The 57,671-nt window shown below is 32.1% G+C and carries 51 protein-coding genes and 3 tRNA genes (1 of these 54 running past the window's edge); 30 read left to right on the top strand and 24 right to left on the bottom strand.

Translation table 11 applies throughout. The features are described from left to right. The 5 genes from MK851_RS12615 to MK851_RS12595 form a co-directional block, all read right to left on the bottom strand. Positions 1 to 3,866, bottom strand: the start of a protein-coding gene (locus tag MK851_RS12615) for a LysM peptidoglycan-binding domain-containing protein (RefSeq protein ID WP_320244257.1). 6,907 nt of this gene lie to the left of the window's left edge; the window shows 3,866 of its 10,773 coding nt (coding positions 1–3,866); the start codon lies at positions 3,864 to 3,866; its stop codon lies off the left edge, out of view. A gap of 19 nt (positions 3,867 to 3,885) precedes the next feature. Further along, positions 3,886 to 5,232, bottom strand: a complete 1,347-nt coding sequence (locus MK851_RS12610; RefSeq protein WP_320244256.1) for a hypothetical protein — start codon at positions 5,230 to 5,232, stop codon at positions 3,886 to 3,888. A gap of 3 nt (positions 5,233 to 5,235) precedes the next feature. Further along, positions 5,236 to 8,919, bottom strand: coding sequence for a hypothetical protein (locus MK851_RS12605; protein ID WP_320244255.1), 3,684 nt, complete (start codon positions 8,917 to 8,919; stop codon positions 5,236 to 5,238). Between the two features lie 109 nt (positions 8,920 to 9,028). Next, complete coding sequence (locus MK851_RS12600; protein WP_305733622.1) at positions 9,029 to 9,316, bottom strand: hypothetical protein; 288 nt, start codon at positions 9,314 to 9,316, stop codon at positions 9,029 to 9,031. A 106-nt stretch (positions 9,317 to 9,422) separates the two neighbouring features. Continuing rightward, positions 9,423 to 9,788 carry a hypothetical protein gene (locus tag MK851_RS12595; RefSeq protein WP_320244254.1) on the bottom strand — a complete coding sequence of 122 codons (366 nt, stop codon included), beginning with the start codon at positions 9,786 to 9,788 and terminating at the stop codon, positions 9,423 to 9,425. Between the two features lie 305 nt (positions 9,789 to 10,093). Between MK851_RS12595 and MK851_RS12590 the strand changes: the two genes are divergently transcribed. Beyond that, a complete protein-coding gene (locus MK851_RS12590; protein ID WP_159432127.1) occupies positions 10,094 to 10,261 on the top strand; it encodes a hypothetical protein in 168 nt (55 codons plus the stop codon). 81 nt (positions 10,262 to 10,342) lie between these two features. Here the strand turns inward: MK851_RS12590 and MK851_RS12585 are convergent, their stop codons facing one another. The 4 genes from MK851_RS12585 to MK851_RS12570 form a co-directional block, all read right to left on the bottom strand. After that, a complete protein-coding gene (locus MK851_RS12585) occupies positions 10,343 to 11,266 on the bottom strand; it encodes a type IX secretion system membrane protein PorP/SprF (RefSeq protein ID WP_320244253.1) in 924 nt (307 codons plus the stop codon). Between the two features lie 4 nt (positions 11,267 to 11,270). Continuing rightward, positions 11,271 to 12,500, bottom strand: a complete 1,230-nt coding sequence (locus MK851_RS12580) for a gliding motility-associated C-terminal domain-containing protein (RefSeq protein WP_320244252.1) — start codon at positions 12,498 to 12,500, stop codon at positions 11,271 to 11,273. A 13-nt stretch (positions 12,501 to 12,513) separates the two neighbouring features. Next, the gene (locus tag MK851_RS12575) at positions 12,514 to 13,848 is read right to left on the bottom strand and encodes a hypothetical protein (protein WP_303507148.1); all 1,335 of its coding nucleotides are present in this window, start codon (positions 13,846 to 13,848) and stop codon (positions 12,514 to 12,516) included. Between the two features lie 528 nt (positions 13,849 to 14,376). Next, complete coding sequence (locus MK851_RS12570; RefSeq protein WP_320244251.1) at positions 14,377 to 14,538, bottom strand: hypothetical protein; 162 nt, start codon at positions 14,536 to 14,538, stop codon at positions 14,377 to 14,379. A 238-nt stretch (positions 14,539 to 14,776) separates the two neighbouring features. Between MK851_RS12570 and MK851_RS12565 the strand changes: the two genes are divergently transcribed. From MK851_RS12565 to MK851_RS12515, 11 genes are all read left to right on the top strand, one after another. Then, positions 14,777 to 16,129, top strand: a complete 1,353-nt coding sequence (locus MK851_RS12565; RefSeq protein WP_320244250.1) for a hypothetical protein — start codon at positions 14,777 to 14,779, stop codon at positions 16,127 to 16,129. A 194-nt stretch (positions 16,130 to 16,323) separates the two neighbouring features. Next, positions 16,324 to 19,014, top strand: a complete 2,691-nt coding sequence (locus MK851_RS12560; RefSeq protein WP_320244249.1) for a hypothetical protein — start codon at positions 16,324 to 16,326, stop codon at positions 19,012 to 19,014. Between the two features lie 10 nt (positions 19,015 to 19,024). Then, positions 19,025 to 19,849 (top strand): hypothetical protein, encoded by an 825-nt coding sequence (locus tag MK851_RS12555; protein WP_320244248.1) that lies wholly within the window; start codon positions 19,025 to 19,027, stop codon positions 19,847 to 19,849. A 523-nt stretch (positions 19,850 to 20,372) separates the two neighbouring features. Beyond that, the gene (locus MK851_RS12550) at positions 20,373 to 21,107 is read left to right on the top strand and encodes a hypothetical protein (protein ID WP_320244247.1); all 735 of its coding nucleotides are present in this window, start codon (positions 20,373 to 20,375) and stop codon (positions 21,105 to 21,107) included. Between the two features lie 45 nt (positions 21,108 to 21,152). Beyond that, positions 21,153 to 22,028, top strand: coding sequence for a hypothetical protein (locus MK851_RS12545; RefSeq protein ID WP_320244246.1), 876 nt, complete (start codon positions 21,153 to 21,155; stop codon positions 22,026 to 22,028). Between the two features lie 397 nt (positions 22,029 to 22,425). Next, on the top strand, positions 22,426 to 23,037 hold the full coding sequence (locus MK851_RS12540) for a hypothetical protein (RefSeq protein ID WP_320244245.1): 612 nt from the start codon (positions 22,426 to 22,428) through the stop codon (positions 23,035 to 23,037). Between the two features lie 227 nt (positions 23,038 to 23,264). Next, a complete protein-coding gene (locus MK851_RS12535) occupies positions 23,265 to 23,966 on the top strand; it encodes a hypothetical protein (protein WP_320244244.1) in 702 nt (233 codons plus the stop codon). 37 nt (positions 23,967 to 24,003) lie between these two features. Then, positions 24,004 to 24,390 carry a hypothetical protein gene (locus tag MK851_RS12530; protein WP_320244243.1) on the top strand — a complete coding sequence of 129 codons (387 nt, stop codon included), beginning with the start codon at positions 24,004 to 24,006 and terminating at the stop codon, positions 24,388 to 24,390. Then, complete coding sequence (locus tag MK851_RS12525) at positions 24,383 to 24,871, top strand: hypothetical protein (protein WP_320244242.1); 489 nt, start codon at positions 24,383 to 24,385, stop codon at positions 24,869 to 24,871. Before MK851_RS12530 ends, MK851_RS12525 begins: the two co-directional genes overlap by 8 nt. Beyond that, a complete protein-coding gene (locus MK851_RS12520; RefSeq protein ID WP_320244241.1) occupies positions 24,858 to 25,280 on the top strand; it encodes a hypothetical protein in 423 nt (140 codons plus the stop codon). Before MK851_RS12525 ends, MK851_RS12520 begins: the two co-directional genes overlap by 14 nt. A 5-nt stretch (positions 25,281 to 25,285) precedes the next feature. Further along, positions 25,286 to 25,759 carry an SMI1/KNR4 family protein gene (locus MK851_RS12515; RefSeq protein ID WP_303507169.1) on the top strand — a complete coding sequence of 158 codons (474 nt, stop codon included), beginning with the start codon at positions 25,286 to 25,288 and terminating at the stop codon, positions 25,757 to 25,759. A 119-nt stretch (positions 25,760 to 25,878) separates the two neighbouring features. Here MK851_RS12515 and MK851_RS12510 read toward each other — a convergent pair whose 3' ends face one another. Genes MK851_RS12510 through MK851_RS12500 form a run of 3 tightly spaced genes read right to left on the bottom strand, consistent with a single transcriptional unit; the run spans position 25,879 to position 27,187 of the window. Continuing rightward, on the bottom strand, positions 25,879 to 26,175 hold the full coding sequence (locus MK851_RS12510; RefSeq protein ID WP_320244263.1) for an MBL fold metallo-hydrolase: 297 nt from the start codon (positions 26,173 to 26,175) through the stop codon (positions 25,879 to 25,881). Next, entirely contained in the window at positions 26,094 to 26,552 is a 459-nt protein-coding gene (locus MK851_RS12505) for an MBL fold metallo-hydrolase (RefSeq protein ID WP_320244240.1), read from the bottom strand. The genes MK851_RS12510 and MK851_RS12505 overlap by 82 nt, the downstream gene beginning before the upstream one ends. A 59-nt stretch (positions 26,553 to 26,611) precedes the next feature. Continuing rightward, complete coding sequence (locus MK851_RS12500) at positions 26,612 to 27,187, bottom strand: Crp/Fnr family transcriptional regulator (RefSeq protein ID WP_303507171.1); 576 nt, start codon at positions 27,185 to 27,187, stop codon at positions 26,612 to 26,614. A 167-nt stretch (positions 27,188 to 27,354) separates the two neighbouring features. Here MK851_RS12500 and MK851_RS12495 point away from each other — a divergent pair, with 167 nt between their 5' ends. The 5 genes from MK851_RS12495 to MK851_RS12475 are packed head-to-tail and all read left to right on the top strand — an operon-like array spanning position 27,355 to position 29,582. Next, the gene (locus MK851_RS12495) at positions 27,355 to 27,903 is read left to right on the top strand and encodes a hypothetical protein (RefSeq protein WP_303507172.1); all 549 of its coding nucleotides are present in this window, start codon (positions 27,355 to 27,357) and stop codon (positions 27,901 to 27,903) included. Then, the gene (locus MK851_RS12490) at positions 27,893 to 28,177 is read left to right on the top strand and encodes a hypothetical protein (protein ID WP_303507174.1); all 285 of its coding nucleotides are present in this window, start codon (positions 27,893 to 27,895) and stop codon (positions 28,175 to 28,177) included. Before MK851_RS12495 ends, MK851_RS12490 begins: the two co-directional genes overlap by 11 nt. Next, positions 28,178 to 28,573, top strand: a complete 396-nt coding sequence (locus MK851_RS12485) for a hypothetical protein (RefSeq protein WP_320244239.1) — start codon at positions 28,178 to 28,180, stop codon at positions 28,571 to 28,573. It abuts the gene before it with no gap. Between the two features lie 44 nt (positions 28,574 to 28,617). Next, positions 28,618 to 29,325 (top strand): hypothetical protein, encoded by a 708-nt coding sequence (locus MK851_RS12480; RefSeq protein WP_303507179.1) that lies wholly within the window; start codon positions 28,618 to 28,620, stop codon positions 29,323 to 29,325. Positions 29,326 to 29,357: 32 nt separating this feature from the next. Continuing rightward, complete coding sequence (locus tag MK851_RS12475) at positions 29,358 to 29,582, top strand: hypothetical protein (protein ID WP_320244238.1); 225 nt, start codon at positions 29,358 to 29,360, stop codon at positions 29,580 to 29,582. A gap of 159 nt (positions 29,583 to 29,741) precedes the next feature. Here the strand turns inward: MK851_RS12475 and MK851_RS12470 are convergent, their stop codons facing one another. The 3 genes from MK851_RS12470 to MK851_RS12460 all read right to left on the bottom strand — a co-directional run bounded on the left by MK851_RS12470 (position 29,742) and on the right by MK851_RS12460 (position 32,974). Then, a complete protein-coding gene (locus MK851_RS12470) occupies positions 29,742 to 30,851 on the bottom strand; it encodes a hypothetical protein (RefSeq protein ID WP_320244237.1) in 1,110 nt (369 codons plus the stop codon). Positions 30,852 to 30,908: 57 nt separating this feature from the next. Then, a complete protein-coding gene (locus MK851_RS12465) occupies positions 30,909 to 31,631 on the bottom strand; it encodes a hypothetical protein (protein ID WP_320244236.1) in 723 nt (240 codons plus the stop codon). Between the two features lie 101 nt (positions 31,632 to 31,732). Beyond that, positions 31,733 to 32,974: an IgaA/UmoB family intracellular growth attenuator gene (locus tag MK851_RS12460; protein ID WP_320244235.1), complete on the bottom strand. Its 1,242-nt coding sequence runs from the start codon at positions 32,972 to 32,974 to the stop codon at positions 31,733 to 31,735. A gap of 144 nt (positions 32,975 to 33,118) precedes the next feature. Here MK851_RS12460 and MK851_RS12455 point away from each other — a divergent pair, with 144 nt between their 5' ends. The 7 genes from MK851_RS12455 to MK851_RS12425 all read left to right on the top strand — a co-directional run bounded on the left by MK851_RS12455 (position 33,119) and on the right by MK851_RS12425 (position 39,055). Next, positions 33,119 to 33,628, top strand: coding sequence for a hypothetical protein (locus MK851_RS12455; RefSeq protein ID WP_303510320.1), 510 nt, complete (start codon positions 33,119 to 33,121; stop codon positions 33,626 to 33,628). A gap of 90 nt (positions 33,629 to 33,718) precedes the next feature. Further along, the gene (locus MK851_RS12450) at positions 33,719 to 34,129 is read left to right on the top strand and encodes a hypothetical protein (protein ID WP_320244234.1); all 411 of its coding nucleotides are present in this window, start codon (positions 33,719 to 33,721) and stop codon (positions 34,127 to 34,129) included. 11 nt (positions 34,130 to 34,140) lie between these two features. Further along, positions 34,141 to 34,884: a hypothetical protein gene (locus tag MK851_RS12445; RefSeq protein WP_320244233.1), complete on the top strand. Its 744-nt coding sequence runs from the start codon at positions 34,141 to 34,143 to the stop codon at positions 34,882 to 34,884. Positions 34,885 to 34,891: 7 nt separating this feature from the next. Then, positions 34,892 to 35,500 (top strand): hypothetical protein, encoded by a 609-nt coding sequence (locus MK851_RS12440; protein ID WP_320244232.1) that lies wholly within the window; start codon positions 34,892 to 34,894, stop codon positions 35,498 to 35,500. Further along, on the top strand, positions 35,501 to 36,283 hold the full coding sequence (locus MK851_RS12435; protein ID WP_320244231.1) for a hypothetical protein: 783 nt from the start codon (positions 35,501 to 35,503) through the stop codon (positions 36,281 to 36,283). Between the two features lie 50 nt (positions 36,284 to 36,333). Then, positions 36,334 to 38,421: an ATP-binding protein gene (locus tag MK851_RS12430; protein WP_320244230.1), complete on the top strand. Its 2,088-nt coding sequence runs from the start codon at positions 36,334 to 36,336 to the stop codon at positions 38,419 to 38,421. A gap of 1 nt (position 38,422) precedes the next feature. Next, entirely contained in the window at positions 38,423 to 39,055 is a 633-nt protein-coding gene (locus MK851_RS12425) for a response regulator transcription factor (RefSeq protein WP_320244229.1), read from the top strand. A gap of 287 nt (positions 39,056 to 39,342) precedes the next feature. Here the strand turns inward: MK851_RS12425 and MK851_RS12420 are convergent, their stop codons facing one another. From MK851_RS12420 to MK851_RS12390, 7 genes are all read right to left on the bottom strand, one after another. Further along, entirely contained in the window at positions 39,343 to 39,726 is a 384-nt protein-coding gene (locus tag MK851_RS12420) for a type IX secretion system membrane protein PorP/SprF (protein ID WP_320244228.1), read from the bottom strand. A 649-nt stretch (positions 39,727 to 40,375) separates the two neighbouring features. Continuing rightward, complete coding sequence (locus MK851_RS12415) at positions 40,376 to 41,245, bottom strand: DUF3037 domain-containing protein (protein ID WP_320244227.1); 870 nt, start codon at positions 41,243 to 41,245, stop codon at positions 40,376 to 40,378. Continuing rightward, positions 41,242 to 42,084 carry a HipA family kinase gene (locus MK851_RS12410; protein WP_320244226.1) on the bottom strand — a complete coding sequence of 281 codons (843 nt, stop codon included), beginning with the start codon at positions 42,082 to 42,084 and terminating at the stop codon, positions 41,242 to 41,244. The genes MK851_RS12415 and MK851_RS12410 overlap by 4 nt, the downstream gene beginning before the upstream one ends. Before the next feature lie 282 nt (positions 42,085 to 42,366). Further along, positions 42,367 to 42,440: transfer RNA gene (locus tag MK851_RS12405), tRNA-Arg, on the bottom strand. A 29-nt stretch (positions 42,441 to 42,469) separates the two neighbouring features. Next, positions 42,470 to 42,544, bottom strand: a tRNA-Pro gene (locus MK851_RS12400). A gap of 23 nt (positions 42,545 to 42,567) precedes the next feature. After that, positions 42,568 to 42,649, bottom strand: a tRNA-Ser gene (locus tag MK851_RS12395). A 92-nt stretch (positions 42,650 to 42,741) separates the two neighbouring features. Next, positions 42,742 to 44,784 (bottom strand): HDIG domain-containing metalloprotein, encoded by a 2,043-nt coding sequence (locus MK851_RS12390; RefSeq protein ID WP_320244225.1) that lies wholly within the window; start codon positions 44,782 to 44,784, stop codon positions 42,742 to 42,744. 207 nt (positions 44,785 to 44,991) lie between these two features. On the opposite strand from MK851_RS12390, the gene MK851_RS12385 reads away from it, so the two are divergent. Together MK851_RS12385 and MK851_RS12380 are read left to right on the top strand one after the other, a co-directional pair. Beyond that, positions 44,992 to 46,167 carry an acetyl-CoA C-acyltransferase gene (locus MK851_RS12385; RefSeq protein WP_320244224.1) on the top strand — a complete coding sequence of 392 codons (1,176 nt, stop codon included), beginning with the start codon at positions 44,992 to 44,994 and terminating at the stop codon, positions 46,165 to 46,167. Positions 46,168 to 46,190: 23 nt separating this feature from the next. After that, positions 46,191 to 46,964 (top strand): C40 family peptidase, encoded by a 774-nt coding sequence (locus tag MK851_RS12380; protein WP_303510296.1) that lies wholly within the window; start codon positions 46,191 to 46,193, stop codon positions 46,962 to 46,964. Positions 46,965 to 47,035: 71 nt separating this feature from the next. On the opposite strand, the gene MK851_RS12375 is transcribed toward MK851_RS12380, so the two are convergent. Both MK851_RS12375 and gyrA read right to left on the bottom strand, forming a co-directional pair. Then, positions 47,036 to 48,274 carry a tetratricopeptide repeat protein gene (locus MK851_RS12375; protein ID WP_320244223.1) on the bottom strand — a complete coding sequence of 413 codons (1,239 nt, stop codon included), beginning with the start codon at positions 48,272 to 48,274 and terminating at the stop codon, positions 47,036 to 47,038. A gap of 16 nt (positions 48,275 to 48,290) precedes the next feature. Beyond that, positions 48,291 to 50,792: a DNA gyrase subunit A gene (gene gyrA / locus MK851_RS12370; RefSeq protein ID WP_303510292.1), complete on the bottom strand. Its 2,502-nt coding sequence runs from the start codon at positions 50,790 to 50,792 to the stop codon at positions 48,291 to 48,293. Between the two features lie 308 nt (positions 50,793 to 51,100). On the opposite strand from gyrA, the gene MK851_RS12365 reads away from it, so the two are divergent. The 4 genes from MK851_RS12365 to MK851_RS12350 all read left to right on the top strand — a co-directional run bounded on the left by MK851_RS12365 (position 51,101) and on the right by MK851_RS12350 (position 57,259). Then, on the top strand, positions 51,101 to 53,662 hold the full coding sequence (locus tag MK851_RS12365) for an ATP-dependent Clp protease ATP-binding subunit (RefSeq protein ID WP_320244222.1): 2,562 nt from the start codon (positions 51,101 to 51,103) through the stop codon (positions 53,660 to 53,662). Between the two features lie 155 nt (positions 53,663 to 53,817). Beyond that, on the top strand, positions 53,818 to 54,378 hold the full coding sequence (locus MK851_RS12360; RefSeq protein WP_320244221.1) for an AraC family transcriptional regulator: 561 nt from the start codon (positions 53,818 to 53,820) through the stop codon (positions 54,376 to 54,378). 85 nt (positions 54,379 to 54,463) lie between these two features. Further along, on the top strand, positions 54,464 to 56,881 hold the full coding sequence (locus tag MK851_RS12355) for a heavy metal translocating P-type ATPase (RefSeq protein ID WP_320244220.1): 2,418 nt from the start codon (positions 54,464 to 54,466) through the stop codon (positions 56,879 to 56,881). 156 nt (positions 56,882 to 57,037) lie between these two features. Beyond that, positions 57,038 to 57,259: a heavy-metal-associated domain-containing protein gene (locus tag MK851_RS12350; RefSeq protein ID WP_099214139.1), complete on the top strand. Its 222-nt coding sequence runs from the start codon at positions 57,038 to 57,040 to the stop codon at positions 57,257 to 57,259. Positions 57,260 to 57,671: the final 412 nt, after the last annotated feature.

The raw sequence follows: 57,671 nt of genomic DNA, 5'->3' as shown, positions 1-57,671 counted from the left end.
GCATAGTTTTGTATTAACCATCTAAAAAAGTCTTGACTTAAATATTCAAACGATGAAGTAACTGTACTATCTGGGTTTTCTGCATCAGGAGCATCAATCCAAAGTGAAGTGACATACTGCGCTGTTTGATTCTTTAAATCCCCATTTTCCGATCCAGCAACAGTTAAGTGTGGAATAAAATAGATGTTCAATGTAGGTGACTTTTCTTCTGTACTTACCACTAATTTAGAGCTGTAATGCATGTCTTTGATCGGTAATTCCGACAATTGGCTTGATTTTGCTGCATATACCAAAGCTCTTCCATCAACAGAATCTGAAAGTTGTCTGTTCCATGGAGCCATACTTGTTTGATCTGTACCAATAGTAAGATCTGTTCGTATTTCTGCCTTGAAGCTAAAGTTAATTTTAATAGAGAATAATCCTAAATTTATTTTTGCTGAAACTTGTACATCTACTGAAGCTACAATAGCCAGAGGCATTTTGTTATAAGCTTCTAAAGTTGCTTGTGCATATACTTTTACTGTTATATTTACAGATGCCGAAATAATTCCAAAATCTAAAGAACCATATAATTTACCAATTAACCCAAGAGTTCCTTGTAACCAATAGTAATAAGAAGTTTCTACTTCTGTCTTATTATTCTCTTGAAGAGTTCCTTGATATGGATGATATGTAGCAATTACTCCTTCTAAAACACCAAAAATTGTAATACTAAATCCAGCTTTTAATACTCCGTAATTAATGCTATAACCAACACCTACTTGTAAACCAATTCCAAAAACAATTACTGGATTAAAATTACCATAATTAGTTTGTGGTACCTTTTTGGTAGTAGCGCTGCTTAATTTCCCGAAGTAAAAACCTCCTGATCCCATTGCTGGAATTCCTGGTGGTACAATAGCCTGTAAGGTAAAAGATCTTGAAAAGTCAAGTTTATACGGAAATCCTATATCTACCATAAAATCACCATTGGTATAAATAGCTAAAGCAATAGAAGGAAGTGTAATATTAACTGTTCCAAACTGCAAATATCTCAAGGCGTCTGGTAGTGTAAGTGCTATTTGGTATACTCCTACTCCATCTGAGATTTTTTTATACATAATCTCAAAATCTAATCCCGCAAAAATTTTAGCTTTATCACCTGCCATGGCAATTCGTAAACCGTATAAGTTAGGGTCATTGAATACGGCTTGCATTTCTAATGTCCATACTGGTTTTTCTTTGGTACCAACATTAAGGATTCCAAAATCGGTTCCTATCAACCAATTAGAGTTTTCATTAAATGAAAGTAACGAGTTTCCTGAACCAGGACCAATAGGTACTTTGCCTTTTTCTGGAGTATCAAATGCTTTTTCCATAGCATCTGTAACTTCTTTTATTGATTGGTATTGAGCTGCATTATTTAGCTCAACATGTTGCCCCATAGCTAATAAACGTAGCTCAAAATATTGCGTTCCTTGTCCAGGAACCTCTGGCATATTTTTTACATCTTGTCCTTTTTCTTTGTTAAAGACATTACTGTCGTTAACAGCTGGTACTACTGAACTACCATCAAATGCTATTTGAACACCTTGCGCATTTTTTGTTAGCTTAATACCATTGATTGTTATGAATATTAAATCAAGGCTTTTTGGTAATTTATAATCTACTACTACCTCCTTAGTATCTAAATCATAAGTAACCTTAAATCCATCTAAACTTATTTTATTGAGAATATCCCAAGGAGCATCTAATTCAAAGTTAGGATCGAACAGCATCTTCATAAATGAGGTAAGTAACGATCCTACACTCCAATTTTTAACCTCAAAAATGATCGTTCTACTTTCTCCCGCAACATTATATTTCGCTATAAATCCTTCCCATTCAATCATTAATAATTGGTCATCACCATCAAAATTATAACCAATTTTAACTTCAGCATTAAAGTATTCAAGTAAAACACTTCCCATTACACCGCCAGAATATTGCTTTCCTACTGCTTTAGTTGCATCAAATTTTAAGGCTAACGCTGCAGCAATATCAATTTTCTGATTAATAATAGGGAAAGTAAACTTCCACTCCACACTCGTTTTAACTTCATAAGAGCCTTTTTCTGATCCATTTGGAATATCTGCTGTTAAATCAAAACTAGTAATTGACAAATCTGCTGGTAAAAAACTAGTTGGCAACTCAAAGCCTACTTTTTTAAACAAACCGTCCATCAATTGCCCTAAGTTTAACTTGTCACCTGCAGGCATATTTATGCTTAAATCCCACCCTCCATCTTCTGTTGAAGAATTATAGTTTACTGCTGATTGTAATCTTAGATCTCCGATAGTAAAAAGACCACTAATAGCAGCTGTATATACATTTGAACCTGTTCCAGTTACTGGAGAAGTAGAGGTAAGCTGTAATGCTGCATCAGTTAATAATATATTGGTTATAAGGTTCATTTCAATATCTCCTGATGCAAAAAATGCATAGTATTTACTATTGATATCCATATTGATACCAAACCCTGTAAACACTACACTTACCAAACTCTCAGGTATTTTTATAAAACCACCTGTTATGGCTGCTAATAAATCATTGATTGAAACGGTTCCATCAAAAGCTGCTGATAAAGTAAGATCAGAAGTAATTTCTACATCAAAACCTCCTTTAAATATAGTTGGAAAAAAATCTGCTCGAGCTGAGAAAAAAATACTTTGATCATTAATTGTTCCTGGCCCTGTAACTAACCAGTTTACATCAAATTCTTGAATAGTAAAATTATCAAAAAGATTCCACGCTCCATTAGACCCTACTAATGTTGATACACTATTAATACTTAGACCATCTGTAAAATCGAGAGAAGTACTAAACCCTTTAAAAGCTATACTGTTTAAAAACTGCTGTAATGTTGGAGGCACAATTGTAAACCAATTGTTCCCCGCCATTAAAGAAAATAAATTTAAAGGGGTTACTGGTTTATTAGGGTTTGATGTTACATTAATATCAAAAGCTGAAGATTCTGTAATTATCCCTGCGCTGAAATCCATAGAAATATCATCTCCTAAGTGTAATGTAAGTTGAAAATATAAAACTGGAGTCTGTGTTTTTTCAGCTTCTTCTTCAGTAATACTTAAAATAGTATCCATACCTGAATCTTGACTTACAGACTCTTCTATTGTTTTAATTTGAAATCCTACTCCGGGATTACTCACCTCTAAAAACCCTAAAGAAATTACTGTAGCATCTATAGCTACATAAAGATTCATCTCTGGATAAATAATTTCTTCATTATTAACAGCAGAAGGATCTAAACTTCCTACTAATGCTAACCGTGTACTTGAAGACCAAGACGTAAAAAAGTCTACTACAGGTTTTAACCATTTGGTTAGTGTAATGAGAGAAGCAAAGTTTTGCCCCATTGCCAAAGGTACAGTTTGATTTTGCCATGAAAATTTAGCAATATCTTCTGTACTAAAAATAAAAGCTGGAGAACTATATGGAATATTATCAAACACGCCACCCGTCATGTATTTCCAACTGGTTTCAAACTTCCAGTCACTTAAATCAATCAATATTGTAAATTGAGCTTCATTACTTTCATTAACAGTAATGATTAAAGTAACTTTGGTATTTGTTTTATCTACATTAAGTATTGTAGCTTTAGCATTTTGTATTGTTAAGATATTACCTACTGGCTCTGGAATTGTGGTACTAGATGTATCAATTAATAAAAATTTTCCATCAGGTAATTGATACCCCTTAGTTAACAATTCATCCAGGCCTTCAGGAGGTGTTAATTGAGAATCTGTAAAAGTAACTGCATTAATAGTGATATTACCATTATTGGTAGTTGCTTGTTCTCTAAAAGTGGTTGTAAGGTTAGAAAGACTCATAATACAAAATTGTGTGCTGTTATATATCAATAATTAATGCCATATGATCACTGGTACTTCGTATTCTCCGGAAGTTATCCCATCCTTTAAACCTACTTAAAGCCCCTATATTTCCTGGAACATATCCTCCTACACCATTAGGTCCATTGGGAGGTAATGGCAACGCTACTGGAGATCCTGCATTAGCCATACCAATAGGTATTTGAGCCATTCCTGTCCTATAAGTGTAATGACCTGCTGGAACTCCCATAGGCGGATTAGGATCTAAGTTATAAGGGGCTCCTGTAACCCTATTAGCAATGGTTATATTAGCTGCAGGCCCTCCTGCGTTTACGCCATATCTAGTTAGTATATTATCTACACTAGAAAAAGAATCTTTAATTACATATTCGTACCCAGAGTACCCATTGGTATCCCATGGTCTCGCATTTTTGTGAGATTTTAACATAGTACATACATACCCTTTATCAGGCCATTGATTAGCTGTTGGGTTTATGGCACGAGTATATCCAGCAGCTCCCGTTAGATTATTATATGCTATAGGTTCAAAATGTGTATTGAACACATCTACATTAAAATCCCCTACAATAACACCTACCTCATTAGCAGCAAGATTTGCAGTCATTTCTTGAATATTAGATAATTGATTTGTACCATTAGCTGCCTGATTCTTTTTGGGTGAAGCATGAAAAGACATCAGTTTTATAGTTCGATTATTCGCATTATCCCAAAAAGTAGTGAGATAAGGAGTTCTATTAAAGTTATTAGGAAACCCTAATACTTGTCCTGGAGCCATTCCTACTCCTGGACCTCTAAACTGCCATTGTCCTGCGAGTTGTCTAAAAGGTCGATTAGCATTAATATTAGAATTTGCATTTACGTTGCCTAAAGGAAGAGTAGTATTCCAAGGATGTGCATAGTTTACAAGGTTCATAGCACCTATATTCGCAACAGAATCAGAAGCATTACCACCTCCTTGCCATCCCCAAGGACCAGTAAATTCAAGATTTGCACTGTTATAATATACAGATATCCCTTCGGTAACTCCATTCAAACCTAACCTAACAGGAGGTACTAACATCCAATTAGCTCCTAGCCAATTACGTATAAGCCCCAAAAGATAACGAGATCCTGTAGACCCTCCTGCACTTATCAAAGTTCCAGGAGCTCCACCTCCTGTACTCGTTTCTACCACAACAAAGATATCAGGAGTATTTTGGGTTAATGTTGTTCTAATTACATCTCGTCTGTATCCTGATTCTGGGGTTCGCAAACGATTACCATTATGGTCTCTTTTTCTGCCTATTTGATTAATTTTATTAATACCAAACTGCTGTATATTCCAATAGAGTACTCTTCTTGTCATAGCTTAAGGTTTTGTTTTGTTATATGCTGCATACCATCCTAAACTTTTAGCAGTAGCTCCTGGGGTTGGGTTTCCAAAAAGTAAAAAATTGGTACTTCCTCCTGGTGGTAGTTTGAGAATTCCTAAAAACTTCAATGCTATTTTACTCAATGTCATTAAATATGATTGTTGAGCTTCTACATATTCTAATTTTAAAGTATCAATAGATAATTTTAAGACTCCTTGTAAACTAAGAAGTTTAGCATTGCCACTCGTTCCTGGGAGTTTTATTCCCACAAATGCCTTATAGGAAGTATCAGTAGCTTTATTCCCTGGGCTCCATGCAATCAGTAAACTAGCATTAAAATCTAATGATGCCGCTAATTCACCGGGAGTTCCCATATTTAAAGTCAGTTCTAATCCATACCAATTTTCTGAAAGCCCAGTAGTATTGATTCCTGGTAAGCTTAAATTAAGATATCCTAAACTAGAAGGTTTGGTATCCTTATCTCCACTAACAAGGTTATTTATTTGTAGTGCAAAATTAGGATATAAACTTAGCTGCCTAGTTGTACTAAGATCTGAGTTAAATACTATTTTTGAAGCATCAAAAACGTAGTCTACCACTGTTGGTGTACTGATATCAAAAGCCATATCAATATATAAGTTGCTATAACTTAAACCGTCTATGATGTCTGTATCTTTACCATCACCATTACCAAAAGAAAAAGCATCCATAACAATTGTTTTTTCTTCAGTTTCATTTGTTACAGGTATGGTTGTTTGCATTACTGCATAGTTTAAATACCCCCACATGGCAAAACTAGACTCTATATAAGTTGCTTTTGGATCGGTTGTTAATGTATTAAACTGAATTTTGGTAATTTCTACATTTTTAAGAAGGTTGCTATCAAAATAAAATAAGTTATCATCCGTATTTTTAAACACATATACTGGTGTACCATCATGATCTTGATAAGTTCCATCAAGCACTACCGTATTTAGAGTTTTAGAACCGTATTTATTATTGGTACCTATAACGGTATCAGAAAATAAATTGTTCATCGTTAATTGCACCTTACTTTGGAAAAATTTTATCGCTGTATTTTCAAAAAGAACCTGTAATTGAAGCACTTTAAAATCGTAAGTAGCTCCCGCTAAAGGAGGAACAGGTTTGTTTATATTTAATCCTTGTAATACTTGTTGCTGATAAGCTGTGTCTAGATAATTAATGAGTCCAAAAAGAGAACTCTTTTTTTGCATTTGAATTTCACCATCAGCATTTACTTTATTGACTTCTATTCCAAAATGATGCGCATTAAATCTAGTCAAGTCAATACCAGAGATCAATCCTTTTAATTGTTGAGGAAACTCTTGTAAATCAATATCGGCTTTGAGTACCAATATTCCGTTCCAATCTTTATTGTTTATAATATTATGGAACTTTTCATACAGAATTGCCTGATTACTTTCTGGGTGTTCTAAACCATATTGATAAGCTTTTTCAGCATCTTCTATATAACTCTGTATCCATGATGAAATAGCTATTAACTGTTGATAAGCATTGGCTGGATCTTCAACTCCTTCTGTATTGAAAGTATTGGGTTGAGTCCAAGTTTTTGGATCTTTAACTCTATCTAATAAAGTTCCTTTGCAAAATTTAAAAATAACTACATTATTATAATCAGCATAAGTATTTGTTGTTCCTACATTAATATCAAACGGCCAATCTTCAATTGACATTTTGTTATTAAATATAGCCTCTGCTGTAGTCTGCCCCCCTTGTTCTCCACTTTTAGAAAATAATGCTCCCAAATGATTGTTTTGAGTTGCTACTAAAAACTGCTGATTGGTTAAAAAAGCACTCTGTAATGTAGTGGATAGATTTACAAAGCTCATCTGGTACTGGGCTGGGTCAGTTGGTGTCTGGTTTTCAGGATACAAATATTCAGGTGTAGCCCCCTGATGAATATCATTTTGTCCTAAGTTGAGTAAACTCCAAGCTCCATTATTATTTACATTTGCTATTAATCCTTGCGGAGTTGTAGAACTTGTATAACTACCATCTACGTTACTCAAAAGTCTTTTTCTTTTGCTTACACTTTTTGATGCCCTTTGTGTAGTTAATTGTGCTGCAATAAGTGTTTTTCGTTCTTTACTAAGTACTTCAGATTCAAAACTAGTTAAATTATCGTTTCCTGGTTTTTGAGAATCTGCTTCTACTGCCAAGTATGGAACAATAGGAACATAAAAATTTTGTTGAGGCATATCTACACTAGGTTCATAAAAACCTAATAAATTAGATTTACCTGTAATAATCTGACTTACTCCATGATCTTTAGCAAATAAAGAAGCGCCTTCAGGCTGAGAAACATATTGTATATTCTCAGCTACATCAGATATAATATTACACCATCCTGTTAAATATTTATTCTCTAAAGTTGGATTATTGGTTCCTGGATTTACCAGTGAAAGTTCTTGTGCAGGAAAATTTGGAGCGTAAGCTGGTTGTTTACTTTTAAAACGTAATACATCTCCAACAGGAGTTCCATCTTTAATGGAATAAGGTGTAAAGGAGATCGTTTCTGTTCCTGACAACCCTGGTAGAAAATCAAATTGTCCATTTTCATCTACTTGATCTGATTCTGGGTCTAGAAAAAAATCACCTTCAGGTTGTAAGTAAAACCGTTCTGTTTCATTAATATCTCTAGGAGAAATAAGTAATAAGGAACTATTAGGTAATGGAGTTAAATTGTTAGACGGATTCGTGTTTTCAATTAAATTGACTTTTGGCCATAAAGTAATAGAGTGCCCCGTATTTATTGAAAAAAAGCTAGGTAAATAGCAAGATGTCGATTTTCCTGAACTACTATTAAAAATACTTCCTGTAAACGCAAAATAGGTATTTAACCCTTTTTTATTTCCTATATCTAAAGGATCAATAGCCGCTTGAGTCATTGCATACTCTGCATCAGATTGAGGTTTAAAAATAGGATAACTATATTTTTCAATACTCTTGTCTGTTGGTTCTGTATGGTAATAACAAGTTTCTGAATAAAAGGCCTTAAAATCACTTTCTAAATTAAATCCTAGTGGAAAACTAAATGCACCACAATTATATTGAGTAAATGCTATAGCTATGTCTTTATTAAGCAACGTATCACTTCCAAATTCTTTACTGTTAAAAGATATATTGGGACTGTTTAAATCGTAACTTAATTTTATTTGTGTAGCTGCACCTTCTGGAATGAAAGATACTTCTGTATTATTTCTAATCGATAATGTTGCAAAACCATTTCCCATGGTGTAATTAAAAGTTTGGCTAACCTTAATTACATTCTGAGAATTCACATAATAATTAATTGCAACAACATTTTCATTAGTTGGTTTTGAATTTACATCTAACAACCAAGCAGTAGTAATATTATTTGAAAAGTTTTCTCTATACTTTTGTAAATACTCCTTAACTTCATCTATGTAACTGATAATATTATTATTATCAGGAGCATTTTCCGCAAAAAGAAAATAAACCGAAAGTGTTTTCGCTTTTGATAAAGTAAGTGTAGATTCTTTATAAGTTGAATCTTCTGGTAGCACTACAGCCGACCACTCATTTAACTCTGGAGTTATGTTAATATACAATAACGGATCTCCAGAATCCACATTACTAAATAAAGTACCCTCAGTATCTTGTAGAGTTGAACCCATAGCATTAGAATAATATGTGTGTAAAATAACTTGGTAGTGCAATAAAGTATGAGTATCAAAACTAAGGAATGGAAAACACCCCCAAAAAAGCATCGTGATACACTATAAACTAATCATCCTTAGGACATAAAATAGATACAATTACTATTACATCGTAAGGTGATAAATTGGATACAATCAGTTGACTCCCTTTAAAATCAGCGACAGCTATAAGCTGTTCTCTAATCTTTAAAATATGGATACCATTAAACGAAGTACTATCATTAAATTTTACATTATTAGTATCTCCTGTGTTAACAACAGTTGCTTGCTGAGCCTTACTTATATTATTAATATAACAAATACATTGAGACCCATTATTGGTATCTAATACAGCATATTCATTTTTTAAAAGCACAATTGTATCCAGTTTGGATTTTGTAATGCTTTGAGAAAATGCTGTGTTACTCGTAAATACAAAAAAAACAAGGATTGTATATAAAATATACAATCCTTTTTTTTTATTAACCTTGTGTAGTTTGCGCCTGAATTTCTGCAGTTGCATCATTCTGAGCGTTCGTATTGTTAGTAATAGTAACAATCTTTCCTCCAAAATTACCTTGTGCCTTAATAACATAAGAAGGCGTATTAGGTGGGATCTCATAAAAGTTATTCAGTGTTGACTTACTTTCACCATTTACTTGAACAATAATCCCATTATCAGGAGCTCCTGTAATCCCTAATGATAAGGTGTTAGCTCTGCTTGGATTAGAAACAGTTAAAGTAGAAGTAGAACCATTTGCTGTATTCCAGGTTGCATATTGACCTGAATCTATAGCTGCTGAACCTTGTTGGTTAATTACTGGGTTTTGTGTTGCAGTAGTTGCCATAATTTAAAAGTTTAATTAGTTAGTGGTAACGAAGTTAAACTCTTATTTCTCTTTTTCATTTAAAAAAACTATGAGCGTAATAATACAAAGTATTAATGACTATAATTTTGATACAAGTGTTTTTTACCTATCCATACAAAAAACATAACACACTGAAATAAAAAGAATTAAAACAAAAAAAATCTTATAATAATTTAAAAACTCATTTTATTATATAAAGTATGAGAATACCTTACTTATTTTATGGTTTTTTACATAGTTTCCTTCTATTAACTTTTTATTTTTAGATTCTAAAAACTGGAAATATGATTAAAAACATTTTGAACTTAGGTTCTATCTTAAACAAAAATGAACAACAATTTATCAATGGAGGCGGTGATGATCCTGTAAAAGATTTATGCATTCCCGCCCCTAAAGAAGCTACTACTTGTCTGATGCCTATTAATGATGAGTGCTGTGGTTTATGGGCTTAAAACTAAAAGCTATAAAAACTGTTCAAAAACAGTTTTTATAGCTTTCTAAAATTAAGCTTAAGATAAAAAGTCTTCTTAAATTTAAAAAAATCTTGGTTTTTTATAAGTATCTTCTCTTAATTTAAAATCGAATAATAGTAAAAACTCGTGCGACCCTGAACTAAATTCTCCTAAGTTAGATATAGTATGATCATACGCATAACCTATTTGTAGATTTTTCTTTATTTTAAAATTAACTATTCCACTCCATGAATCATCTAACCTATGAGATACTCCGAATTCCACTTTATTATTCCACAATAAATTTAATGATAAGTCTAATGATAAAGGTGCTGAGTCTACATACTTAACTAATGTTGATGGTTTTAACTGAAAATTATTCTTTAAATCTATCACATATCCTGCTGTTAAAAAACTGTGCATCTTTTCGGATGCTTTGGTTATTTTTCCATTAGATCTTTCAAAATGCAATGTTTCTAGTAAGTTAGGTATAGAAATTCCCAAATAAAATTTTTCTTGGTAATAAAATACTCCCATTCCAAAATTAGGATGTGTTTTATTACTGTTCTGATTAAACTTAGTATCGTTCGATTCTACTTGGTTTAATGTTAACAGTCCTATTTGTTGAAAAGTTGCTCCTGCTTTTAATCCAAAAGCTAGTTTAGCTTTTTCTGATGTATTAATTGTAAAGGAAAAATCTGCATAAGCATGTGTTTCACTTACAGGCCCTATCTTATCATGAATTAAAGATAAGCCCAAGCCTACTTTTCTACTTACAGAACTATGTATAAATCCGCTAAATGTTTTTGGAGCTCCACTAACACCTACCCATTGTGATCGTGCTAGTAATCCTAAACTTATTCCTTCTTTACTACCTGCATAGGCAGGATTAATAACTGCCATATTATAAACATATTGAGTGTATTGAGGATCTTGCTGTGCAAAATTTTCACTACTCATACATACCAAAAAAACTAGTAATAATTTATGTACCGTCTTTCTCATATAGCTACTTATTTAAATATAACCAACCTTGATATGGTTTTGTTTTTTCGTCATTAAAATCTACTACATACCAATAAGTTGCAGCTGGCATTACTTCTGTATCTCCAGTTAATGCTAGTTTACCTTGTGACTTTCCATTCCACCAAACTGGATTTAACTCATTATTATTACTGTAGCTATATACTACACTTCCATACCTATTATATATTTTCATTTTAAATTTAGGATACTTCTCTGCCAAATCTGGTATTACAAATTCATCATTAACACCATCATTATTAGGAGAAAAAGAATTAGAGGTAGAAAAGTCTATAACTGAATCAATAGTCCCTCTTTTTTTATCATTTGCTAATGTAAAAACACCATAACCTGAAACTTTAGCGGTTATACTTTTGTTAGAAGCATCTATCTTTATATTTTCTCTTTCTTTAATCCACTTTTCTCCATTCCACCGTACTATCATTAGTTTACTTGGGTCTGAGTAAACATCTTCAGGAGTTGTTACAATATTCCATGTTAAAGTTAAGTTTACCAACTCATCATTAGATTTGTTTTGAATATCCCAAAACTCATTCATATCTATTAAACCAATATCTTCTTCTTTTTTATCGAAATCAATATTTGCCTTTTCCCAATTAAATGCCACAAAAAAAATTGTACTTAAACTTAAAGGAGCAGAAATAGTTACCGTTCTTGGCACAAAAGTTTTTGATTGATAATCTCCTATAGGAAAAGTAAAACTTTCGTTTCCTATTTTTTGTGCTTTATTATTTACATAGCTCTTATTACTTACTCCTATGTTCGTTGCTCCATTTAAATAAGTAACTATACCTTTTTCACTTACTTCTATAATTCCATTTTCAAAAAATGTAGTTCCATTTATTTCTATTTCTTTATCTAAATTAAAAGCCAAATCAGTTGATGTGTTATCGAATTCTACAAACATAAAGCTAGAAGTTCCTTTACCTGAAATAGTTTGATTATCATTACCGACAAAACTTGTGTAACCTGTTACTTTATTATTAGAAAATTTGAATTTCCCTTTATTAGTAAAGTTTTTAAATAAATACAAATCTCCATCGTTTGTAATTGCCCCATAATCTTTTATAAGTACATCTTCATAAACACTTACCAATGTATTCTCTGAAACATAAAAGGATCCAATACTTGCCACTTGAGATTTAACAGCTATAACAAAGCACATAATTATTGATGATATTATTATTTTTTTCATAATTATCTGCTTATTATAAAGAAGTACTATCAATTTTATACCAATAGTAGTTTGTTCCATCAAAACCACATTGTATTGTTATAGAAGAATTAATTCCTAACAAGGATGTACCTAATGAACTCAATCCAGATCCTTTTATAGAGCCTCCGCCTATTATATTTAAATTTAAGGAGACTGAAAGTCCAATTAAAAGCCCATTACCCGCTCTATTAACAATCACTAATTTATTTCCTAGGTTACTACTGTTTGGTGTTGGTAATGTTATATCTTTTCCTAGTCCAAGATTTATTAGGCCTGTTTGTTCAATTATTACTGTACCATCTGAATTATTAATAGTTGTGCTACTTGTTGGATTCTTTACAATTCTTATACTATTTAATCTTGCTAAATAAGAATTAATAGTTGCAATATTTGTTTGGTTAATTGTAGCTAAAACATTGTTTCCGGCAACATCTCCTGCTAAAGAAGAAGCTCCCATATCAACAGTTCCTCCATTAACTAAGCTAATGGTATTCCCACTTAAACTCAAATCTTGCGTATCTGAATCAACAACTCCCCATGTATTTCCATCACTAGTTTTATATAATATTCCCGAAACGGTATCTGTATAAACCTGACCTGCAATACCTGTAACTGTTCCATTAGGGTTTCCCACCCCTGATAAAGCAGCATCTTGCCCATCAGCTCCTGCTACTCCGGTGTCTCCTTTTAAAGAAGTAATAAAGTCCGTTTCGGTCCCTGTATTTCCGGCATCTAACCAGACTTGATAGGCCGATTTCCCATCGGTTCCTGATGACACTACTGACTCCCATAAGGTTCCGTCTGAGCTATAAACCTCCCCAGAGTTAGTATCTACATATAAAGCGCCTGTAACTGGATCTATAGAGTTACTAATGGGCGATCCTTCTCCTGTTAGTAATTCATTATCGCCTAAAAGAGACGATAAATCAACTGACTGTGAACCTCCATTTTCTAACTCTATAGTTAGAGTATTAGAGCTGTTTAAAAAAAAACTTGTTATTTGTTGATTATCCGCTTGTGTAGCAATAAGATTTGAAGCTGTGGTTATATCTACTATTTTTTCCCACAGCATTCCATTCCAGTAATAAAAACCTTTTCCTGAATTTTTATTCGTATTATAAACTAATAAGCTTTCATTAACAGTAACACTACTTACAGGTGAAGCTGTGCTTAAATTATCAATATTTAATCTGGGTATTAATAAACCTTTTGTATTTGACTTAATCTCTAATTGGGCAGATAGATTAGGTGTTAAGGTTCCTATACCTACTTGTGCTGTAGTTGTTACACTTAAAATTAAGAGTACGAGGGTAGCTACTTTTTTCATTATTTTCTTTGTTTGGGTGGGACTTCTTTGCAATCATGTATTACATTTAATTCAGTTTTATTAATAAATTAATTCTAATGTTTTTTTCGAGTAAATATGGGGGGGGTTATATCAGCACTGTCTTCATAGCTAAAAGGCAATAGATTTGAATAAACACCTAAACAAACTGATATACAACACACTAACCTCTTACAATTTACTAAAAAAAAATGATTTTTACGAGTGCTAGTTTTAATTCACCTTAATTATCAGGTAAAATCCCCTACCCTAGGAACAACTCTTTTTATGAGTGAAAATAATTCGAACTGTATAGTTATTTAAAATAGCTTGATAACTAAATAAAATAATTTTAAATAACAAAAAAGCCTCACTATTTCTAGTGAAGCTTTAAGTGAGCTTCCCGATACAATTTCCAAATCATTTTTTAGAAGATTTAGAAAAACCAGCAGAGAAAAGCGAACCATAAACACCTAAACAACAATACATTCAATAAAAAAAACCTAATACTTAACAAAAATAAAATTAAGTCTAAAATTTTTGGTTCGAACTTTTTCCTACTTCTATTACTAATGGAGAAATAATAAATAGACCATCGTAATCCCAGTCACACGAATAATAGACAGGTAGTCCTCTGGTGTCCCCATAATCCATTTTTTTTACATTTTTTCCTCCTGCATACCACAATTCCATATTATTAGATCTGAATATAGTAGGACGTTTTAAATTTTGTACGGCAGAAAGCCTAGCAATCCCTAATAATGCAATATCGGAATAGATTTCTCCAGTGTTTGGAGTTTTAAAAAAAACTATTCTCCATTTTTTTTATTTGTTACAAACAAAAGTAAGACCTTACCATTTCCCTATAAACAGGGATATACAGATTAATTAATTGTTTCATTTTTGTTGTTCAAATTAAATGATTGGTTTAATGGACACAAAAAAAAAACACTTAAATTCGTTACATAGTATTTGTAAACTTCTTTTTAAATCACAGTTTACCCCAGATGTAATGAGTGACTTAGAAGCCATTTTTTATAACAGAAAAAAATGTACTCTTGAATTAGAGTACCCAGACTGGGAACATACAACTACTGAAAAAATCACTTTTTTTATTACAGAAAAGCTTGAAGCATTAGAGCTGATTTATGTAAATGACTATGCGTTTGATTATTTTGATGCGCTAGATATTTACACCTTTTTTCATCAAGAAGAAATACCCTATCTTGATGACGAATATGACCAAGAACCTGATGAAAGTGATGTTTATAATTACCTAAATTCATTGTTTAAAAAACACCACCAAAAAGTATTGATTATAGATACAAATGGTGACGATTTTATATTTTTACCCATAGCTTTTAGTGATATAGCCAAACTGAACAGCTTATGCATACAACAACCTTATTTTAAGGTGTCTGATGTTATAGAAGACACCTCTATCCCTGTAAAAGACGCCTTTGAATTACTCCCACTACGCTATCAAGAAAAGCATAATAAAGTACCTTGTATTTTTTCAGATAGGACTATTAGCTACAACAACTTTTTTAGAGTTTTAAACAGCTATCTCTTACAAAACCGTACTAATTATTGGTTTTATAATAATTTAGATGAACTGGTAGAAATTTTGAAAAATGATAAAGATGAATTTAGAAGTCCGCTTAAACGCCTTTTTAGCAAGCCTAAAAAAACCTACTTAATAGAAATCAAGAACAAAGACGAAGAAAGTTCACTTCTATGGGACGAAAATAATCCTAATGAACTGTTTATACAATACACACTCGCCTCTGATAACAAATGTAAACAACAAGAAACACAACAACATTTTATTAATAACAGTAATTACAACAGTTTGCTCTTAAAACCGGACAATCCGTTGCAAAACATGTGGGAACGCACCTTAAAAGGGATTGAAACCATGGAGTATTATTACCCACAAATAGATTTTAAAAAACTTCGTCAAATTATAAGTGACAATAGGTTTGCTGCCACCTCGTATGGAGAGGCACATAAATTCCCTAACCAACCTTTTGAGTTCTATGTACGTCATCTTAATGAAGAAAACCTTAAAGAAGACATACTGCCAATGTTAGGTATAAAAGTGGGGCTTGATATGTTTTATTACAAATCATATTCAGCAAATTATTTAGTGTATTTTTCAAAAGAAAATGATGAGATGGAACTCATATTAAGCAATCAGCCCGAACGCTATTTTTGGGCTGTAAAACTGTTTAACGAACTTTACAACAACCTCTATGCGAATAACATCGCAATATTAAATTAACTGTTTATTTTGAATCTACATATATGAAAGCCCATAATGGGCATTTAAAAAAGAATAGCCAATATAAACAACGACAAATCAATGATTTAATAATTTTTTGTATTAATGAAATGAGCCATAACAAATCTTGATACCAACCGATATGTTCAATGGCGAATTCCATCTGACCATAAAAAACAAATAAATATTAACAGATGAAATTACCTATAACAACCCTACTAATAACGCTTTTTACTACCACCGTTTTTGCACAACAAGATACTATATGGTTTAATGGTAGTTGGGATAAAACCACAAAAGACAAAGCCCACTTTTACAGATCACACGCAAAAAAAGAAAAACGCAACCTATACCGCATAAATGACTACTATATAAACGGTAAACTACAAATGACGGGACTTTCAAAATTTAAAGATTCTGTGCATTTAGAAGGTACTGCTACTTGGTACCGATCTGATGGTAAAATAATGCAAATGCAAACCTATAAAAACAACAAGCTAAACGGTGTAAGTACCTATTATAGATATGATGATTGTGACGATAGCAATACTAATGAAACAATAGCTGGAGTTGAATATATTAAAGAAACTGGTGCTGATGATTACTGCATTTATAGCGTCCGTGAGATTACTTATAAAGATAACCATCACATAAAAGAAATACTATACGATACCAATAAAAAAGGTGCACGCAAAGAATATTACTATAAAAAAGGACACATCTATAAAAAAATGTATTACGATACTAACGGTAAGCTATTAGGCACCTATCATTTACCAATAAATGGCAAAGCACATGGCATAAGGGTTATCTATTATAATAAACCCATGCGTCCTAAAGAAATAATAGCCGTTAAAGATGATTACCCTATGTACGCTCACGCCTATTATCCTAGCGGAAAAACCCGCAGCAGTTTTGACACCATTCAAAAAGTTAAAACCTATTATGATGAAAAAGGCAAAGTCATGGGCAAACTGCAATATGAAGGTGAGCTGGACAAATTACTTTATTATCACGGAAAACGCTATACATTCTATCCTGACGGAAAAACAATTGAAAAAATTGAAACGTACGATAGTGAATATCTTATAAAAGACGAAGAATATAATGGTGGCGTATTAATACGTGAAAATTTTTATGACGATTTCGAGATTGTTAAAGTTATCAGCTATACCGATAACGGCAAAAAAATAGGTGTATTCACAAAAAATAACAACGAATTAAATGGTACCATTCGTAATAAATACAATCAAATCATCACCTATAAAAATAACATTCCTATAAAGGCAATCATACCTTACATAAACTCTAGAAAGTTATTCTCTACCTTAAAAGATTCTGTAATTACCTACCACGACACGCTTGGTAATCCCATTGCTACTTTAAAAGTAGACTTAAGAAGAGGTGAGTTTATTCCAGACAGACTAGAAACTGGCCAATACGTACCAATACCTATTGAAGGAACCTTGGTGACTCCAGACCTTAATCAACGTATTGCAGGTAAAACAACCTTTAAAAACTATAAAAAAACACAAAAAACAACTTTTGATTATATAAAAGATAAGCGTTTTAAGCAGCATATACGCTATAACGAAAACGAAGAACCCCTAAAACACACGTTTTATTTTAGCAATGGCAACAAACAATATGAACTGTTTTTTAATCCTGCTACTGGAAAAAAAGAAAAAGGCATCTTTTTTAATAAAAATGGCGATAAAATTTCAGAATTCAACTACCAAACCAAAACAGGTACGTTCTATGAATTTTATGAAAATTCTGATGCTATTAAAGAAGTTAGCACGCAAAAAAACGGACAATTCATCGCTGGAAGACGGTATCAGCGTGTGTATGACAGCAACCTCAAAGCGTACAAAAGTGTACTTCGAGAAGATGTTACTGCCAATGGCGAATCAATATTTTACTCCAAAAAAGGCACTGTTATAGCTAAAGCCCCATTTAAAAATGGAAAACCATGGTCTGGTGTGGTGTACGATTATAAAAACAACAGAAAAACCCAAGTAAAAGATGGAAAAAAACACGGTGAATATGTAGATTATACAGGTGATGAAAAAACCATCCGCGAACAAGGCTATTATGAAAATGGAGAAAAACACGGAAAATTTATTACATGGAGAAGTGTTAGAACTTCTTATAAGTCAAAAAAAGTCAAGCAAAAAGAAGAAAACTACAAACATGGCAAACGTGATGGATACACCATTAAATACAACAAACAAGGCAAAGAAATTTCTAAGGTGTTATACAAAAATGGTAAACGTGAAGGCTATTCAACAAGCTACAATGTGAAAACCAATAAAACCTATCGTCTACTCTATAAAAACGACAAGCCTTTTGAAGGTGTTACTGTTAATAGGTTTAACGATGAAAAGGTATATAAAAACGGGAGTATTGTTAAAGAAACAAACCATACAGATGTAGAAACACATAACAACACCTACCAAACTATTAAAACCATTACCATCCATAAAGATAAAGCAACAAAACAGGTTACTGTTTATGATTTAAAAAACAATAAATTGCTTTCATATACCGAAATTTACGATCAACTTCAAGGGGAAGTTATTCAGTATCGCAACAATAAGCCCAAATACAAAGCTGTATTTAAAGACGGAGAATTACAAGAAGGCACCATTTGGATAAAAAGCTATAGCAGATTTCCATCGGAGAAATATTTTCAATTAAACAAACAAAACCATTCCATTTCTCTTAAAACATTCAACGAGAATCTACAACTGTTGTTTAATGCAGAGATTAATCCAAGTCTTTATAAAGATTATAAAGAGCGGGTATTACCGTTTAGAGGTTATTATTTAGAAGTTAGAGGAAGTAACCTTTTAAACATAGGCATTTACAAAAACATTAAGTAACTCCAATACCATGAAGCTACCTGAGAATATTGATAAGATTACTTTAATTGAGGATAAAGAGATAGGTCCTTTCCCTCCAAATGGTTTTCAAAAATTTGAAGAAGCCAGCTTTGGCAATGGTGATTATTTTGGCTTGTATTGGGAATTTGGAAAAGAACATCAAGAACCAATTATTTGTGAAATACTACATGATGAAGGTATCATAATGCCAAGGTTTTCTTGCTTGAATAAATTTTTAGAATGGTATCAGTTAAACGATTATGACTGGGGAGAAGACGAAATAGATGATGACGCCTTTGTTCTAAATCTCATAAAAAAAGGCGGTAATCAATTAAAACAAAGTCAAACCAAACAAGCATTGGCATATTACAAACAAAGCACTGATGTTTTTGGTGAATACAGTGAGAACTGGTATAAATTAGCCTTATTACATGAAAAAGATGGTAATCAACTAGAGTTTCAAAAAAGTATCATAAATGCTATTTTTTCTAACTGGGCAATACAGCATCCATCAGAAAATGCCTTATATACGCTTAAAAACATACATCCTGTTGGTGCGCTAAAACAGCATCCGTTAATTAAAAACAGAAATATTTTTGACCTTCATTTTGGGGGCGTGAAAGAAAATAAAATTTATACGATAATTAGCGAAATCCTCTCGGAACTCAACGTCATAGAAGACATTGACAAAGCCTTAATTATGGAACAAAATTACGCCCTGATGATGCATAGAGAAACAACATCTTTTCAAGAAAGGTATCATTTTAATTTAGAGCAATGGCAAAGCGATTTTAAGCAAAAAACAAACCACCGGTTAAAACTAAAACAAAAGTAGCGATAAAACTTTAAGCAATCACAGAAACAAGGGCTTCAAAAAATTAAGAAAAAGTGATTACAGCAACCGACAAAGCATATCAAAACACAAAACGCATCAAACTAGGAATAAGCAAGATAGTTTATAATTTAAAACAGCTCGCCTATTGGATCTCTAAAACCTATTGTGTAGATATGCTGAATATTCAAGAATCTCTTATGAGCCATAACAACAAAAACGAATTTAGAGATTTTCACAAAAAAGCCATTGAAATTTATATACGTAATAAAAACACATTGCCCAATAATATATAACCGCAATTATGGCAAATTCAATCATGTTCGAATCCACTCAAATTGAAGTTTCTAAAGTCAATACTTAACTCAAAGCACTATCTTTAATCCTGTAACTGACGATTATATGAGATTAACTTATGCCTACATACACCTATATTTCTAAAAGCTTTATATAATATCCCTGTTTTCAGGGAATCATATCTAACCTGATACTTTTATTTTTGGTTGATAATACAAACCAGTTAAAAATGAAAAGACTTACTCTTTTTTTAATCTCACTTACGTTGCTTGCATGCAGTGACAACAACTCAATAAAAAAACTGAACACACATTTAGAAGGTGATCTTGAAATCCGATCTTTAAAAGATTTAAGCACTCCAAAAACCAAAGCATTAAAGACTATAAATGGTAATTTAATTATAAAAAACACCTATGAAATTACAGATTTAAGAGCGCTAGAAAACCTAGAAGAAGTAAATGGCATTATCATAAACAACAACCACAATTTAAAGTCTTTAGAGGGTTTAGAAAATATTCAGAAGGTAGATTTTATATCAATTAAGGATAATATTGAACTAACCTCTATTTCAGGTCTTGACAATGTATCACTGGTTTTAACAAACGTTAATATTATCAATAATGACAGCTTAACTTCATTTACAGGTCTCAATGGATTAACAATAATTAAAGGGCAATTATTTATAAACGACAATAAGAATTTAATTGATTTATCTGGATTGGAAAACTTAACAGAAACTTCTAAATTATTGGTGTTAAATAATATTAACTTAAAAAATCTTAACGGCATAAATAGCCTTGAAAACGCCTCTGTAATTGATGTGGTTTCTAACAATTCGCTTACTAATTTCTGTGCTTTAACAAGCTTTGCGCAAGAAAATCAAAATTCAACATCATTTAGGACAAAATTTAATGGTTACAACCCAACATTTGAAAATTTAAAAAATGGCAACTGTTCAGAATAAGGACGCTATTTAACAACATATAATTTTAAAACAAACCGATTCACAATGAAAAGTTTTATAAATCAATTATTACCCCTTTTACTGCTTTTTACAACAGTAATAACTTGTAAAGATGTTAATAACAAAAGTAACGAAGCAAAAAACACCATTTCTGTATCACAATTAAACACTATAAAAGGTAATTATACTCTTACAATAGAGAGGAAAGAAGGTACAGGTGAAACATATATATCTTCATACAATCCCTCTATTATCAATCATGAATTAAATTTAGAAATCGCTAAAAACAAGACCAACAGATATACTGTAAAGCTAAATGAGTTTTCCATACAAGTACCTTCTCCCATTTGTACATTTGTTTATGACAGCCGCATAGATACCACAGGGAATACCAAAGGCTCTTTTGGAAAAGTGTATTTTAAAAAAGAGAAACAAGAAAAGTTAAACAAGTGGTTAGCGCATTACAAAAAACTCAAAGACACACAATTTCTATTTGAAAGAACAGCCGATGGTACCTTTAAATTTTTATCGGGAGAAATTCCTTGGAAGGATTACAAAAACAAAGTAAACTTACGACATGGAGACCCTATTCTGGAGTTAAAAACTTACATCAATCCTAAATATTTAACTATGGTTTTAAACCAAACCTTTAACTATGCAGAAGGACGTTTAACACCTAACACACTTATAAAAAAGGATGGTGCTACCATTCAATTAAACACCAATAGTTCATGGGAAGAACACGAATTATTTCAACAAAGAAAAGAAAGTAACTATACCATTACTGCAAGAGCTTATTTAACGAAAACAGATGCTCAATGGATTAGAAGCAATATTTTAGAAACCAAGCTTACCCCACACCGCGCAAATAGCATAAACAATATTGCCATGACCACTACAATAGTTCAAAAAAAGGAGTAAGCCATCTCAGTGCAAGCACACGAGCCATGTATAGAAATTTGATTTTGATTTTAGGGCAAGCCTCGGAGCCTTCAAATCTTGATTATCGAGTAAAATACAATAACAGAATAGACATTTTTGATAGCTTTTTTAGCTTACAATAATAAATGAGCCAAATTACCATAACCTTGTGAGAAGATTGTAAAAGCTTATTCCTCGGCTTAATCATTAAATAAAACCAAGACCCTTTGGAAGATATCATAAAAGTATTAGGCAAGTCAATACGAGATAAAGACGCTGTACTTTTTTACAAACGTATCAAATAAAATACCCCAAAAAAGATACCGCAAGATATGATAGCGAAACAAGAAAATCTGGTCTTCATTTAACAAATGAAATTCTGGGTATAGAAGTCGTATTGAATATTGAAATAAACAATTTAGATTACCCACCTATTCCAGCCGAAAGGAAGGGCAGTTATGTATTTAGAATAAGTGGTGTATTTTGTTCAAAACAAAACAGTCAGTTTAAGTTTCCTATACATTTCAACGATTCTTACAAACAATTAGAAACACAGTTAGGGCAACCAACGGGAAAAAGTAGTGATATAAGCAACCTTTGGTTAAACAATGACGGTTCAGAAAGTTTTTATTCATGGCACAAAGTTATAGACAGCCCGAAAGGTGTTCAGCAATACATTGAGTACAATACAAATAGTAAACAGGTAGAAACTGTTCAAACAACTATTGTTGAAAACGAAATTCTGTTCATTTTGTTTGATCCTTTAGCTAAGGAAAGTATCAACAATTTTATAACATCACCAGAGAGATTAGCAACGCTTGGTTTTGTGTATTGGCCCATAGAAAATCAGCTTTTTAGAGCTAGTTTACAACAAAAGGCACTAGCGCAAAAAGCGTTGAACGACGTAAATACATTAGTAGCATTCATCACACAGAGCTTTTTAAACGGGTATATATATGTCGCACATTTTTGCACAGAGCAAAATTTTATAAAAGAATACATAATTTAAGTGACTATGATATTGTTTACCAACGTGATATTGCCCATGTCTATTTAAACGAAAAAAACCTTTTTAATAACTACCAGATAGATAAGGCTCAAGAAGCATTAAAAAATATTCCGATTAACTTAAAAACTATAGAAGCAATAACAAAAATGATAAACAAGCGATTTATAGAGTTCAAAACACATCAATTTGCTAATAGTAGTCTAACGGCGTACTAAAATAGAAACCACATGATTACAATAAGCCTTGTAAAATTAGCAGAAAAACTTCCAAACTTCCCAACACTTTCGTTAGTTGAAGAGTACAAATACAACACAAGCCCAAAAGGAAGAAAAGAAATGGAAGACATGTTTCGTGAAATAAAAAACTTGCTTCCTAACAAAAATGCACAAGATTTTACCTCTAACAATGTTGCTTTTGAAACCCCAGAACCCACGGCAATTTACTACAACCATGATGTTGTTTTTGACACGTTGGACCTCGACGAAATTTCAGAAAACGCATTGGTTATTAATGGTAATTTAAACGTAAACTCTCTGCTCATTAATGCTGAAATAGACATTAATACCACATTAGTCGTGTTAGGAAGTATACGCGCTAAAAATTGTATTTGTTCGGGTAGTGAAATTTATGTAACCAATGACATTCACGTAACTGAAAACTTTATCGCATACTACAATCACGGTAGCATCAGTACAAAAAATCTATACACCAATTTACTGCTTACTGATGATTATAGGGGATTTCAAATCCCTAATTATAAAGCACACAAAAATTGCCATTGGCAGGATAAAAATACACTCCCCTATACAAAGGTGCTACAACCTGAACTAATAGAACATATGATTGATCATGAGGGCAACGTACAACACTGGTTAAACTTTGAAAAAATATGCAATTATTTAGAGGCTGATAAAGATATTTTAAGATAATAGTGATTAGACCCCTTGAAACTAACAACTGTGACAAATGACTAGCAACAAAACAATCATCATTGCGGTACTTTTAGTAACACTTTCTAGTTGCGTATCTAGATTAGAGCAACATGCGCTCTATGAAACGATAGCCAACATGCAAAAACACCCTATTGTAAATTGTACTGTTGGAACAACAAAAACCGACAGCAACGGCTATTTTTATCTTCCAGAAAAGCGTTACAACCAATTTTTGCTTTCAGAACTATTCATTATGGAAGCCCCTCCTGTTGCATATAACATTCCTATAAAAAAAGAAGGTTATAAAACCACCTATATTTCATTTATCAATACTCGAGGTGGCGGCGCTAGAAAAGGTGCAATTCGCAATCTAGATACCATCTGCTTAAAGAAAATAAAAAACTACAGAACTAATGAATAAAGCATCTCTAGAAAACTGGCTTTCATCCTTAAACCTTAAATACAGTAATGAATATTGGGGCATGACACTCACCATGAGCACGGTAAACATAGAACATTGGCTTTACAGCCGTAACCAATTAAAACCTGAAGATTTAAAACTTACATTAAGCATGTACATTACAGGGTCTTGGGTAGCACAACTAGAACGAAAAGACCAACTTTTTTTAGCGCAATGGCGCGAGAGTGGATTAACGGTAGAATCACAACAGCTTAAATATCGCAGACTAATACCGTGGCCAAAACTAGCATCTTATACAAAATTTCCGCTTATAATACCTGCTATTGAAACAGCACTCGATGTAAAATTTATACGCCATATTGATATAAGCACAGTAGGAATAGCCCCAAAACAGTATTTAAAAAAGAACTCTAAAATGCAGCAATGGCTAAAACCCTGTGCGGACACTTTTGGCGAACACATAAGTTATGAAAACGACTAACAACCTAGATAAAATAAAGGCATTATTGCACGCACTTCCTGAAAAACACAGAAGCGCATTGATTCCAGCGACACAAAAAGAGTTAGAAGCTTTCAAATATCGTGCAATTGCTTTAGGAGTTAATAAAACGATTATTGACGAATTACTGGATCTATGTACTGTAGCTAATAATTTTAGATATGAAGTCGTTTTAGAATTTCATTCCTGTACTGATGAAAGTATTTTTGAGTGGTGGGAAGACGGTGAGCTTTGGCTTGGGCAAAACGATTGTAACACCTTACGATGGGTACATGGCAAATTCTGTTTAGGTGGTGCTTCAAATATAAGTTATACAAAAAACCATGAATATCCTAGTTTACTAGCGCTTATAAAAGGATGCATAAATGAAATTAACGAATTGAATTATTAAAAACCATGAAAAAACATCCTGTAACCTATCGTAGTCCCAATTACAAACCAAGCAAAGCCGAAGTTCTTGCATTTGAACAAAACTACAAAATACATTTACCAACCGATTATTTCAAGTTTTTACTCAACCATAATGGCGGCTCTCCTGAACCATGCTTGTTTACTAAAAACCCAGATTTAGGTATTATTGTAATCAATTGGTTGAATGGTTTATTGAAAGGCAAAAATGGACTAGTTTGGAATATTGAAATATTCGACGGTCGCATACCCAAAAGATTCCTTGCTATTGGAGATGACCCTGGTGGAAACCAAATTTGCTTGGATGTTTCATTAAATAATACGAATGGGGCTGTTTACTTTTGGAAACACGAAGAAGAATACCTATTTACCAATGAAGAAGCGGTTTTAGAAAACATGTATTTTCTTGCCAATTCATTCGAAAGTCTTATCACAAGCTTGGTAACCGATGAAGAACTATAAAATAAATTTTGATTTATGAGTAAGTTACTTTCAATAGAAAATTCCATTAAAAAAGGAAATGCACAAGTATATCAAAATGTTATTTTTCAAGCCACAATGTAAAAAAACTTATCATCAAATCAGATGGTAAGTTTATCTACAAAGGTTTCAAACTTTTTGTTTTTGTTAACCAAAACAGAACCATGTCCAAAACAGATAATTTGAGGGTCCAACGCTTTTAATTTTTTTAACGAATTGATGTTCACGTCTTGATTTGTTGTAAACATACTTGGCGGTAAATGCAACCCTGTAAAGGTGGTTAATAAATTCATATTAGTTGCCACATCACCAATAATTAACACACCATCTTTTTCTCTAAAAAATGAGAGATGACCATCAGCATGTCCTGGGGTTTCAAGTACTCTAAAACTTTCAATGTAATCATTTTCTTTAAGTGTTTTGAGACCTCTTGCCCCTTACCTGCCCAATGTTTTTGCTGAAATTTTGCAATCATACCTTGACTTGCTGGATAATCTTTTGTTGCTAAGCCAGATTCTGCTCTAGCTACTTCTTTTTCATGGCAATATAAGGGTACCTTAAATTGACTACAAATTTCGTTACTACAACCCTGATGATCGGCATGAGCATGTGTTAGTGCATGTAAATGTATTGGGACATCAGTAACATTTTTGGCTATTTTTTTATAAGAACTTCTTATTCCAGAATCAATTAATACGCCTTCAATAATATAACAATTTATACCATTTCTAGGCATTAACGGAATGTGGTACACATCTTTTGCTACGGTTTTCATTATGTTATGTTTTTAAGCAAAAGTATGGCAAGTAAGCTATCAGAATAAGTACATTTGTCCTAATTGGTTTCTTGAAAAATGTCTTTTTTGACTCTGGTAAGTGTACGTTGAGTCATGCCTAAATATGATGCTAAGTCATCTAATTTAGTTCGCGAAATAAGTTTTGGATTGGCTTCAAGTAACTGTATGTATTTTGCCTTTGCTGTTTTGTTATTAAAATGCATGAGATAGTGTTCCTTTTCTAAATATTCTTGCTCTAGTTGCCCGTTCATTAAAGCTTTCCAAGAAGGAATACGCTCTAATAATTGTTTGAAATTTTTATAAGAAATAAGTTGTAAGTCACAATTCTCTATAGCTTGAATGTTTTTGTGCGACAGGGTTCTAGTCATAAAGCTCTCATAAGAGGTCATAAATTGATTTTCAAACTTAAAACACGTAATGCTTTCATCGCCTAAAGAAAATGTTTTAACAGCTCCTTTATTTATAAAAGCAATATAATTACACACCTCTCCTGCTCTTACAAAAAAATCATTCTTTTTAAGTTGTTTTGTTTTAAAAAAAGACAAGGAGTCCTTTATTTCTTTAGGTGTTAACAAATCACCTTCTGTAAGGTAATTTTCCAACGAATTTCTCATTATTTTCTTGTTGCTTCAGGGTTGTAAATTAATTCTATTCGAGGAAATATAAGTAATTGGTATTTATACATTGAACTTACAAAAAATAAAATCACTGTTTTTAGGGATATACAGGCTTTATTTCATACCTAATTTTGAACTCAAAAGCTATATGAAATATTATAAAAATGGATTTATACACCCGCATTAAAAAAGGAATTCCTAAAACTATAACCATACCACAAGAACTAAAGCTATTATGTGATTGGGTTGATGAAAACGACTACCCGATTAGCGGTCTTTTTGAACTACAAGCTGATGATGGATACAGTATAAAAAGTTGGTTTGATAATGCCGCTATTTCAGACCGTTTTGGTGTTTTTGGGCTCGGACCAGATGGTTCTATTTATGCCTTTTGGCTAGATGATGATGGCAATCAAAAAATTGTGCATTTAGGCTCTGAAGGTGATGCATTGTGCATATTAGCAACCTCATTTATTGATTTTTTACGTTTGCTAGCCATTGGCTACGATGAAATAGGAAACGCTGACATGACAAAAACTGCCTATCAATGGAATGATGCAGATGACGACGAATCTGTGAACCTAGATTTTCAAGATTGGGTGCAAACCTCGTTTAAGGTTAGCATACCAAAAACAGGCAACGAAATTACAAGCACAAACGACTCACATTTTAAAAACTGGGTTCACAAAAAACAGGATATTTATGACAACTAAAAAAACACCAATTAGCATGTATATTGCTTTTGCCATTCACTGCATCATTGTACTTTCATTTGCTATGGATGGCGACCTCGTACGTAAACAAGTGGCTCTTTTATGTACTATTCCGTTAGCTATAAATCTTGTAGGCTTATTGCTTACTATGATTACCAATAAAACTCTACTTGGAGCAAAACTATTTAAATACACTTGCTTTATATTTATTCCTATTGGAGTTATCGGAATTTTAGGTGCCAACAAACTTATTGAATCTGTAAACAAACCATAAATGAAAACGTACAAACTGAATCAAAACACAAACAAAATAATACCAGGGCTTATTATATTTATTTTATGTTCTATGTATATATCTTTTAAACAAACAGGACACATGAGTCTTTCGCTAATAGCCCCGGTTATTGTTTTAATATTACGGTACTTTTGGCAAAAAAGCCATAAAGCGCTTATTATAAATACAACCCATTTAGAGTTTAACACTGCGCCATTACAGAGCAAGCGCCTTATAAAATATAACGAACTACAGGACGCTCATTTTGACCCAAAAAAGAAAAAAATTGTGTTTATAACAAAAGTTTCTAAAAAAATTAAACTTTCACTGAAAGAATTTCATAAAAACGATAGACAGACTATCGTGAACGAAATTTTCAAAAAAATACCGAAATAAAAAACAATTTTATAATTCATTTAACTAACATACATTACACATCTATGAATACTAAAACCATCATACTACTTTTTACAATTATACTCGCTTTTATGTCTTGCAACACAAAAAAGCCTTTAGATTGGGATAATGACGTAGTAAATCTTACCAATAAAAACTTAAAAGGTTGGCTACAAAAGGCACCCTTTAATAACGAGTGGGTTATTGATAATAATGATAATAGCTACGTATTTACGAATCTTGAACAAGTATTTCCATTTATGGGAAAGTTTAATGATTTTAAAAAAGACACCAGCAAAGAACACGCCAATGTATATGAAGAAGAAACTGTCGTTTTTAAAGACACGCTTTGGGGAGAATCGTTTATGTATGGAATGCTGTTATACCAGCCAACCGAATTATTTTTAAAAGATTATTATAGCGAACGAGGCAATATTATATTTTCTGGTGTTAATGCCTCTAATGAAGTTTATACAGCTAATTTGTCTGAAACATTTTTATATGAAAAGAACACCAAGTATAAAGCTGCTGTTTATTGGGTAAGTTGTGGTTATAAAACCTATCTTTTTGGATTTTACCAACAAGGGAAATTGGTATTTGAATTTGGGTTTCCTTGTAAAAAAGACAATCAACTAGAAGGTCTTGAAAAATTAAAACAAATTAATACCGCTTTAGGGTTAGACATCAAACAATGGGAAAATGCTACTATTAACGACCTACAAATTAATAGGCATCCAAAGAGTTTTAAATAAACTTTTATTTGAGTTCTTACATTACGACAGTTATGACTGAATTACAAAAATTATATAAGGAGTACTCTGATAGAGAACTAATAACCATACTTCACGAAAAAAACAAATTCATACCAGAAGCTATTGAACAAGCTTTGGCAGAAATAAAAAACAGAAATTTAACACAGCAAGAGTTTGATAAAGAAAAAAATGACATTATCCTGCAAAAAGAAAATCGTAAACAACAAATTCAAAAAGCAAGAGCTTCTAGAAAATAAATACAATCGTTTCTAACCCCTGTTAATCCACCCAAAAAAATTATAGCTTTTGTGACGATTAGTTTAGGTCTATTTTCGTTGTATTCATTTTATAATGAAGTTGGCTATTATATTATTTCACTTCTTTGGCAGCTTTGTACTCTTCATCAACAGTGCTGATTATACTTCTTCACCCGTATTTTGGATTATAGCTAAAAATTTTGAATAGAAATAAGCCATGGCTTCATCTTCAGGAAAAACATATAATAAAAATTGCTCTCCTTTTTTATTGGTGTACAAATTAATAGAAACGTGAACGTAATCACTTTGTGCTGATAAATAGATGGGTTCCAAAGCCAAAACCAAGGCATTTTTTTCTCTATTCAACAACAGCACCTTATATTCTCTAGCTGTATAATAACCAATAGCTTCAATCTCTTTTGAAAGTAATCGGGTTATCTCTTTTTCAGAGCTTGTTGTATTGAAAATTGTTAGCAAAGGGCTTTTTTCTTGAACCTTGATCATTCCTACATAAGGTATGATCTTGCCATAAGGACTTTCATCAGCCGTATTTAAAGCTATGGTATCAGCAACTTTTATTATTTGTGAGGCTACATCTTTATATGCCTGACGTTGCTTACCTGTTAGGTTGTTTTTAAATGTTTTCCAGGATACCGTATCTAATTTTATCTTAGGTCTTTCTTCTACCAGTGTTTTAGCAACCTGTAAATCGTACATTGCTTGTGACAATAATGGTGAATTACCTTTTCCGTCAATAGATACACTATTTCCTTGACTAACATTGGTGCTTTCAAAAATAATGTAAACCCTTTCTTTTTCTATATAGTGAAAAAAGACCATTGTATAGACCATATATCGATCATAAAAAATGAGACTTTCCGCATCTTGATATACTATATGTTTTATCTGGGATGAATATTTTTTCAATATTTTATCCATTGAAACTACATCGGCTTGACTGTTTTCAATTAAATAAACACGTCCACCATAACCGTTAAAGTTTGTTAGGTTTGATTCTAATTTAAAAATTTTAGAAGGCGTGGTGTTTGTTCTTAACTCTTCTTTAAACTGAGCATTTACATTTTCAATATTGTAATGAAAAGGGATGTTTAATTCCAATCCCGTAGCATGTTCTTTTTTAGTTACCGTATTGGGAAATTTATGTGTTGCTTCCTTATATAATTTTAAATACTCATCAACAGGGGCTGTCTTTTTACATCCCACAAGAGTTAAAACTATAAATAAACAACTTAAGGAAAATGATTTCATAACTGTTTTACATTATTTTTGCGTTAAGGGAGCTTCTTCTTTGGCCAATGATGTAAATTATTTTTTTACATTGTCATATTTGTATAGATGTATTCCCTTTATTTCTCCACCTTTATGAATAGGGGTTGTAAGGATTTTATCTTCTTTATTGAAGATTATTTTAAAATAAGGTTTGGTATCAATATCAGGAGGAAATTGAGGGTAAAACGTTTCCAATTTTTCAGAAAAAACCATGTTGGTATTTGAATTAAAACTTCCTGAGATTAGATTGACCGTAAAAGCATGCACATCTTCTGGATTGGTCCAAAATCCAAAACGGGTACAGCTAAATAAATAGGTATCTTCATTTAAATTGTAAATAGCATCAATTTGCATTCTTACCTCACCTTCTAATTTTAATTGTACTACATAATCTGAAAAAAGAAACAACTGTTCTTTGTTCTTCGAATATTGAACAATCTTTATTTCGGGTAGGTTAAGTGGGTAGGCCGTAATTACCCGTACATTACTATCTTGCGAAACTACTGTTTTAATACTTGGTGTCTTAGTTGTGTAGTCTGCTTTTATTTCTATACTATGAGAAGTGTTTGTATGAAGAAAGATACTATCTAAAAGACTTTTAGATTTTCTCACTTGATCAGCTGTATAGTTTTCTTTATAATGCTTTTTAAAAATTTTTTCTGTAAGTTCTACCAAATCGTGTTTACCAATTTCATTGGTTTGTGCTTGAGATACTGAAAAAAAGCACATTACAATGGATGCTAAAAATAATTTTTTCATAGATTTTATTTTAAACAGCAATATTATTATGTTTTAACTCTTATTATAAAAAAAGCGTACTGTCCTACTAATTGGGGGATGAACATAGGTCTAGGCTGGTTTTATTTTATAATAGGAATGACCTTTTCATAGTATTTATGGATGTTCATTTTACGTTGCTTGTTATAATGATAACTTTTGTATGCCAATGGCGCATGAATAGTTATTAAGATGAGGTTTAAAACCATAAATATTGCAGGCGCATACAAGTATAATTGTTTAAAAACAACTGAATAATATGCTGCATCAGGTCTTATGTTGTTAGTTAATGTCGGCACTGAAATCAATGCTGTTATAAGTGCTATGGTAGCTGTTACCGTCATAATAACGTGACGATACCACGGTTGAGACGGATACTTCTTTTCTTCTGTTTCCAGAGATAAATAGGTTCCAAAACGCATTAACCAGCCATCTTTAGTAACATCTACTTCAACAGGTGTGTCATCAGCTGTATATGCCCCCATAAACGGCAACCAATACATGTTTTCAAATTTCAATTCTGTCGTTCCCATAAAGGGTTTTATTTGCTGAATATTTTCAGAGGAATCTACTGTTGCAGAGTACGTTATAACACCTTTAAGTGTACGTATGGCTTCTGGCTTTGAAAACTTTGGTTTACGCCAAAGAAAGTAAAGTGCTACTACAAATAGAAGCCCTTCTGGAATCGCCCCGTAAATGCTATAAACATCCCAAAGAGCTGTGAGTGCCATGAAGAACAAGGCTGGAATCATTAGAAAGGCACCTATGGTACCATGCCATTGTTTTCTAACAGCTTGAACTTCATGACTTGTTTGCTTACGATTATGAATAAGCTCAACATCACTTCCTGCAACCTTCCCTACTTCTCCTTTTTCTATTTGTTTTTCAGTAATTATATGGTTTAAAAGAGAAAAGCTCTCGTTTAAACTTATAACTACTGGAAGTTTATCTGTTTTAATCACTTCAGTAGTATTATATTCCTTTAAATAATCAAACCCTCGATCATCTAAAGTTACTTCTAGCCCTCCAATTAAATTATGCCATATAGTATTGTAGCGAGTTTTTATACCATGGCGTTCAAACTTTCCATTTAATAAATACACTCTATTATCTAGGCGCTTATGTGTTTTTTTATACTTTTTTTGCTCTTGTAAATCGTCTAGTAGCTTACACTCCTTTTCTGTAAGCTCTCGGTGGTAGGTAAGTGTATTTATAGCTTGTTTGGCTGCTTTGCTGTCTTTGTTTCTTCTTTTTTGATATACAATGGCATTGTAGAAGGAATAAAATAATACTGCTAAAAAAAAGATTATGTAAAGTGTGTTCATTGAATAGTATAATAAGTTATATCATAAAAACGATGTCAAATATCTGTTCATTTTTCATAACTAGAATCCCTGAAAAAGGGGATATTATTTTTTTAACGTCACTTTACATTTGTTTGCACAGCTTTTATATACAAACAATAACTAATGAAGATAAGAAAAACAATCACTACCCTCCTACTTATAGTATATGTAAGCACGTTTGCTCAAGACGTAACCCTAGAAGAAATTTCTAATAACATAAAGCAAATAGAAGCCGATACAACATTCACACTAACAGAGCAAAATCAATTAAAACAAATAAAAACGACTTTAGATGGTGGTTACCTTTTTAAAATTTGGCATAAGGAAGGTAAAATTTCCAAAATTGTAGAAGACATAGGACTTTCTTTTGGTAGCATACAAACTACGGTGTATTTAACAAACCATACGCCTATTAAAATTATAGAATCTGAAGACGTTTTTGCAGAAACACCTTATGGGTTAAATTACAAAAAACTGAACAACGCCTATAAAGTTACACACGACATTCTAAACTGGAAACACAAAAAAATAATATCTAAAGCGAAAGGAACACGTGTGTTTAATACGCCTAAAAAAGCAATTCTTGATTACAAGTTACTTATTGACAATGCCAAACATGCCATTGATAAATAATAATGAAAATTACACTAAAAAAGTAAAAAACCCTGAAAACAGGGATTCTTAAGCTTAAAAACCATCATACTTTTGAAAAAAAACAATCGTATGAAAACACATCACAAGTTACTATTCATTGGAATTTTATCTATGTATTCAATCCATTTTTCGTGGAGCCAACACAATTCATCAATATTTTCAGAAACAAAAGAAACAGCACGTATATCGTTAAGTAGTTCTATAATTGTTTCAGAAAGCAAGGAAATAGGTAATATATTTCAAAAATATATAAACAAGATCAACAAAACAAGTAACAAAGTTGATTTTAAAAACTTTAAACTCGATTCTAAATCATTTTCAGTATACAAAGAGAAAGGTAAAAACTGCTTAATACTATCTATTAATTTTTCAATGATGCTAAATTACGATAGTAAGAAGATTAATGCTTTTTTAAAGGCGTTGAGTCCTCAAAAAAATAAGGAACAGGAATTTACCATGAGTCTATATATTGATAGTTAATGCTTATTTTTATGAAAGTACTTAACATTAACACAATAGTTTTTATCCTATTTCTTAGCAGAGCCTCTTTAGAGGTAGTAGTTCAGAAAGAAATTGATTCTTCTTTTTATGTTACCAAATCTTTGTTGTTATCCAGTAAAAAAGTTGTCTACCAAAATAAAGTAATTTACGATGCTTTTAAAGAAATAAAAAAACTAAAAAAAAGAGACCCTGATACATATTATTACATCGATTATGTACCATTGTCTTTAATAGATAACATTTTATCTTTTGAAAAAAACAATATGGAACAGCCACGTTATAGTTATATGACTGCCCATAGTTTTGTACAAACAATAAATTTAAAAACGCAAGAGCCATATAGTTTATTGCTTCTTGTTGAAGAAGCATCGTTACTTAGAGCTCTTAAAAACGACCCATATATCAATACTTTAAAAAATATTGATTTACAGAAGTTAAAAAAATGCAAGTCGTTTAATAAAGCTTTAGGAATACTAAACAAAAGACTGTATAAAAACAATCATTTTACCCCATACAGCTATGCTATACTAAATTACATCCCCCATAAAAACAAAGTATTAATAAGGCTTATTAGAACAGTATCATCTAACATGATATTTACAAAATATCTTCAATTAGGATTAAAAGTTACACCTTCAAAACTTTTTAAAGAAAAGGTTAAAAGCAATAAATCGTTTTTTCTTTACACATACAAAACAGGAAGGTTAGTCGTTCAAAGTTTTTATAAAAAATAAAACACATTTGAAAACAGTGAAATTACATACTACAATACTCTGTTTAGCATTACTTAGCTCTTGTAAGAATACCAGTACCTTACAAAAAAGTAAGCAAGAAGAACCAGTTAAAATTCTACAATCACAGCTTTTAAAAACCAAAATGTCTGCTAAACAATATGACCTTTTCAAAAAACAAATACATAATGAAAGTGAATTACTTAAAAAAATTCATACAGCTGAATCACAATTCATCTATACAACCTATCATTATATGCAAGGAGCAACAACTCTAATAACGTTGTTTTTAGATAAAAATGGTACCGGACACATCAAAAATATAACAAGCAATAGCATTCAGAAATTCACATGGACAGAACAACGTTCTGCAATACACTTTACCCTTACCGATGAAACAAACACACTTCCTTTCAACAAGTTAAAACGTATAGATCGTAAAACGCTGATGTATCAATCAGAAAATAATAAACAAAAGATGCTATTCTATGGAAAACTAAACGATGAAGATATTTTAGAAATTTTGAATGTAATTGAAAATATATCTAAAAACAGAAGTTCAAAAGCGACTATTACAAACAATAAAACACATATATCAAATACTAAAACATCCAATTAAATGAGATTAAAAAAAAGATATATTTTTCTTATTATTATTTTGAGTCCTTTATTATACTACTTGGGAAACCAACTAATTTCAAAACTTTATAATGTTAAGTACCCGCTTTTAGAAGAGCAAATTAAAACTAGAGACTATACTATAGAACTTGTTTTTAATTCTAAATACCTTCCTCAAGTAACTAAAGGAGGGGGTTCTTTTAATAGAAACGACGTTTCTTATGTTACGTTAGATACCTTAAACGAGCAATTCGTGTTTGCTGCCAATGGATTTCAGTATAAAACTAATCAAACGAAACACATGGATTTAAGCAAGTCTAAATTTTCTGATATATATCCACCAACCGATGTGATTGTTTCTAAAAACGGTACAGTTATACTCTCACAGGTTAAACCTCAAAAAAACTTTCGTGATTCTATAAGAAAACATACCGTAGTCATTCATCCTTTAAAGGATTATTTTGAAAACACCTCAAAACAACTGATAAACAAAGTCTTTGAATCAAAAGACAAACTCCACCTTAATAGTTTAAACCCATTACAGGTCTTTGCATTACACCCAACGGGAACTAAAACAACTAGAACTTGGAGCGGACATCAATATCTTAAAGTATGGATAAACAACAGATACATTTATTTTAGAACGGCTACCAGCAACACAAACATTAAACTATACCCAATAACATTTAGCAATAACAAACACCTAACACTTATGTGTCTTGAAGGAAGTGTTTACACTATTAAACCTACTAGTGAATTAGACTTACCATCTCCTTGTGAATAAGAATAATTCTCTTATTTTAGCTTTTTTACTACAATAAACACTTTTGTTACGTGTTACAGCAATTTAAATATATCTACTTATCCATACTAGCGTTTTTATTTATACAACTGTGCTGGTCGCAACAACCAACAACGGAAACACAGTGGTTTCAAAAAGGGCTAACTCTTATTGATCAAAAACAAAACTACCAAGAAGGCATAAAAGCACTAGATTCCGCAGCTTTATTAAATCCTCCTTTACCACTACTCATCCAAGTCAAATATGCAAAGGCTGTAGCTTTAAATAGTCAGGGACACTTTACCAAAGCCACATCGATTTTACTAAAAAACATCCCACTCATAAACCGTTGTGACAGTACAAAAAGAGTTAAGTTTCACGCAAACAATTACCGCGTTCTAGGCGATGTATATAAAAGTAAAGGGAAGCACTTACTTGCTATGAAAAATTATCAAAAAGCATTAAAATTCTCTGAACAATACTCTAAAAAAAGCAGTGCCTTAATATTACACCAAATAGGTGTTTTGTTGCTAGAAAAAGAAGATTATTATGGAGCTGAAAATTACTTTATAAAAACATTAGATGCAAATTTGACTCCAGGTTTAAAGTTGGGAATCCATCTAAACCTAGGAGAAGTATATTCAAAAACAAACCGAAAAAACAAAGCAAAAACGCAGTATGACAAAGCAAAAAAAATGGCTTTAGAACACAATAATCAGGTTGCTCTATGTCATATTTATATTGGGTATGCTAATTTGTTTTTTGAAAATAAAAACTACAGTAAATCCATTGATTATTATGAAAAAGTAATCACACTTTCAAAAAATGTAGGTGCACAATTGCTTACTACATCGTCATTATTACACTTAGCTATCGCCTATCATGAAACAAAACAATCATTTAAAGCCTTAACTTATCTAGATAAAGCAGCTGTTTTTTTAAATAAAGAACCCTCACTAAACTATCAGTTAAGCTTATATGAAATATACGCTTCGGTGTATGAAAACGTTGGAAATTATGAAAGCAGTATCTATTATTTAAAAAAAGTAGCAACCGTTAAAGACAGCCTTTTTAACACAGAAAAAAACAAGCAATTTGAAGAATTAAAAATAGCTTACGAAACCAAAAAGAAACAACAAGAAATCACCCTTTTAAAACTTCAAAGGAAAAAGAACGAATTAGAACTCTCTCAAAAAGAAAAAGCTTTAAAAACACTAAACCTAGAAAAGGAGCTTGAAGCATCACAACATCAAAATACCATTCTTCAATTACAAAAAGACCGTAGCGAAAACAAAAATAAAATCGTTATACTAAAAAAAAGTAGAGAACTTGCCAAAACCGAAGCAAGCAAATCGCAACAATTAAAAAATGCTTATCTCATTGGTTTTATTGTTTTTAGTATTCCATTAAGTGTCTTATTATTTGTTTATTATCAAAAACTAAAAACCCAAAAAGCGCTGGCTAAAAAACAAGAGGAGTTAAACGTAAAACAAATTTTAAACCTTAAAAAAGAGCAAGAGTTAAAAAATATTAAAGCCTCTGTTGAGGGTCAAGAAAAGGAACGAAAACGTATAGCCCAAGAATTACATGACGCTGTTGGCGGAAGTTTGGCCGGAATAAAACTACAGTTAGACCATCTGTCTTCTAAAGAGCCTCGATTATCGAGCATTATTAGTCATCTAGATGAGACCTATAACCAGGTGCGTCATATTTCTCACGATTTGCTTTCAAAAAAAATTGCAGACAAAGAGTTTACGCAACTTATTAAAAATCATATAGAAAAAATAGTCACTTCAACACATCTAAAAATTGAAATGTCTTTCTTTGACGAAACACTTATCAACAAAACAAACAACACCATTCAAACACATTTATTTAAAATATTACAAGAACTCATAAATAACACCATAAAACACGCAAACGCATCAACTATTGAAATTCAACTCAATGCACATACAGACATGATAAACCTGCTTTTTGAAGATAATGGTAAAGGATTTGTTTACAATGAAAAAGTAGAAGGTATTGGCTTAAAAAATATAAATGAACGCATAACGACTTTAAATGGAACTTTGATTGTTGACACTAGCCCCAACCATGGCGCACTAATAAATATTACTTTACCCTTAATACCGCAATAAAATGATATATAAACTAATTATAGTAGATGACCATAAAATGTTTGTAGATGGTTTAATGAGTATTTTTGAAGATATGCCAGAGATTGATGTTATTTTAAAAACTGACAAACCCAAGACCGTCTTACCGTTTTTAAAACATACAAACGACATAGCATTAATTATTTCGGATATATCTATGCCCGAAATAGATGGTATTACTTTGAGTAAGTATATAAAAAAAGATTTCCCTCTAGTAAAGATGCTTATGGTGAGTATGCATAACAACCCAAATATGTTTCATCAGTTAAAACAAAACGGAGTCAATGGTTATGTTCATAAAAATGCTTCTAAAGCTGAGTTATTAAAAGCCGTAGAAGTGATTCTAGCAGGTGAAAATTATTTTTCTGATAAAATTCTTAAAACCTACAAAGAAAGTTTATTTTCAACACAAGAAAGTAAACAAACACCTTTAAGTTCAAGAGAACTGCAGGTTTTAGAATTGATAGCACGCGAACATACCACTATAGAAATTGCTGATAAACTCTTTATAAGTAAACACACCGTTGAAACCTACCGGAAAAATTTGCTTTTAAAGTTAGATGCTAAAAACCTTGCAGGGCTTACAAAACATGCTATTTATTTAGGGTTATTATAATGGTCAATATTATTGGCGATTACTTTGGAATAAATCAAGTCCCAATCAATAACTGATAAAAATCGAATTAAGTGTTTAAGCTTACCTATACTTTACCATCAATCAGTATTTTAGACCAGATAGGTACTGTTGGTTATAAATATGTATATCTCTTAAGATAACTCAATAATGACAGTCATATTACACTCATACTTATTCAACGTTAATTCTGACAGAAATATACAAGTTATAATAATAAAATCTGAAAGAGGTTAAGAAGTCTCTAGTTTGAACTTGATCTGATTATGTTAATTTCTACGCTTTTTATCAAAAGTATACGAAAGAACAACCCCATGGTTGTTTCCTAACACAGAAGTATTAAAACCTACATTATAGAAGTACACAAACTTAAAGTTCTTTATGGCATAAATACCTGCTAAGAAATTAATTGATGAACTTCTTCGATAACCGGTACCTATTTCAAGTTTATTTTTATAATTAACAGCCATGTTCAAATCGACCTGTAAAGGCGCGCCCCCTTCATATTTAAAAAAAATACTTGGCTTAATCATAACCTCTTCAAATCGATTGGTAAAAAATCGATACCCGTAATAACCATAAACAGGAACCGATATATCTAAATCATCTTCGCTTGTCATAATTCCAGTATATAGAGTTTTAAGCTTTGGCATAACTCCTATATAAGCTTCCCCAAAAACCGAACTGTTTAAAATTAGAATAATAATCTTAACTTTAGACAGTATTATGAGAAAAATTATATTTTATCTTTTGTTTTCACTTTGAAAATAACTAATTAGAACCTACAAACAATTTACATGTGTAAACTTTTATTTTTAGCTCACCAAATGTTAAAGTTAATTATTAATAGAGTCCATATTTACTGATTAAATACCACAATTCAAAAATTGATACCTCAAAGTAAAAATTGATACCTTTTTTGATACCTAGAAAGGTATACTTTTTAAAAGACTAAGATAATATAAGTATATAGAGAAAGCCCTTAAAAAGGGTTCTAAGCTACTATAAAACCTACAAAAACAAAAAAGCCTCACTATTTCTAGTGAAGCTTTAAGTGAGCCCGATAGGATTCGAACCTATGACCGCCTCCTTAGAAGGTATTTCACATCTTAGAGTTAAACATTCATATCCAATACTTTAATCAAAAAATATTTATATCTGTCCTTGTTTTGTCCTAGTTTTAATTCAATTTTGAAAACAAAAACAGGTGTTAGATGTGGTAGAGATAACACATATTTATATATACACCTAAAAAAAACCTCACTCCTAGGTAAGTGAAAAAAATGAAACTATAAGCAGGTTTTAGACAGATAAGACCTTCATCACTTTTTCAGTATAACTTTCTATTTCTTCTTCCTCTATTATTCTCACTTTATCAAGGTTATCAAGAAAATTTAAGGAGTAATCATAGTCTTTGAAAAACAACTTATCTTCTGGTTTAGTTACAAATAAATCATATCTTAAATTATCCCTTTCTGCTTCATCTGTTAAAGCTGTGAATAATCCAAAGTTTTTAAAAGTTGTATTTAAAATCTTATCCGATGAATTCTGATTTAGATTTATACCCTTAATTAAATTTAAAGAACCATTTTGCCATCCATAATCAAATTTATATTCAGTTCCGTTTTCATTTTCTACATGGTAATCTTTAAAAAAGAGATTTTTATTTTGTTTCTCATTTAAGTCTAACTTAAAACTTAATCTATTATAAAAAAGATTAACCAGCTTCTCTGTCTTCTTTATATTACTTTCATGAGAAATCGAAAATTTATCTAAAAGTAATCTTTCAGCGGCTTTATCTGCCACACCTTCTAAATGATAATCTCTAGTTTTAGACAACTTACTTTTTGAAAACTGTAAAGCAGTTTCATCATTTGGCAATAAATTTCGTGATATAAATTCTTCTAAATTTATTTCAAAAAAAGTTGGATGAAAATTTTCTGAATTTGAAAGTTTTTTAACTTTTCTTTCGATTTGCTGTAAATAGTGTTTTATTATTTTTTCAGATTTAAGCTCATAACTAGATTTTATTCTTTTTAAATTTTTTGAATATTTAAAAATAAACTTGTCTTCATTTGGAAAATATAGAAGAACGCCAATATTTATACTTTCTCCCAAATAAGCAGAATGTACGTACTTAAGAATACTATATTTATATGTAAGTGCTTTCATATTAATTTCTCTAGTAACAAAGTTTGAACCTTTGAAAAATTACTCTTTGCCCAATAAAGATACGCAAAAATATCATCTTTATTTCCATATTCAATGCCCATTCTATCTAATTCTGTAAATAAATCATTAAACTTTTTAATGTTTATCGTCCTCAAATTATCAATAAATTCATCAAAGAGATGGACTTTACCATTCTTTGGTAATTTTTTCAAATGAGGATAAAAAACATGTGTTGGGGAATTAAAATTTTTGAAATAATTAAAGTAATTAATTTCTTTCCCTGTGTCAAAGGAACTTATAAATGGTAACGACTGTTCATGATCAATTATTATCATTTCATAGTCATTAATTAATAAATTTGGTTTATCTCTCATCCCTCCTCTATCAGAATTAAAAAACACTTGATCAAAAGCATAAATATTTTCAATATCATATTGAGTTAATCTTCCTTTTGTTATTATTTCAGGGTTAACTGTGGGCAAACCTTCTAAATACAACGAACAAAATTTATAACCTTTATCTAATTGGTCTACATATTCATTAGCATCTATTATCTTATCTTCATTTTGATAAACTTTTACAACCTCATTTGATTCAACTTGAATAACTGCATAATCTGGAGCTACTAAATTAAAGTCTGGAGCTAATTCGGATAGAAAAATTTCTTTAAATACAGAATAATTCTCTTCTATTGCTTTCTTTTTGAAAGCCTTCATTACATAATATTTCTCTTCGTCATAATCATTTAAAGCATTTATCAATACTGGAAATGTACCACCGTTTTTTAAGATTTTTTCGCAAGAAATTAATTCTAATTCTTCAATTTTTAATTGACTCACCTATACTTTTTATTTAATTATGGGATCAGTAGATTATAAATATATTAATTATTTAGTATAAATCAATCAAATTAAGATATATAACAAAAAAGCTTATTATTATTCTACCCTAAAATTGTCCTAGTTTTTGATTTTTTTTAAACTAATTTGCACGAAATTACATTATTTAAAAAAAAGAACGACTTAAAACAACACAATAAATTTTATCGAATTAAAAACATAAACTATTAAACATCAATGATATAAAAAAATAAGCCTCACTAATTAAAGTGAGGCTTATTGTGAGCCCGATAGGATTCGAACCTATGACCGCCTCCTTAGAAGGGAGGTGCTCTATCCAGCTGAGCTACGAGCCCGTAGTTTTTATGTTTCTACGAAAACAGTGTCGGGGTGGCAGGATTCGAACCTGCGACCTCCTGCTCCCAAAGCAGGCGCGATGACCGGGCTACGCTACACCCCGATTAGGTCATCTGCAATTTATTGCGGAGAGACCGGGATTCGAACCCGGGCATCCCGAAGGATGACAGCTTAGCAGGCTGCTGCATTACCACTCTGCCACCTCTCCTTTAATTCTTGTCGAAACGCGAACTAAAAATTGCGAGTGCAAATGTATAACTATATATACGTTTCTACAAACTTTTTTAATAAAAAAATTTGCTATTCTGGATACTCAACTCGTAAGTGATAGATATTCATTAACTTATTCTTAATAATTTTTTTAATTTTTTCTATTTCTCTAAAAGTAATATCAGAATTTATGAACTGATTATCGTTTTTTTGCTTGTCTACAATACGATCAATTAAATCATCAATAGATTGTGCTGTTGGATTTTTTAAACTCTTAGAAGCTGCCTCAGCTGCATCACACATCATTAAAATAGCTGTTTCTTTTGAGAATGGAATTGGGCCTTGGTATTGAAATTTTTTTATATCAACCTCAGGATTCTCTTCTTGCTCTTTTTTGTAAAAATAATAGGTAACACTTGTACCATGGTGTGTTCTAATAAAATCTATGATCCTATCAGGTAATTTATTTTTTTTCGCTAATTCAATTCCGTTAATTACATGATCTAAAATTATGCGTGCACTATCTTCTGGTAACAAATCGTTGTGCGGATTTACTCCTGTGGATTGATTTTCGGTAAAATACATCGGATTTACCATTTTACCTATATCGTGATACAATGCTCCTGTTCGTACTAACATAGAGTTTGCCCCTATTTCATTTGCTGCTGCTTCTGCTAAATTAGCCACTTGCATAGAATGCTGAAATGTTCCTGGTGCTTTTTCATTCAAATCTCTTAATAGTTTTGAATTCGTATTGGAAAGTTCCAATAAGGTTACATCAGAAACCAATCCGAAGAGCTTTTCATAAAAATAAATAAAAAATACTGCTAAAAATGATAAAAGTCCGTTGGCAGCAAATAACCCAAAATACATCCAATTTATTTTATCTGCATTTCCTTCTTTTAAAATAGAAAAGGCTAAATAAGTTACCATATAAATTAACGTAATTTGTCCTATTGACATAAACAAACTCGCTCGTTTGTATAATTCTGAAACAGTTAAAATAGTTACAATTCCTGCAATGATATGTAAGTAAATAAACTCAAAACTATTTGGTACAATAAACCCCAACAACAACACTGTAAGTACGTGAGTAAACAATCCTAATCGAGCATCAAAAAAAGCTTTGAGTACAATTGGCAAGATACTCAATGGAACAACATACAAATAATCTGAATTATACTTTACCACCATCGTCTGCACAAAAATCATCAAAAAAACATTAAAGAATATAAACGTTACTTTATTGTTATCGTTGAATATTTCAAATCGATATCTTTCAAGAAAGAGCAATAACATTAGTAATGCTAAAGCCACTAAAATGGTATACCCAAAAACTATCCAGTTATAATTAGACTTTGTCCAAATTCTAGAACTCGATGCTACTTCGTACGATTTTAAAACATTGTACTTTCTTCCTTCAACAATATCTCCTTTTAAAATTATCAATTCTCCTTTTGAGACTTTTCCTTTTGCATAAGAAATACTTTGCAAACGTTCATTTAATTCCTTTTCACTGTATTTATAATCATAAGTTACATTAGGGCGTAAATTGCTAGATAGGTAGTTTATAAGTAAGCGTTGTTTGTAATATTGAAGATCTTCTGTATTAGTTCGCAAAAAACTTAACACATCTTTGGTTTGTATTAACCTTGAAAACGGAACATCATCAATAGAGTTTCCTTTTCGTAACACTACTACATCTCCTCTGCTTGCTTTATCATTACTAGCATCGTCTAAAAAGCCATACAAGTATATTTTATCAATAAGCTTCTCTCCTTTTTTAATTAAATTTCTAATCGTACTAGTTGATAAAGAGTCAAGGTTTGTAACTTCATTAGTAAATAAACTTAATACCTCAGCTTTTACCGATGTATCAACTACAAAATATTTTTTTGAACCATTTTCAAGCTCCTTTTTTTCTTCGGTTATTTCTTCAGAAGTTTTTTGAATAGCAAAATCAAAAGGAGCATATAAATTATCATATTGCCAAGGTTTTCCTTGCGAAAAATCGTATTTAAACTGTCCTCCTTTAGGAAACAAATACACTATGGCAGTAACTGTAATTAGAAACAACAATACTTTGTAAATTATCGTGTTATTCTTATACAGTCTATTGATTAAATCGTTCATTTTTGATATTTATAAAATGTAAATATAACCTTTCTCTATAATTTGAGTACTTATTATAAAATGGTTATTTTTGCAAAACAAATCTTAATACAATTCACCCAATACACGAAAACAATAGTCGTAAAATAATTATTAAGCACTTAACAACTTTATTATTTTGGTTAGTTTGTAGTTTTGGGATAAATAAAATTTAACAAATAGTAGCACATGAAAGAAGTAGTAATAGTATCGGTTGCAAGAACTCCAATTGGTAGTTTTTTAGGAACATTATCAACTACACCTGCACCAAAATTAGGTGCTGTAGCCATTAAAGGAGCTTTAGATAAAATTAACCTAAAACCAGAAATGGTTGAAGAGGTTTTTATGGGAAATGTAGTTTCAGCAGGTTTAGGTCAAGCACCGGCTCGTCAAGCTGCCATTTTTGCTGGAATTCCAGATACTGTACCATGTACTACTGTAAATAAAGTTTGTTCATCAGGAATGAAGTCTATCATGTTAGCGGCTCAGACAATTGCTTTAGGAGATGCTGAAATTGTAGTGGCTGGTGGTATGGAGAATATGAGTATGATTCCTCATTACCAACATGCTAGAACAGGTTCTAAATTCGGTCCTATTAAAATGGAAGACGGAATGCAAAAAGACGGATTAGTAGATGCTTATGAGCAAGTTGCTATGGGAGTTTGTGCTGATGAATGTGCTGTAGAATATGAATTCTCTAGAGAAGATCAAGATAATTTTGCTGTAGAATCATACAACCGTTCTTCAAAAGCTTGGAGTGAAGGTAAATTTGCAGATGAAATTGTTCCTGTAGAAATACCTCAACGTCGTGGTGAGCCAATTATTTTTTCTGAAGATGAAGAATATAAAAACGTGAAAATGGAAAAAATTCCTGCTTTACGTCCTGCATTTACAAAAGAAGGAACTGTTACTGCTGCCAATGCTTCTACCATTAATGATGGTGGGGCTGCGTTAGTATTAATGTCTGCTGAAAAGGCTGCTGAATTAGGATTAACTCCATTAGCAAAAATTAAAGGGTATGCAGATGCTGCAAATGCGCCTAAATGGTTTACTACAGCTCCTGCAAAAGCGTTACCAAAAGCCCTAGCTAAAGCTGGAGTTTCTATTAATGATGTTGATTATTTTGAGTTAAACGAAGCATTCTCTGTAGTTGGTTTAGCTAATATGAAAATTTTAGGCTTATCAGCAGATAAGGTAAATGTCAATGGTGGTGCGGTTTCATTAGGGCACCCATTAGGGGTTTCTGGAGCTAGAATTATTATTGCTTTAACTTCTATTTTAAAACAAAACAATGCTAAAATTGGTGCTGCTGGAATTTGTAACGGTGGTGGTGGTGCTAGTGCAATGGTAATTGAAAGAGTTTAATTTTTTAAAGCCCCTACTAGCAGATGTCCTTTGGAATTTGTAATTTAAGTATTGTTCCTCTTCGATTAGAACCTTCTGATGCTTCAGAAATGGTAAATCAAGTTGTTTTTGGTGAGCACTTCGAGGTTATAGAAAAAACTAAGAAATGGAGTAAAATCCGTTTAGCTTTTGATAACTATGAAGGGTATATAGATAATAAACAATACGAAGAAATTTCAGAAGAAATACACATCCTTTTATCAAAAGAGAAAAAACACTATGCTGGTGAATTAATCGATTTTATTACCGATAATAATAGTAATTTAACAACTATTCCCATGGGGGCTCGTCTTCCATTATTTAAAAATAACAAAATCAATATTAATAACACCTCTTTTTTATATGAGGGCAGAGTGTGTAATAATAAATTAGCAAAATCTGCTATAGTTGAAGCTGCTTTTTTATTCTTAAATGTTCCGTATTTATGGGGTGGTAAATCTCCTTTTGGAATCGATTGCTCTGGTTTTACCCAAACTGTATATAAATTATGTGGATACAACTTACTTCGTGATGCTAAACAACAAGCTACACAGGGAGAAGTTTTGAGTTTTATTGAAGAAAGTGAGCCTGGAGACTTAGCTTTTTTTGATAATGAAGAAGGTATAATTACCCATGTTGGAATTATTATGAATGACTACAACATTATACATGCTCATGGTAAAGTTCGTATTGACAAATTAGACCATAGCGGTATTTATAATGTTGATACACAACAACACACTCATAAACTTAGAGTTATTAAACGTTTAGTTGATTAGTCTATTTAACTTTATAACATAAAAAAACCGAAACTTTTAAAGTTTCGGTTTTTTTATTCTTTAAGAATTTCTTATTTCATTGATTGATATAAATCTCTGTATTCAGAAGCTTTATCGCTCATCTCTAAAACTTCATATAAATTCATTAAAGTTTTAACTGTTTCTGCATTTCTGTTTAAACTATCAGCTTTTTCTAAGAATGGAATAGCTTCTTTGTAAACCTCTTTTTGCTTAGCTGCTAACTCATCATACTTCTTGAAATTTGATAAGTTTTTATTCATTTCCTCAACAATAGCTTTTTCTTTATCTAAAACTACTACTGCTAAATTCATATAAGCATCAGCATAATCTGGTTTTAACTCAACTGCCTTAGTATAATACTTCTTAGCATCATCCATTCTACCTTCGTTAAAGTTTACAACGCCTAAATTATAGTATAAAGTTGGGTTTTCTGGATCTAAAGCTACTGCCTCATTCATCAGCTCTCCAAACTTATCCATTTTACCCATCTCAACATATAACTGAGCTTCATTTAAAATTAAATTTAAATCTTTAGGGTTAGAAGCACGAGCATCTTTAAAAGCTGCAATAGCTTCATCTGTTTTTCCTTGCTCTTTTAAAATTAAAGCTACATTTTTAACAATTGTTGCTGATTTAGAATCAGAAGATTTAACTTCAGGTTTTACATAATTCCCTGTTTTTACCATTAAATCTCTTCTTGCTTTGTCATTACCAAAACTTTCTACTTTACCTGTAGCTTTATCTGTAGCTACATATTGTTTTTCAACACCTGTATAACCTATTTTTTGCAATTCTCTATAATATTCAATAGCCTTATCATAGTCTTTAGCCTGAGTAGCTGAAACCGCTGCATTAAAAGCAAAAGAAGTATCCGTAGGACTTAATACATATGTTAAATAAAAATCTTCTGCTGCATTTTTATAGTCTTTCTTATTATTATATAAATCAACCGCTTTTTTTGAAACCTCTTGAATCAATTGGTTTAAGATAGGCTTAGCTTCATCAGTATACTTATTCTCTTTCATTGCTAATAAAGCATTCAAAGCTTCTCCTGCCTCTTTATAATCTTTTTTAGCTGCTAATGCTTTTCCTTTTAAAAAGTAAAATTTAGACTTATATTTATCTTCACCGTTCATCATTAAAGAACCCTCAATAGCGTTAAGGGTACTTAATGCTGTAGTAAAATCTTGTTTTTTTATAGCCTTCTCAGCAGCTTTAAGTTCTGATTTTTGAGCGATTGCCCCCAACGACATTAATCCTAAAGAAAGGGCTAAGATTTGTTTTTTCATTTTTGTTATGGTTTATTTATTGTTGTTCTTGACTTTCATTCGTTTCATTTTCAATTTCTGTGCCATTTTCTTCTTCGTCTTTTTCATGCATAACTTTTGCTACCGCAGCAATATCATCATTATCTTTAATATTGATTAACTTAACACCTTGAGTTGCTCTACCCATAACTCTCAAGTCTTCTACAGCCATTCTAATGGTTAAACCTGATTTGTTAATAATCATCAAATCATTAGAGTCATCTACATTTTTAATAGCTACTAAATTACCAGTTTTTTCTGATATATTCAATGTTTTAACTCCTTTACCTCCACGGTTTGTTATACGATAATCTTCTAACTTAGAGCGTTTTCCATATCCCTTCTCTGAAACTACTAAGATATTACTTTCCATATCATTTACAGCTACCATACCAATTACCTCGTCTTTCTCGTGTGATAATGTAATACCACGAACCCCAGATGCTGTTCTTCCCATTGGACGTGTTTTAGCCTCTTCGAAGCGAATTGATTTTCCTGACTTAAGCGCTAACATTACTTGGCTATCTCCAGTAGTTAATTTCGCTTCTAACAACTCATCTCCTTCTTTAATAGTAATAGCATTAATACCATTAGCTCTTGGACGTGAATATTGTTCTAAAGGTGTTTTCTTAACCTGACCTCGCTTTGTAGCCATAATAACAAAGTGATTATTGATGTAATCTTCATCTTTTAAATCTCCTGTTACTAAGAATGCTTTTACTTTATCGTCTTGTTCAATGTTTATTAAGTTCTGAATCGCTCTTCCTTTCGTATTCTTTCCTCCTTCTGGAACTTCGTATACACGCATCCAGAATACCTTTCCTTTCTGAGTAAAGAACAACATGTATTGGTGGTTAGTACCTACAAATAAATGCTCTAGGAAATCTTCGTTACGAGTCGTCGCTCCTTTTTGTCCGCGCCCTCCTCTATTCTGAACTTTATATTCATCTAAGTTTGTACGCTTCACATACCCTGCATGCGAAATAGTTACTACTACTTTAGAGTTAGGAATCATATCTTCGATTCTCATATCTCCTCCTGCATATTCAATTACTGAACGACGCTCATCTCCATACTTCTCTTTAATATAAAGTAATTCTTCTTTGATTATATCATAACGTCTTGGCTCGTTTGCAAGAATATCTTTTAAATCTGCTATAGTTTTGATAATCTCATCATACTCCGCACGTAATTTATCTTGCTCTAGTCCTGTTAACTGACGTAAACGCATCTCAACAATTGCACGTGCTTGAATTTCTGACAGTTCAAAACGTTCAATTAATTTTTCACGAGCTTCATCAGCATTTGAAGAACCTCTGATGATTGCAATCACCTCATCAATATTATCTGATGCAATAATTAACCCTTCTAAAATATGTGCTCGAGCTTCGGCTTTCTTTAATTCAAACTCTGTTCTACGAACAACAACTTCATGTCTATGTTCTACAAAATAATGAATTAACTCTTTTAAGTTTAATTGCTCTGGACGACCTTTTACCAGTGCAATATTATTTACACTAAAAGATGTTTGTAATTGTGTGTACTTAAATAATTTATTTAAAACAATATTAGGAATTGCATCACGCTTTAACACATAAACGATGCGCATTCCTTTACGGTCAGATTCATCACGAATACTAGCAATACCTTCTAATTTCTTATCATTTACCAAGTCAGCAGTTTTCTTAATCATTTCTGCTTTGTTTACTTGATAAGGTATCTCAGTTACAACAATACACTCACGACCTTTTACTTCTTCAATCGTAGCTTTGGCACGCATTACAATACGTCCACGACCTGTATGAAAAGCATCTCTTACACCATCATATCCGTAAATAATCCCTCCAGTTGGAAAATCAGGTGCTTTGATGTGTTGCATTAACTCATCAATTTCAATATCACGATTAGCTATATACGCAATAGTACCATTAATAACTTCTGTTAAGTTATGTGGTGCCATATTAGTTGCCATACCTACTGCAATACCTGATGCTCCATTTACTAATAAGTTAGGAACTCGTGTTGGTAATACCGTTGGCTCGTGCAACGTATCATCAAAGTTTAATTTATGATCTACTGTATCTTTTTCAATATCAGATAACATTTCTTCTGATATTTTTTGCATACGTACCTCGGTATAACGCATTGCTGCTGGACTATCACCATCTACAGAACCAAAGTTCCCTTGTCCATCAACCATCATATAACGTACACTCCAGTCTTGTGCCATACGCACCATAGAATCGTACACCGAAGTATCTCCGTGTGGGTGATACTTACCTAATACCTCTCCTACAATTCTTGCAGACTTTTTATATGCACCAGTAGCTTTAATTCCTAATTCATGCATACCAAACAAAACTCTTCTATGTACTGGTTTTAAACCATCTCTTACATCTGGTAATGCTCTTGATACTATCACCGACATTGAATAATCGATGTATGCGGACTTCATTTGCTCTTCAATGTTGATAGGGATCAACTTTTCGCCATCTGCCATATATTTTCTTTTAAAATATTAGTATTTATTTTCGTCAAAAAAGTGAATTTTACACTCGATAAAACTCACTTTTAAAATGCTTTCTAGTTCTCTGCACTTTCTAAAACATTGCAAGATACTACAACCCTCAGTTTTACACAAAAAATATATAAACTGTTTTATCGTTATTTATTAACAATTTTATAAGATAAAAAAACTTTAAAACACCTTATTTTACTCGTCAGAATGTCAGTAAAAAACTATTGGCATCTTTTTTGTAATTTTTAAGAAAAAAACTTACTAACTTTACAGAGACAGAAAATAAATTTATGGACGATAATTTTTCACCACAGGTTAGAGATGTGATTACTTTCAGTAAAGAGGAAGCCTTACGACTAGGACATGACTTTATTGGGACTGAACATCTTTTGTTAGGTTTGATTAGGAAAGGGGATGGAAAAGCCATTGAAATATTAACAACTTTTGATGTTGATTTAGATTTAGTGCGCAATAAACTAGAAAAGTTAAATCCTACAACTCCATCTATAACAAGCCCTCAAAGAAAGAGTTTACATCTTACCAGACAAGCAGAGAAAGCTATAAAAACCACGTTTTTAGAAGCTAAACTATATCAAAGTAACGCAATAGACACCGCACACTTGTTGCTATGTATTTTACGTAACGAAAATGACCCTACCACAAAACTACTTCAAAAATATGATGTAGATTATGAACAAACCAAAAACTTGTACAAAGAACTACACGTAGATGATGACACTTTTATTTCACCAATAGGAGAAACACCATCTGATGATGAATTTGCTGACGAAAAGTCAAACCCTTACGGGCAACAGTCTCAAAAAGGAAAGCAAGTTAAAAAATCTAAAACTCCTGTTTTAGATAATTTTGGACGTGATTTAACAGCTTTAGCAATAGCAGGAAAACTAGACCCTGTTGTAGGTCGTTTAAAAGAAATTGAACGTGTTTCTCAAATTTTAAGTAGACGAAAAAAGAACAATCCAATGCTTATTGGTGAACCAGGTGTTGGTAAATCTGCCATTGCTGAAGGATTAGCTTTACGTATTATTGACAGAAAAGTATCTCGAATTTTATTTGACAAACGTATTGTTTCTTTAGACCTAGCTAGCTTAGTTGCTGGAACAAAGTATAGAGGTCAGTTTGAAGAGCGTATGAAAGCGCTGATGAACGAGCTAGAAAAAAATGACGATATTATTCTTTTTATTGATGAAATTCATACAATTGTTGGTGCTGGTGGCGCTACAGGTTCATTAGATGCTTCTAACATGTTAAAACCTGCTTTAGCAAGAGGAGAAATTCAATGTATTGGAGCCACAACCTTAGATGAATACAGAACTAATATTGAAAAAGATGGTGCATTAGAGCGTCGTTTTCAAAAGATAATTGTAGATCCTACTACGGTTGAAGAAACGATACAAATTTTACACAATATTAAAGGTAAATATGAATCACATCATCATGTAACTTTTACCGATGAGGCTATTGATGCCTGTGTAAAATTGACAAATCGTTATATGACTGACCGTTTTTTACCAGACAAAGCTATTGATGCTTTAGATGAAGCTGGATCTAGAATTCATATTACTAACATTGTTGTTCCTCAACAAATTTTAGAATTAGAAGCTAAATTAGAAGAAATTAGAGGACGCAAAACCAAAGCTGTAAGCGGACAAAAGTATGAAGAGGCTGCAAAGCTTCGTGATGACGAAAAAAATATAGAAACAGCTTTAGAATCTGCACAACAGCAATGGGAAGAAGACTCTAAATTACATAGAGAAACTGTTACTGAAGACAATGTAGCTGAAGTAGTATCGATGATGACAGGAATTCCTGTAAATCGTGTTGCCGAAGCAGAAAGTAGCCGTTTAGCAGAATTACCTCAATTAATAAAAGGTAAAGTAATTGGTCAAGATGAAGCTGTTACCAAAGTTGTTAAAGCTATACAGCGTAACCGTGTTGGATTAAAAGATCCTAACAAACCAATTGGTTCTTTTATCTTCTTAGGTTCAACTGGTGTTGGTAAAACACAGTTAGCTAAAGTACTAGCACGTGAGTTGTTTGACTCTGACGATTCTTTAATTAGAATTGATATGAGTGAGTACATGGAGAAGTTCGCCATTTCTCGTTTAATAGGTGCACCTCCAGGGTATGTTGGTTACGAAGAAGGTGGACAATTAACTGAAAAAGTACGTCGTAAGCCTTACTCAGTAATCTTATTAGACGAGATTGAAAAAGCGCATCCTGATGTATTTAACATGTTATTACAAGTGTTAGATGACGGACATATAACAGATAGTTTAGGTCGCAAAATAGATTTTAGAAACACCATTATTATTATGACTTCAAATATTGGAGTTCGTAAATTAAAAGATTTTGGTGGTGGTGTAGGTTTTGGAACTTCCTCTAAAAAAGAGCAAGAAGACGCCCATGCAAAAAGTATTATTGAAGGTGCTTTAAAGAAATCGTTTGCTCCTGAATTTTTAAACCGTATTGATGATGTTGTAATATTCAATTCATTAGAGCGTGAAGATATTCATAAGATTATTGATATTGAATTAGATAAGTTACTAAGCCGTATTGATGATCTAGGCTACAAACTTAACTTAAGCGAAAAAGCCAAGGATTATATTGCTGATAAAGGCTTTGATAAGCAATATGGTGCTCGCCCATTAAAAAGAGCCATTCAGAAGTATATTGAAGATGCATTAGCTGAAGAAATTGTTAACTCAAAACTTGATGAAGGTGACACCATTTTTATGGATTTAAATGAGAAAGACAAAAAACTCATTATAAAAATAGAAAAAGGTGAAAAACCAAAAGAGTCTCGTACCGAAATAGACGAAGACCAATAAGACAAAAATCCCAAGCAAAATGCTTGGGATTTTTTTATCCTCTATTTTAATAATACTGTTTTAGTATTTATAGCTATAAAATTGAAACTGTTTTTGATTTATAGCAATCACTTATTCCTATCTTTGTAAACCTAACAAACTATACTAAAAACACTATGACGCTCACTATTAAAAACATGGTTTGTAACCGCTGTATCCTAGTCATTCAAAATGAATTAGACAAACTAGGTGTGGGTGTAAAAAATATTAAATTAGGTGAAGTTACACTTGAAAAAGAGCTTACTACCCAAGAAAGAGAATATTTAGACAAAACCTTACTTAGCTTAGGCTTCGAGATTATTGATGATAAAAAAAGGCGCATTATTGAAAAGATAAAAAATCTAATTATCAATTTGGTACACCATCAAGACAGTGAAACAAAAGTCAATCTATCTGAACTATTAAGCAACGAACTTCATCATGATTACAATTACTTATCCAATCTTTTTTCTGAAGTAGAAGGTACTACCATAGAAAAGTATTTTATTGCTCAAAAAATAGAAAAGGTAAAAGAATTATTGGTTTACGATGAATTATCGTTGAGTGAAATTGCTTTCCGTTTGCACTATTCAAGCGTAGCATATTTAAGCAATCAGTTTAAAAAAGTTACAGGATTAACGCCGAGTCACTTCAAAAAAATCCGTAAGGACAAAAGAAAACCATTAGACGAGGTGTAAATCTTATAAATCGATTCCAAAATTCCACAATAAATTTTCTCTAACTTAATGCCAACTTTGTATTGTACAATTAATACAGTAAAAAATGGCAACAAATAACAATAAAGATATCATTTACCTACCTCTAGAAGGTGTGGAAAGTGAGCACTGTGCTTTAATCGTTGAAAAAGGACTAGCACATGTTGAGGGAATTGAAACCCATAAAGTAGAACTAAACAACCAAAGAGCTACTATTACAGTTACCAACGAAGAAGTTCTTGCTAATGCCGTTACTACTATAAAAGATTTGGGGTACGGTGTTACTACTGTTAAAAAAGTTTTTCCAGTATTAGGCATGACTTGCGCCTCTTGTGCAGGAAGTGCTGAAAGTATTGTTAGCTACGAACCAGGTGTAGTAAGTGCTTCGGTTAATTTTGCTAGTGGAAACTTAACGGTAGAATACCTTCCTAATATGACCAATGCTACAAAACTGCAACAAGCAGTACAGGGTGCGGGTTATGATTTGTTAATTGAAGACGAAACCAAACAACAAGAAACCCTCGAGGCTATTCATGAAAAGAAGTTCAAGCAATTAAAAACTAAAACCATTTGGTCGGTACTACTTTCGTTACCTGTTGTTATTATTGGTATGTTTTTTATGAACATGCCTTACGCCAACCCTATTATGTGGGCCTTCTCTACCCCTGTGTTGTTATGGTTTGGTAAAGACTTTTTTATCAATGCATGGAAACAAGCCAAACATCGTTCTGCAAATATGGATACCCTAGTAGCTTTAAGTACAGGTATAGCATATATTTTTAGTGTATTCAACATGTTATTCCCTAAGTTTTGGGAGTCTAGAGGATTAGAAGCACATGTATATTTTGAGGCAGCTTCAGTTATCATTGCATTTATTCTGTTAGGAAAATTACTGGAAGAAAAAGCCAAAGGAAACACCTCATCTGCCATTAAGAAATTGATGGGGTTACAGCCTAAAACCGTTGTAGTGATACAACCTGACGGAACGGAAAAGCAAACCCCTATTGAAAATGTAAACGTAAATGATACTATTCTTGTTAAACCAGGAGAAAAAATTGCGGTAGATGGTATGGTTACCACAGGAAACTCGTATGTAGATGAAAGCATGTTAAGTGGTGAGCCTGTTCCGGTACTAAAAGAAGAAAATGAAAAAGTGTTTGCGGGAACCATTAATCAGAAAGGAAGTTTCCAATTCAAAGCCGTTAAGGTTGGAAAAGAAACCATGCTAGCTCAAATTATTAAAATGGTGCAAGATGCACAAGGTAGTAAAGCTCCTGTACAGAAATTGGTTGACAAAATCGCCAGTATTTTTGTACCTGTAGTTATGAGTATTGCTGTTATTACATTTATTATATGGTTTATTTTAGGTGGAGATAACGGAGTGGTTCAAGGGTTATTAGCTGGTATTACGGTACTGGTTATTGCATGTCCTTGTGCTTTAGGTCTTGCTACTCCTACCGCTATTATGGTGGGCGTGGGTAAAGGTGCCGAAAACGGTATTTTAATTAAAGATGCTGAAAGCCTTGAATTGGCTAAAAAAGTAAACGCCATTATTTTAGATAAAACAGGAACTATTACCGAAGGAAAACCTGAAGTTACTGGTATATTTTGGTTACAGAATAATGATACTGCTAAGAATATTCTTTTAAGTATTGAGAAGAAATCTGAACACCCATTAGCAGAAGCTGTTGTAAAGTTTTTAGGAGATACTGCCACTACCCCACTAACAAATTTCGACAGTATTACAGGTAAGGGTGCTAAGGCTGATTATAACGAAGAAACCTTTTTTGTGGGTAATAAAAAGTTGTTGGCTGAAAACAATATTTCCATAGCTAACGAACTTATAAAACAGGCAGACGAATGGAGCAAACAGGCTAAAACTGTTATTTGGTTTGCTAATAGTAAAGAAGCACTTTCTGTACTTGCTATTTCAGATAAAATAAAAGAAACCTCGGTACAAGCTATTAAGGAACTACAGGCTATGGATATTGAACTATACATGCTTACGGGTGACAACGAAGCTACCGCAAAATCTATTGCTGAAGAAACAGGTATTCAACATTACAAAGCTGAAGTATTACCACAACATAAAGCCGATTTTGTAAAAGAGTTACAGCAACAAGGAAAAACCGTTGCTATGGTGGGTGATGGTATTAACGACAGTACTGCCTTAGCTACTGCCGATGTAAGTATTGCCATGGGAAAAGGTAGTGATATTGCGATGGATGTTGCTAAAATGACCATTATATCATCTGACCTAAGTAAAATACCACAAGCTATAAAGCTTTCAAAACAAACGGTAGCTACCATTAAACAAAACCTATTTTGGGCATTTATTTACAACCTTATTGGTATTCCTATTGCAGCTGGTATTTTATATCCAATTAATGGTTTCTTATTAAACCCTATGATTGCTGGTGCAGCTATGGCTATGAGTAGCGTTAGTGTAGTTAGCAATAGCTTACGATTAAAATGGAAAAAGTAACAAGTGTTTCGGCACTAGCAAGTGTCTGAACGTTTTAAATCTCACTTAACAAGTAAATCTGTAAATCTCACAAATCAATCTTAAAATTGTACAACAACAAACAGTCCCGTTGTGCTGAAATTTGCAGTATTCAATAATAAATAAATTTTTAATATAATGGAAAGCAATAAAGAACTAAAATTTAAAACTAACCTTAACTGCGGAGGATGTGTATCAAAAGTTCAAGCTGATTTAGACAATGCTGAGGGTATTTGCCATTGGAATGTAGATACTAATTTTGATGATAAAATTCTTACCGTAAGTTCTAAAGGGATTACAGCAGATGAAGTAATTGCTATTGTAAAAAGTAAAGGTTTTAAAGCTGAGCCTTTAGTATAAAAAGCAAGTACACAATTCTCACTTACGGTACAAATTGAAACAAACAAGCGAGAACACCTGTGCTTTTGTTAGCTGTTAAGTTAACTACTTATAAAACTTTACACTTAAATACACTCCTCTTTGGGGTGTATTGTTTTTTTAAAAAGACTTCTTTATACTTCACAGCACCTAACAAACATTTTTCTACACAATACGAATATTTTACCTTTTTTGTTGTTTGAAGTTGCTCCCCTTAGGCAGTGAATGACACTCCCCTTAGGCGGGGAGCATCGTTCCCCTTACCGAGGGAGTGTCACTCCCCTTAGGCAAGGAGTGTCGACCCGATTAGGCTTGGGGTGTCGACCCGATTAGGCTTGGGGTGTCGACCCGATTAGGCTTGGGGTGTCGACCCGATTAGGCTTGGGGTGTCGAC

The organism is Tenacibaculum sp. 1B UA, from assembly GCF_033978845.1.
Taxonomy (GTDB): domain Bacteria; phylum Bacteroidota; class Bacteroidia; order Flavobacteriales; family Flavobacteriaceae; genus Polaribacter.
The sequence above is the reverse complement of the archived record's forward strand: the minus strand, read 5'-3'. Positions and strand labels throughout refer to the sequence as shown.

Bases quoted from the DNA above. Each gene is read 5' to 3' on its own strand.
- MK851_RS12515 (WP_303507169.1), top strand. From the start codon at position 25,286: ATGAAAAAACATCCTGTAACCTATCGTAGTCCCAATTACAAACCAAGC.
- MK851_RS12500 (WP_303507171.1), bottom strand. From the start codon at position 27,187: ATGAGAAATTCGTTGGAAAATTACCTTACAGAAGGTGATTTGTTAACA.
- MK851_RS12365 (WP_320244222.1), top strand. From the start codon at position 51,101: ATGGACGATAATTTTTCACCACAGGTTAGAGATGTGATTACTTTCAGT.
- MK851_RS12480 (WP_303507179.1), top strand. From the start codon at position 28,618: ATGAATACTAAAACCATCATACTACTTTTTACAATTATACTCGCTTTT.
- MK851_RS12580 (WP_320244252.1), bottom strand. From the start codon at position 12,500: ATGAAAAAAATAATAATATCATCAATAATTATGTGCTTTGTTATAGCT.
- MK851_RS12525 (WP_320244242.1), top strand. From the start codon at position 24,383: ATGAATAAAGCATCTCTAGAAAACTGGCTTTCATCCTTAAACCTTAAA.
- MK851_RS12450 (WP_320244234.1), top strand. From the start codon at position 33,719: ATGAAAACACATCACAAGTTACTATTCATTGGAATTTTATCTATGTAT.
- MK851_RS12575 (WP_303507148.1), bottom strand. From the start codon at position 13,848: ATGAAAAAAGTAGCTACCCTCGTACTCTTAATTTTAAGTGTAACAACT.
- MK851_RS12375 (WP_320244223.1), bottom strand. From the start codon at position 48,274: ATGAAAAAACAAATCTTAGCCCTTTCTTTAGGATTAATGTCGTTGGGG.
- MK851_RS12505 (WP_320244240.1), bottom strand. From the start codon at position 26,552: ATGAAAACCGTAGCAAAAGATGTGTACCACATTCCGTTAATGCCTAGA.
- MK851_RS12355 (WP_320244220.1), top strand. From the start codon at position 54,464: ATGGCAACAAATAACAATAAAGATATCATTTACCTACCTCTAGAAGGT.
- MK851_RS12460 (WP_320244235.1), bottom strand. From the start codon at position 32,974: ATGAACACACTTTACATAATCTTTTTTTTAGCAGTATTATTTTATTCC.
- MK851_RS12520 (WP_320244241.1), top strand. From the start codon at position 24,858: ATGAAAACGACTAACAACCTAGATAAAATAAAGGCATTATTGCACGCA.
- MK851_RS12545 (WP_320244246.1), top strand. From the start codon at position 21,153: ATGAAAAGTTTTATAAATCAATTATTACCCCTTTTACTGCTTTTTACA.
- MK851_RS12560 (WP_320244249.1), top strand. From the start codon at position 16,324: ATGAAATTACCTATAACAACCCTACTAATAACGCTTTTTACTACCACC.
- MK851_RS12390 (WP_320244225.1), bottom strand. From the start codon at position 44,784: ATGAACGATTTAATCAATAGACTGTATAAGAATAACACGATAATTTAC.
- MK851_RS12475 (WP_320244238.1), top strand. From the start codon at position 29,358: ATGACTGAATTACAAAAATTATATAAGGAGTACTCTGATAGAGAACTA.
- MK851_RS12595 (WP_320244254.1), bottom strand. From the start codon at position 9,788: ATGGCAACTACTGCAACACAAAACCCAGTAATTAACCAACAAGGTTCA.
- MK851_RS12380 (WP_303510296.1), top strand. From the start codon at position 46,191: ATGTCCTTTGGAATTTGTAATTTAAGTATTGTTCCTCTTCGATTAGAA.
- MK851_RS12490 (WP_303507174.1), top strand. From the start codon at position 27,893: ATGACAACTAAAAAAACACCAATTAGCATGTATATTGCTTTTGCCATT.
- MK851_RS12425 (WP_320244229.1), top strand. From the start codon at position 38,423: ATGATATATAAACTAATTATAGTAGATGACCATAAAATGTTTGTAGAT.
- MK851_RS12445 (WP_320244233.1), top strand. From the start codon at position 34,141: ATGAAAGTACTTAACATTAACACAATAGTTTTTATCCTATTTCTTAGC.
- MK851_RS12360 (WP_320244221.1), top strand. From the start codon at position 53,818: ATGACGCTCACTATTAAAAACATGGTTTGTAACCGCTGTATCCTAGTC.
- MK851_RS12550 (WP_320244247.1), top strand. From the start codon at position 20,373: ATGAAAAGACTTACTCTTTTTTTAATCTCACTTACGTTGCTTGCATGC.
- MK851_RS12495 (WP_303507172.1), top strand. From the start codon at position 27,355: ATGGATTTATACACCCGCATTAAAAAAGGAATTCCTAAAACTATAACC.
- MK851_RS12610 (WP_320244256.1), bottom strand. From the start codon at position 5,232: ATGACAAGAAGAGTACTCTATTGGAATATACAGCAGTTTGGTATTAAT.
- MK851_RS12415 (WP_320244227.1), bottom strand. From the start codon at position 41,245: ATGAAAGCACTTACATATAAATATAGTATTCTTAAGTACGTACATTCT.
- MK851_RS12350 (WP_099214139.1), top strand. From the start codon at position 57,038: ATGGAAAGCAATAAAGAACTAAAATTTAAAACTAACCTTAACTGCGGA.
- MK851_RS12470 (WP_320244237.1), bottom strand. From the start codon at position 30,851: ATGAAATCATTTTCCTTAAGTTGTTTATTTATAGTTTTAACTCTTGTG.
- MK851_RS12465 (WP_320244236.1), bottom strand. From the start codon at position 31,631: ATGAAAAAATTATTTTTAGCATCCATTGTAATGTGCTTTTTTTCAGTA.
- MK851_RS12555 (WP_320244248.1), top strand. From the start codon at position 19,025: ATGAAGCTACCTGAGAATATTGATAAGATTACTTTAATTGAGGATAAA.
- MK851_RS12590 (WP_159432127.1), top strand. From the start codon at position 10,094: ATGATTAAAAACATTTTGAACTTAGGTTCTATCTTAAACAAAAATGAA.
- gyrA (WP_303510292.1), bottom strand. From the start codon at position 50,792: ATGGCAGATGGCGAAAAGTTGATCCCTATCAACATTGAAGAGCAAATG.
- MK851_RS12420 (WP_320244228.1), bottom strand. From the start codon at position 39,726: ATGCCAAAGCTTAAAACTCTATATACTGGAATTATGACAAGCGAAGAT.
- MK851_RS12535 (WP_320244244.1), top strand. From the start codon at position 23,265: ATGATTACAATAAGCCTTGTAAAATTAGCAGAAAAACTTCCAAACTTC.
- MK851_RS12605 (WP_320244255.1), bottom strand. From the start codon at position 8,919: ATGGGTTCAACTCTACAAGATACTGAGGGTACTTTATTTAGTAATGTG.
- MK851_RS12585 (WP_320244253.1), bottom strand. From the start codon at position 11,266: ATGAGAAAGACGGTACATAAATTATTACTAGTTTTTTTGGTATGTATG.
- MK851_RS12565 (WP_320244250.1), top strand. From the start codon at position 14,777: ATGGACACAAAAAAAAAACACTTAAATTCGTTACATAGTATTTGTAAA.
- MK851_RS12570 (WP_320244251.1), bottom strand. From the start codon at position 14,538: ATGGAATTGTGGTATGCAGGAGGAAAAAATGTAAAAAAAATGGATTAT.
- MK851_RS12530 (WP_320244243.1), top strand. From the start codon at position 24,004: ATGACTAGCAACAAAACAATCATCATTGCGGTACTTTTAGTAACACTT.
- MK851_RS12455 (WP_303510320.1), top strand. From the start codon at position 33,119: ATGAAGATAAGAAAAACAATCACTACCCTCCTACTTATAGTATATGTA.
- MK851_RS12435 (WP_320244231.1), top strand. From the start codon at position 35,501: ATGAGATTAAAAAAAAGATATATTTTTCTTATTATTATTTTGAGTCCT.
- MK851_RS12485 (WP_320244239.1), top strand. From the start codon at position 28,178: ATGAAAACGTACAAACTGAATCAAAACACAAACAAAATAATACCAGGG.
- MK851_RS12385 (WP_320244224.1), top strand. From the start codon at position 44,992: ATGAAAGAAGTAGTAATAGTATCGGTTGCAAGAACTCCAATTGGTAGT.